Genomic DNA, 56,722 nt, shown 5'->3' with positions numbered 1-56,722 from the left:
CTCGGGATCGGCCCCGGCGATGTCGTGGCTCTCAAGCTCACCAATCGCGTGGAGTTCGTGCTTCTGTTGTTCGCCGCCTGGCGGCTCGGCGCCACCATCACGCCGGTCAACCCGAGCATGACCGACATCGAAGTGGCCCGACAGGTCAAGGACTCCCGCGCACGCCTTCTGGTGAGCGAGGACGGCGAGGCCGCGGTGGCGGACGGGACTGCCGTTCTCGCCGTCGGCGAACTGCACGACGACGCAGCGGCGGAGCCGGATGAGGCCCCCCTCCCGGACCCGTCCGCGCTGGCCCTGCTCATCTACACCAGCGGCACGACCGGGGTTCCCAAGGGGGTGATGCTCGATCACGCCAACATCGACGCCATGGCGGACATGGGGCGTCGGGCGCTGGAGGTCGGTCCGGCCGACCGGTGTCTGCTGATCCTGCCGCTCTTCCACGTCAACGGCATCGTGGTCAGCACTCTCGTACCGTTGCTGGCGGGCGCGAGCGTCACCATCGCCGACCGGTTCAATCCCCAGACGTTCTTCGACGTGGTCGAGCGCGAGCGCCCCACGTTCTTCAGCGCCGTGCCGACGATCTACAGCATGCTCGCGGCGCTCCCGGACCCGGTCCGCCCCGACACGTCGTCCCTGCGCTTCGGAGTCTGCGGCGCGGCACCCGCCTCCGCCGAGCTGCTGACCCGGTTCGAGGCCCGTTACGGGTTCCCGCTCGTCGAGGGGTACGGGCTGTCCGAGGGAACCTGCGGCTCCACCATCAATCCTGTCGCGGGCCCTCGACGCGCCGGAACCGTGGGACTGCCCTTCCCCGGCCAGGAGATCCGGATCGTCGACGCCGACGGCAGCGAGGTGCCGCCGGGCGCGGACGGAGAGGTTGTCGTGCGGGGCCCCAACGTCATGCGGGGCTATCTCGGCCGCCCGGAGGAGACAGCCAAGGTCATCGTCGACGGCTGGCTGCACACCGGCGACGTGGGCCGACTCGACGCCGACGGATACCTGACCCTGGTCGGACGGTCGAAAGACATGATCATCCGGGGTGGGGAGAACATCTACCCCAAGGAGATCGAGGACGTCCTCGTCGGTGACCCGTCGGTGCTCGAGGCCGCCGTGATCGGCGTCCCCGACGAGAAATGGGGAGAGGTCGTCGTCGCCTACGTCCAGCCCCGACCGGGTTCGGCCGTCGATCCGTCGGCACTGCAGTCCCTCTGCGCGCGCAGCCTCACCGGCTTCAAGCGCCCGACCGCGTTCTTCGTGGTGGATGCCATCCCGAAGAACCCGGTCGGCAAGATCGACAAGGTCTCGCTGCGCGCTGCCCACGCCAAGGTCGCCGCGCGGTCCTGACCTCCACGGATGGCGCTTGGGGCTGTCTCCGGTGGCGGCCCTCGGCTCCGTGTCAGGGACCGAGTCCAGATCCGGGACCCCCGGCACTTCGCGGGCTTCGCCACTCGCCCGGCCTGCCGGGGACATCCGCGGAGTTGCTCACAAGGATGGCCCCGCCCTATCGGTGCGCTCGCTCCCAGGCCGCTCCTGCCGGAGCAGGCCGGCAAGGAGACACCATCAAGATTCCGGACCATACACGGACCAACTCCCGCCAGCTCTCTGCAAACCCCGCATTCGCGCAGCTCAGCGCCACGCGTGCGATGTACCACCAGCAGACCAAGAACCTCCTGGTCCCCTAGCCTCACTCCGGACGGATGAATGGTTCTCGATCCATGCCAGTCCGCCGACGTCGTGTCGGCTGCGAGCGCGGGTGCCGGCGACGTAGACGAGGCGAGCCTTGACTAAGGCCCGCAGGGTCTCGCGGGTGGCCGCGGCCGGTGGGATGCCGAGCTGAGCACAAAAGGCGGTCCAGGTCTTCCAGTCGGAGGCGTAGGAGTGCGTGGTGCTGTCGGGGCACTGCTCGGCAGCGTGTTCGTCGGATGCGGGGCGTCCTGGACTATCGGCGAGACAGCCCGGCCGACGGGGCGACGCGGCATCATCCCGAGCGGGCCGTGTCAGAGGCACGTCAGGCCGCCGTCAGCAGCTCCTGCCAGAGTTGTTCACGTGAACGGCGCGGGACACCCCAAGGCCGGGAGCAGGGAGAGGTGCCCGGAGTGGTTGATCGGGGACCAGCGAGCACGCCTCAAGGTCGGGCCCCACAAGGCCCACGCAGGTTCGAATCCTGCCCTCTCCGCCAGTACGCTTCCGGACGTACCCCTCATGCCTTGCCAGCCGGCGTGCAGGGCTTGTTGTGAAGATGGGCGTTGTCTTCACCGCCGGCATCAGCTGCCAGGGCCGTCGCCGCTCAGCCCTGATAGCCCCGCAACTTCCGATACAGCGTCGCCCGGCCGATGCCCAAGGCAGCCGCCGTCCGGGCCTTGTTACCGCCATGGCGGCGTAGCGCGTCCAGGATGGTGGTGCGCTCGGCGTGTTCCATCGCGCTGAGGTGCCGCGCTGCGGGCCCTTCGCGTACCTGGTCCGGCAGTTCGGCCCGCCGGACGGGTCCGGACGCCCGACGGTGCTCCGTCAGCGTCCGTACGACGTGGGCGAGTTCGGTGACGTTCCCGGGCCAGGGGTACTGCTCCAGCGCGCGCAGTGCGTCAAGCGTCCAGGTCAGTGGAGCCCGTCCCGGCGCGGGCCGTGGCGTCAGCGCCGGGAGCAACTCCCGTACGTCCTCCGGGCGTTCCCGTAGTGCGGGCAGAGTGACCGAGCGGGCGGCCAGCGTGTCCAGGAGCCGTTGGAGGCAGGGGCCGGGCGGTGTGCCGGGTGTGTAGGTGACCAGTAGGAGGGCGTCGGGGTGTGTGTCGAGCAGGGAGTTGAGCGCGGCCACGGCCGGCTGGGTGAGGCGCTCCGCATGGCGGAGCAGGACGGGGCGTCGCTGCGCCAGCTCGGTGCGGATGCGGCCGAGTTGACCGCCTTCCGCCGCGTCGACGACCCACGCCGCGCTCCCACCCGGCAGCTGACGCGCCAGTGTCGTCTTGCCTGTGCCGCGTTCTCCCGACAGCAGCAGCGGTTCGCGGGAGCCGGCCAGGTCGAGGGCCCGTGCCACGGCGTGCCGCCAGGGGACCGAGGAGCCGGTTAGGGCGGTGGTGCACGGGCGCGGCACGGAGGGTACGGCGGCGTCGGCGAGCGGGTGCAGTACGGCCACCACGCCGATGACGGCTCCCTCATGACATACGGGAGTCATCTGCGCGGTGCATCCCGCGTCCTCGGGCAGCTTGGCCGCGCCGTCGGCAGGAGTGTTCTTGTGGCGTGCGGCCACGGCCGTACGCTCCAGCGCGGCCAGCGCCTGTGGCGACAGCACCCGCTCCGCGGCCGCGCTGAGCAGTCGGTTGCGGCCGTCGAGCACGGCCACCGCGCGGTCCGGGCCCTGAGCCGCACGGCGGTAGGCGTCCAGCAGGACTCGCTCGGCCGTCCGTGAGCGGGCGAGCAGCGCGGCCTCCACCGCGGTGGCGGCGGCCTCGGCGAGCGCCGCGCCGGGATGCGGTGGGCACCCGCCGCACAGTCCCGTCGCGACGGTCACCGTGCCCAGCACCTGCCCGCTCTCCGGCGCGAGCACCGGCACGCTGACCGCGGAGAGATCCTGCCATCGGTCGAGGAAGTGCTCGGGGCCGTGCACCTCGGCGCGGTGCCGGGTGCGCACGGCGAGTGCCGCGCTGTTGTTGCCGACGTGCTGTTCCGAGAGGTCGGAGCAGGGTTCGTGCCCTGGGGTGCTGCCGCCCGTCCACAGCACCCGTAACCGGTGGTCGGTGAGGATCAGGACCGACCCACCGGCCCCCAGGGCGGGGGCGATCCGCTCCAGCACGGGGCGGGCGGCGCCCAGCAGGGCCGACTCCTGCGGCCGTGCCGGCCCGGTGGTCGTCTCCTTGAGATCGTGCGGAACCCCGAAGAACCGCGCGCGCCGCCATGCGGCGACGACCTCGTCCGGCACGTCGTCCGGCAGGGGACGCCCCGTCAGGAACCGCTCGCGTGCCAGACGCAGTGGTGGCAGCGCGGGGTCGGAAGGAGAGTGCTGTGTTGTGGTCACGACGCCTTCCACCGTATCGGATTCGGTTGAAGGGGAAACAAGTGTGCTGCCGCTCTTCCTGGGCGAGGAAGCCCCGCTGTCTCGAAATGAGACACCCGCACCCCGGCGCGCCGCTCCATGATCATGAATGCCTGAAGCCCGTTCTCCCGCAGGAGCGCCCGTGTCCACCGTCGTCGAGACCGACGTTCTGATCGTAGGCAGTGGCCCGGCCGGCGCGTCGGCCGCGCTCGCCCTGAGCACCTACGGCGTGCCCAACATCGTCGTGACCCGCTATGCGAGCCTCGCCGACACGCCCCGCGCGCACATCACCAACCAGCGCACGATGGAGGTGCTGCGCGACCTCGGCGTCGAACAGGACGTCGTCGCCCAGGCCACCCCGCAGCATCTGATGGGCGACACGACCTTCTGCACCAGCCTGGCCGGCGAGGAGCTCGGCCGGGTGCGCTCCTGGGGCAACGACCCGCTCGTCCAGGCCGCGCACGACCTCGCGAGCCCCACCCGCATGTGCGACATGCCCCAGCACCTCATGGAGCCGGTCCTCGTCGACGCCGCCGTCGCCCGTGGCACCCGGCTGCGTTTCCAGACCGAGTACCTCTCCCACACCCAGGACGCCGACGGCGTCACGGCCACCGTCCGCGACCGGATGCGCGGGGACACTTACGAGATCCGCGCCAAGTACCTCATCGGCGCGGACGGCGGCCGCTCGAAGGTCGCCGAGGACGCGGGCCTGCCGATGGGCGGCCAGATGGGCGTCGCGGGCAGCATCAACATCGTCTTCGACGCGGACCTGACCAAGTACACCGCGCACCGGCCGTCCACCCTGTACTGGGTGCTCGCCCCGGGCGCGACGGTCGGCGGCATCGGCGCCGGGCTGGTGCGCTGCGTTCGCCCCTGGAACGAGTGGCTGATCGTGTGGGGGTACGACGTCACCGCGGGCGCGCCCGACCTCACCACCGAGTACGCCGAGTCCGTCGTCCGCAAGCTCGTCGGCGACGACGACATCCCCGTGACCATCAAGTCGTCCTCCGCGTGGACGGTCAACGAGATGTACGCGGAGACGTACGCGAACGGCCGCGTCTTCTGCGCCGGCGACGCCACCCACCGCCATCCGCCGTCCAACGGCCTCGGTTCCAACACCTCCATCCAGGACTCGTACAACCTGGCCTGGAAGCTGAAGATGGTCCTCGACGGGACCGCCGATCCCCGGCTGCTCGACACCTACACCGCCGAACGCGCCCCGATCGGCCGGCAGATCGTCACCCGCGCCAACAAGTCCATCGGCGAGACCGCCCCCATCTTCGAGGCGCTGGACGGGCTTTCCCCGCAGACCCCCGAGCAGCTGTGGGCCAACATCGCCGCCCGCAAGGACGCCACGGAGGCCGCCGCGAAGCAGCGCGCCCGGCTGCGCGAGGCGATCGCCTTCAAGGTGTACGAGTTCAACGCGCACGGCGTCGATCTCAACCAGCGGTACGCCTCGGACGCCATCGTGCCCGACGGCACCCCCGACCCCGGTTTCGCCCGCGACCCGGAGCTGTACCACCAGCCCTCCTCCCGCCCCGGCGCGAAGCTGCCGCACACCTGGATCACCTCCGGCACCCGCACACTCTCCACGCTCGACACCGTCGGCCAGGGCCGTTTCACCCTGCTGACCGGCATCGGCGGCGACGCCTGGGTGCGCGCGGCCGAGGCCCAGGAGATCGACATCGCCACCGTGGTCATCGGCCCCGGGCAGGAGTACGAGGACCCGTACGGCGACTGGGCGCGGCTGAGCGAGGTGTCCGACGCGGGTGCCCTGCTGGTACGGCCCGACGGCTTCGTCGCCTTCCGGTACGCGTCGGCGGCCCCGGACGCCGGGGAAGCCGGGGAACTGCTGGCGGACGCGCTGCGGCGGATCCTCGGGCACGCCTGAGTGCGGGAACACGAGGAAGCGGAACACTGTGGTCAGCGGGACGCGGGACGCCATGGACGACGAGGAGCGAGCATGACCACCGATGCCACCGATGCCACCGAGACCACCGGCGCGGGCGAGGCTGTCACCGAGGAGGCCGTCGCCAGTCTGAGCGCGGCGGTCGATCCCCGGCTGCGCGAGCTGCTCGGCGGACTGATCCGCCATCTGCACGACTTCGTGCGCGAGACCCGGCTCACCCAGGAGGAGTGGGAGAAGGCCGTCGGCTTCCTGACGGCGACCGGGCAGACCTGCACGGACACCCGGCAGGAGTTCATCCTGCTGTCGGACGTCCTCGGCCTCTCCATGCTCGTCGAGACCGTCAACGGCGACCGCGTCCCCGGCGCCACCGAGTCGACCGTCCTCGGCCCCTTCCACCTGACCGAGTCGCCCGCTCGTCAACTCGGTGACGACATCGACCTGGTGGGCGGCGGCGAGCAGTGCGTGGTCAGCGGCCGGGTGCTGTCGCAGGACGGCACCCCACTGCCCGGCGCGGTCCTGGACGTCTGGCAGGCGGACACCGAGGGCTACTACGACGTGCAGCAGCCGGATCTCCAGCCCGCGGGCAACGGCCGTGGACTGTTCACCGCCGACACCGAGGGGCGCTTCTGGTTCCGCACCTGTGTACCGGCCCCGTACCCGATCCCCACCGACGGCCCGGTCGGCGCACTGCTGCGCGCCACCGGCCGGCACCCCTACCGGCCTGCGCACATCCACTTCATCGCCATGGCCGACGGCCACACCCCCGTCACCACGCACATTTTCGTGGCCGGCAGCGACTATCTGGACTCCGACGCCGTTTTCGCGGTGAAGCAGAGCCTGGTGCAGGAGTTCGCGGAGATCGACGATCCGGCCCTGGCCCGGGAGTTCGGCGTCCCGAACCCCTTCCGGCAGGCGCGCTTCGACCTCGTCCTGGAGCGCGCGTCATGACGTTCTCGGCCGACTTCGTGCACGAGACACGGCCCGTGCGGGTCGTCTTCCGGCCCGGCGCGTCCGTGACCGCGGTCCCGGACGAGGCCCGACGCCTCGGGCTGCGACGGCTGTTGGTGGTCTGCGGGAGGCGGGGCGAGACCGTCGCCCGGGCGGTGGCGGAGGCGCTCGGCGACGCCTGCGCGGGACTGCACGCCGAGGCCCGGATGCATGTTCCCGTCGAGGTCGCCGACCGGGCCGTCGCGGTGGCGCGGGAGGCCGGGGCCGATGGGTGCGTCGCGGTCGGCGGCGGCTCGGCGATCGGCCTCGGCAAGGCGATCGCGCTGCGCACCGGCCTGCCGCTGATCGCCGTACCGTCCACGTACGCGGGTTCGGAGATGACCCCGGTCTGGGGCCTGACGGAAGGCGGGGTCAAGCGCACCGGACGCGATCCGGTGGTCCAGCCCCGCAGCGTCGTCTACGACCCCGAACTCACCCTCTCCCTCCCGGTCCCCCTCTCCGTGACCAGCGGCATCAACGCACTGGCGCACGCAGTCGAGGCACTGTACGCCCCGGACACCTCGCCGCTGGTCTCGCTCATGGCGGAGGAGGGCCTCCGCGCGATGGCGGGGGCGCTGCCGCGGCTCGCCGCCGAGCCCGCCGACCTCGACGCGCGCGGCCGGGCCCTGTATGGGGCATGGCTGTGCGGAGCGTGCCTCGGCGCGACCACCATGGGACTGCACCACAAGCTGTGCCATGTACTCGGCGGCACGTTCGGACTCCCGCACGCGGAGACACACACGGTGATGCTGCCGTACGCCCTCGCCTACAACGCGCCCGCGGTGCCGCAGGCGATGGCCGCCCTGCGCCGGGCACTGGACACGCGGGACGCCCCGCGCGCCCTGCGGGACCTGTCGGTTCGCCTGGGCGCACCGCGTTCTCTCGCCGAACTCGGTCTGAAAGAGGGCGACTTGACGGTCGCGGCCGAGCAGGTGACAGGCCGGCCGTACGCCAATCCACGCCCGGTCACGGCAGAGGGCGTCCTCGGGGTGCTCCGAGCGGCGTACGCGGGGCGGGAGCCTAGCGTCTCGCCCTGACCAGGAGCGACTGTCTCGACCACCGTCTCCACCAAGAGCAACTGTCTCGTATTCAGACACCCGTGCCCGCGCGGCCTGCCACAAGATCGAATCAGGGGTACGACCGTATGCAGGCGCGGCCGTTTCGGCATGCCCTCGACCGCTGTGCACGCGGTCGCGTCAACCGTGAAGAAAGGTGAACATCATGGCCCTCGCACTGCTCCGGCGCCGGCGGCCCAAGGGCGCCTCGGCCGAGGCGGCGGGCCTTTCGCTCCCCCTCCCGTACGGCGCGGGCGCTGTGGGCCGCGAGGTCGTCGACCCGATGGGTTCGCCCATGGCGGCCGCGGACGTCACGGTCACCGCGCTGGACACCCACCGCGTCGTTGCCCGCGGCACCACCGACCCGTACGGCTTCTTCCTCGCGGCGCTGCCGCCCGGCCAGTACAGTCTGCTGATCGTCACGGAGGGGCTGCAGCCGCACCGCGAGACGGTCGGGATCGTGGCGGGTACGGCAGCGCCCACCGAGCGCGTCTGGCTGCAGCCCGCGCAGGCCCTGGAGCTGCCGGCGCCCGGCACCTGGCTCTTCGACCCGCCGCACACGGCCATCCGCTTCATCGCCAAGCACGTCGGCATGGCCCACGTCCACGGCCGCTTCGAGCGCTTCGACGGCGGCATCCAGATCGCCCAGGACATGACCCAGTCCCGGGTCCACGTCCGCATCGACGCGTCCAGCATCACCACGGGCAACAACACCCGCGACAACCACCTGCGCTCGGCCGACTTCCTCCATGTCGATCGGTTCCCGTACATCGACTTCGCGAGCACGCGCTTCGCCTACCGGGGCGGCAGCAAGTGGACGCTGCAGGGTTCCCTGACCATGCACGGCGTGAGCCGTTCGGTGTCCCTGGACACGACCTACCTCGGCACGGTGAACGGCGGTTACGGCGAGGAACTCCGCTGCGCTGCCCTGGCCAAGGCGGAGCTGCATCGCGAGGACTACACCCTGAACTGGCGCTCGATGCTGGCCCGCGGGATCGCGGTGGTGGGCCCGACGATCCAACTGAAGCTGGACGTACAGGCGATGTACCGCACGCACGACACGCCCACGCCTCCGGAGTAGGCCCGTCCGGGCGTTCCGTCGTGCCGCAGAGTGCGCCCCCACCGAGTTCAGTCGCCGCCCGAGACGGACGCGGTCCCGGCTGGCCCGTCCAACTGCAGCTCGGCAAGAATCTTCCGATGTAGGGCATCTGTTGAGGAAATGCTCCTCCATGTGGCGCGATCATGAGGTAAGGACGAAAACACCTTCGGGCATGTCCGGCCTAGTCTTCCCTCTCAGAGCGAGAGGAGAGCGGCACGTGGAAGACCGGACGCAGCAGGAACACGCGAGCCCGGAGGTGCGGCAGCGCATCCAGGACAGCTTCGACCGTCAGGGCCTCATGGGCCACCTCGGCGCACGGATCGGCCACATCGGACCCGGCCGCGTGCACATCGTCCTCCCGGTCCGTCCCGAGGTGACCCAGCAGCACGGCCATGTCCACGCAGGGGCCACCAGCGCCATCGCGGACAGCGCAGGTGGCTACGCGGCGCTCACGCTGCTCTCCGAGGACTCCGAGGTGCTCACCGTCGAGTACAAGATCAACCTCCTCGCGCCCGCCAGCGGCGAGCACATCGAGGCGGTCGGGACCGTCCTGAAGTCGGGACGCACGCTGACCGTTTGCCAGCTGGAGGTGTACGGCGTCGAGGACAACGGCGGACAGAAGCTCGTCGCCAACGGGCAGCAGACCCTGATCCGCGTCAACAGGGCCGAGCCGTGAGCCCGTTGCCGTCGCTGCCGTCCTGGGTTACTTGGTGGCAGCGGCCGTTCCCCGACGCCAACACGCTCCTGCTGCAGGGGCGGCAACCAGCCCTCGTCGACAGCGGGTTCGTCGGCCATGCCGAGGAGACCGCCGCCTGGGCCCGCGAGCACGCCGGTGCGATCGGTCTGGTCGTGAACACGCACTGGCACTCCGATCACGTCGGTGGCAACGCCCTCCTCCAGACGCGAGGTGCCGCTGTCGCGGCCGGGGCGCCGGAGGCGGAGGCGATCTCCCACCGGGACCCGGGCTGTTGCTCGGCGGAGTACCTGGACCAGCCGGTCGCCCCGTACACGGTCGACGTCTCCCTCGACGACGGCCAGGTCCTCCGCCTCGGCGACACCGACTGGGAGGTCGTCCGCACGCCCGGGCACACCCCGGGACACCTGGCGCTGTGGCAGCCGGAGGAGCGGCTGCTGGTGGTCGGGGATGCCCTGTCGGACTACGACGTCGGCTGGGTGAACCTCGCCCTCGACGGCCCCGAGGCGACCACCACGGCGCTGGACTCCCTCACGCGGATGGCCGACCTCTCCCCGCGCGTGATCCTCCCTTCCCACGGCCCGGTCCCCGCCGACCCCGGCGCGGCTTTCGCCGCCGCCCGGCGTCGTGCGCAACGGCTGGCCGACGACCCTGAGGGAGCCGTCTGGTACGGGGCCCGCCGGATCTTCGCGTTCGCCCTGATGATCCGCGACGGCATCCCGGCCGACGAGGTCGAGGCGTACCTCCACGCCCGGGCCTGGCTGACCGACGCCGCACGCCTCTTGGACGTGACCCCCGAGGCGCTCGCCACCGAGCTGATCACGACCATGCTCGGCAGCGGCGCGGTCATCCTGCGCGACGGCCGCCTGTTCGCCTCCACCGACCACACCCCTGTGGCGGCCGAGTCGCTGCGCGTGCCGTACCCCCGTACCTGGCCGGCGGCCGCACCCGAGTGAGAGGGTTTATGCCTGGGTGAGTTGGTCGAGGAAGCGGCCGACCAGGTGCAGTCCGGTGCGCAGGGTCTGGGTGTCGTCGGCGAAGCCGATGCGCACGGTGTGCTCGATGTCGAAGGCGGCACCGGGGGTGAACATGACCCCGGTCTCCTGCAGCAGGCGGATGCAGAACTCGTAGGAGCCGATGGGGGCTTGGTAGCGCAGGAGTGCGGTGGTTCCCGAGGCCGGCCTGACGTAGGTGACATCGTCGCGGCCGGCGACCCACTCGTCCAGGATGGCCAGGTTGGTACGGGTGATCCGGTGGGAGCGGGCCAGGATCGCGTCCTTGTTCTCCAGGGCGACGCAGGCCAGCAGGTCGTCGACGCGTCCGACGCTGATCGTGGTGTAGTCCCGGTGGGTGGCGACGTCCTTCAGGAGGCCGGTCGGGCCGACGATCCAGCCCAGGCGCAGTCCGGCCAGGGAGAAGGGCTTGGACATGCTGCCGGTGGAGATGCCGCGTTCGTACACGTCGGCGATGGAGGCGGTGAATCCGTCGCCGTCCTGGTCGATTCCCCGGTAGACCTCGTCGCACAGGACCCAGGCCCCGACCCGGTCGGCGATGTGCGCGATGCGGGCCAGGCCCGCTTCGTCGATGAGAGCGCCGGTGGGGTTGTTGGGGTTGTTGACGGCTATGAGCTTGGTGTCCGGCGTAACCAGGCGGTCGAGTTCGTCCAGGTCGGGCAGCCACCCGTGCTCTTCGCGCAGCGGCAGGCGGTCGACGCGGGCGCCGTAGCTGTCGGGGATGGAGTAGTGCTGCTGGTAGGTCGGGACGATCGCCACGATGTGGTCGCCCGGGTCGACGAGAGTGGCGTGCACGAGGGCGTTCGCGCCGATCGCCCCGTGGGTGATCAGGACGTTGTCCGGGCGCTGGGTCGCGTACAGGTCCGCGACCAAGCGGCGCAGGCGGGGGCTGCCGGGGATCGGTCGGTAGGTGAGCTGGGTGGCGTCCAGCTCGGCGAGCACCTGCTCGCGCCGGCCGGACAGTTCCAGCAGTTCACCGGTGGTCAGTGAGCGGACGCAGGTCTCGGCGAGGTTGTAGCGGCAGGTTTCCTCGTACTCGTTCATCCACTGCTCGACCTCGAACTCGCGGATCTTCACCGGTGCCGTCCCTTCGTCGTGTTGTCGTCGTTCCGGCAGGCCGCCCAGGCGACCGCCGCGTCTTCGATGCCCAGTCCCACGGAGCGGAAATACACCGGGCGTTCGCCGCTGGGGCGCGGTGCGTGGCCGGCGACGAGGCCGGCCAGGTCGCCGCGTACGGTGGCGGGGTCCCAGCCGGCTGCCGCGGCCTGGGCCAGTTCGGAGGCGACCTGCAGGCTCGTGCGCGCGTCCACGTACACATCGAGCTCCGGCACGGCCGCGGGCAGGATCTCGCGGGCTCCGGGGGCGTTGGTCGAGATCGAGGTGACGACGGTGCCCGGGGGCAGGGTGCGGGGGTCGAGCACGTCGTCGGCGGCGGAGGTGCACAGCATCACCAGATCCGCACCCGTCACCGCGTCGTGGATGGAGGCGACGGCCCGGACGCCGTCGTCCACCTCGTCGATCCCGCCCGGCGAGAACGCGCGGACGGTCATGTCTGGGCGCAGGTGGCGCAGGTAGCGGGCGTGCGCGAGGCCGATGCGCCCGTACCCGATGACGGCCGCGGTCGCCGCGCCGGGCGGCAGCAGCAGATCGGCGGCCAGCACCGTGGTCGCCGCGGTGCGCTCGACGGTCAGGCCCGAGGCGTCCAGCAGCGCGACCGGCTGCCCGGTGGACAGGCTCACGAGCATCGTCCAGGCCGTGACCACTGCGGGACCTGCCGGGTCCGGCAGGTAGGGGGAGACCTTGACCGCGTACACGCCGGCATGGGGCAGTACGGCCGGGTAGTGGATGACGTCACCGCCACCGGGCAGATCGATCACGAACTGGCCGGGCGCCAGCGTCTCACTACGGGAAAGGTCCCCGAAAGCGTCGCGCAGGGAGGCCAGTACGGCCTGCTCGGCGACATGGGGAGAGCTGATCACCCGCATGATGAGCAATATATTGCTCACGCGGCGGGGTGGCAACTTTTTTGCGCACTATAATGCTCACCATGAGCAGTGAGGTCGCCGCGGACAGCCAGGCCACGCAGGAGTTCGTCACCCGCATCGGCGGGCGCATCCGCGCACTGCGCAAGCAGCGGGGCTGGGGCGTGCAGCAGCTCGCCGACGCCAGCAGGGTCAGTCGGAGGATGCTCACCGACATCGAGCTGGGCCAGGCCAACCCGAGCCTCGCCACCGTCGACCGCGTCGCCCGCGCCCTGGACACCGACTTCGCCGCCCTGGCCCTGCCCGAGGACGACGCCGCGGGCCCGGAGGTCGAGGGGACGCTCGTATGGGAGGCCCCCGACGGCAGCCGCGCTCTCCTGCTGGGCGCCACCCTGGATCCCCGGGCGGAGCTGTGGCGCTGGACCCTGGCACCCACGGGACGCTACGACGCCGAGCCCGACCGCCGCGGCGCGCAGGAGATCCACCACGTCCTGTCCGGACACCTGACCCTCGCCCTGGAGACCGGACCCCAGGTGCTCGGGCCGGGGCAGAGTGCGGTCATCGCCAGCGACCAGCAGTACGCCTACCTCAACGAGGGAGCCGAACCGGCCGTCTTCGTGCGGGTCGTCACGGGCGCCTGACCCATGCCGGCACTTCCGGTGGGGAACTTACGACGGGCCGGGCCAACTAACTGCTAGAATGAACGCGTTGGCCTTCGGCGCCCCAACGGGTGTGTTCGGAGGCTTTTTTCATGCCTTCTGACACATCCGCGTCCAACACGCTTCCCACCACCAGCTACCTTGGCCTACTCCGCAACCGTGAGTTCGCCGGGTTGTACGCCAGCTTCACACTGACGGTCGCCGCGAGCACCGTGTCGGGCTTCGCGCTCGGCACGCTGGTCAACCACCAGACCCAGTCCCCGTTCCTGACAGCCGTGAGCATGTACGGCGCCACCTTCGCGACGGTGCTCGGCGCGCTGACGCTGATGTCGGTCGCGGACGGGAGCCGTCCTCGCCGGACCCTCGTCGCGCTCCAGTGCGTCTCGCTGGTGGGTGTTGCCGCACAGGCGGTTCCGGGGCTGCCGCTGGCTGCCCGGTTCGGTCTGCTCCTGGTGCTGGGGTTCTTCCAGTCCCTGGGGACCGGAACGCGGATGGGGCTGCTGGCCGAGGTGGTGCCGACCTCTGCGTATGCGCCGGCACGTTCGCTGATGAACATCACCTCGGGTGGCATGGCCATCCTCGGCTACGCCATCGGCGCCGTACTTCTGCGGTACCTGAGCCCGCAAGGGGTCTTCGTCGCCGCGACGGCCCTGACCGGAGTCGGGTTGGTCGTTGTGGCAACGACCGTCCGGGAACGCTCGGTCCGTCTGACCCGCCGCCCCGGACTGCGTCAGACCTGGACGACGAACATCGCGCTCTTCTCCCACTCCGGCCAGCGCGCGCTGCTGTTGAACCTGTGGGTCCCCAACGGCCTGATCGTCGGCTGCGAGGCCCTGTTCATCTCCTATGCCCCGGATCATGCCGGCGCCCTCCTGGCCGCCGGATCGGCAGGCATGCTCCTCGGTGACCTGACCGTCGGGCGACTGCTGACCGCCGACCAGCGGCGCCGCTACGCATTCGCCCTGCGACTCCTGCTCGCCATCCCGTACCTGCTGTTCGCCATCCACCCACCGGTGTTGGTGGCGACAGCCGCGGTGTTCATCGCCAGTGCCGGGTTCGCCGCCACCCTGCCGCTCCAGGAGCAGCTTCTCGCGCTGACCCCAGATCCGGTCCGCGGCCAGGTCCAGGGAGTCGAGTCCGCCGGCCGCATGACGTGGCAGGGCATCGGAGCCGCGATCGCCGGCGGCGCTGCCCAGCACTTCACCCCCGGCACGGCCATCACAGCGCTCGCCGCAGTCTCCGTCGCCATCACCGTCTTCTCCCGGCCCTTCGTGGTCCGCGCCCGAGCCGTCCGCGTCGAGACGGCCAACGCACAAGCCGCGCCAAGTCGGTAGCCGATGACAAGAGCCTTCCACGACGGCATGAGCGGCGGCCCCGAAAGCGGCGACCTCCTCCGCCCGCGCCAGCCGCGCCGTCAGCAGGGAGTCCAGCAAGGGTGGATCAGCGGGGGTCAGTCGGGCGGCGATGTCGTCGACAGGGACCAACGCGTACCGCTGCTTCAGTGCGCGTTCACCCAGGCTATAGCGCATAGTTGACGAACCGTCATGTCATCCCGGAGGCACGCCCGAGCCCCCTCCTGGAGCCCGTCCCCAAGGCCGCGTCAAGACTTCGCCCCCGGCTGCCCTCCGGTGGCTAAACGTTCAATCAAAGGAGCTCTCCTTCGAGCAAAGGGGTCTACTCGCATAGATGATCCCGGTGCTGTCATGCTCGCGACCGCCCGGATTCCTGCCGGGCATCGCACCGGGAGACCCCCACACATGTCCCGAATATCGCGCCCCCTGGTGACCACCCTCTCCACCCTGGCCCTCGCCGCCGCGGGCCTCACCGTCACCACCGGCTCCGCCCACGCCGCGAGCTGCAGCCAGTCCTACCTCCCCCTGCCCGACCCGGTTTGTACGCCCGGCGCCCTCAACCCCGACGTCACCCAGGACACCATCGACTCGACCATCTGCGTCTCCGGCTGGACCGCGACCGTACGGCCCTCCACCTCCTACACCAACGCGCTGAAGAAGAAGCAGATCGCCGAGTACGGCTACTCCGACACCAGCCTCTCGGACTACGAGGAGGACCACTTCGTCCCCCTCGAACTCGGCGGCGCCCCCAAGAGCGAGGAGAACCTCTGGCCCGAGCCGCACTACGGCGACGGCACCTCCTCCGAGAAGGACAGCGTCGAGAACAAGCTGAAGAAGGCCGTCTGCGCCGGTGACGTCAGCCTCGACGACGCGCAGAACGCCATCATCACCGACTGGACGACCGCGCTCTCCAGCCTCGGCCTGAGCTGAGCCGTCGCTCCCCGCGGGGGCCGGCCTCCTCCCCCGGGAGCGACCGGCCCCCTCGGGGCAGCTGCTGCAGCCCCGCAACCCCTGGGCCACAATGCCCCATGACAGATGATCAGTCACGGATTCCGGCCCGTCCGCTGCTCCGTCGTCCCCAGGACGGTGAGCTCATAGACGTCGCCGGTGTCGCGCACTTCTTCCGGCTCACCGGCGAGCACACGGGCGGACACTTCGCCTTCGAGGAGTTCAGCCTCGCCCCCGGCACCATCGGTGCCAGGCCGCACGTGCATGACGGGCACGACGAGTACTTCTACGTCCTCGAGGGCGAGTTGACGCTCCACACCGGGGACGGCGAGGTGACCGCCGGACCTGGGCATCTGCTCGCCGCGACCCGCGGCACCCCGCACGGCTTCCGCAACGCGGGCCCGGTCCTCGCTCGCGCCTTGTGTCTCTACACCCCCGCCGGGTACGAGAACTACTTCCGTGACGTCCACGCCGCCGTGAGCGCCGGGGCCGAGGCGACCGACGAACTGCTGGCCGAGTTCCGCAGCCGTTACCGGACCAGTTCCTACCCGGCTCCCGTGGACAGGCCGGGCCGGGGTGGTCAGTAGCCTCTCGTCCGTGGCACCCCTTTTCCGCAGCGGGGACCCCTCCCGCAGCAGGCCGTGCGACGGGCGGCGAGGAGATCCGGTTCGGTATCGATGCGGTCTTCCCGGAGTTGGCCCAACCGCACCTGTACGTGCCAGGACGCTGTTACTCCGCTTCCGGCCGTGGGCGCCATGTGCCGTCGAGCGGAATGCCGGCGGCCGCCGCGATCCGGTTGCGTGATGCGAGCAGTCGGGTCCTCAGCGCCGGCAGGTCGACGTCCACCAGCATGCCGTCGCGTTTGACCACGCGGCCGGCGACGAGGACGGTGTCCACGAGGCCGGGGTGGCCGGCGCTGACGATGGTGGCGGCCGGGCCGGTGACCGGGAACACGGTCAGATCGTCGGCGCGTAGAAGGATGATGTCGGCATCCTTGCCGGGCGTGATGCTGCCTGTTCGGGCGTCGAGTCCGCACGACTGGGCGGCGTCGATGGTGGCGAAGGCCAGCAGGTCGCGGGAGCGCAGGCCGCCGTCCAGGCCGCGCTGTCACCGTGCCTGCGGCGCGTGCGGCAACTGGAGGAAGCCGGGGTCATCCGCGGTTACCGGGCGCTGATCGATCCCGCCGCGGTCGGCCGCAGCTTGCGGGTGTTCGCCGGGGTGCGGCTGATGCGGCACACCCGCGCGGACGTGGTCGCGTTCGAGAGCGCGGTCACCCGGCTGCCCGAGGTGGTGCACAGCCACCACATCACCGGCAACTTCGACTATCTGCTCCAGGTCGAGGTCGCCGACCTGCCCGCCTACGAGGACTTCCACGCCAACCAGTTGGCGAGCCTGCCCGGCGTGGCCACGGTGACCAGCTACGTCACCATGAAGACGCTCTCCGCCGACACCACCGCATGACGGGCGGTCAGAGAGTGATGGTGCCGCGGACGCAGATGACGGCGGCACCGCTGACCCAGACAGTGCCGTCCGTATCGGCGGCGATCTCGATGCTCGCGGCCCGTCCCAGCCTCGCGCCCTGGGAGACCCGGTAGGTCGAGGGTGCGGTGCCGGTGGAGGTGAGCCACTGCCCGACGGCGGCATTCATGCTGCCGCACGCGGGGTCTTCGGGCACGCCGACGCCCGGGGCGAAGGTACGCATCTCGAAGTCGTACTCGGATCCCTCGGGGTAGGCCCCGATCGCGCCGACCATAGCGGCCGGGACGAGGGCCAGGTCGGGTTCGAGGGCGAGGACCTCCTCGGCCGTGGCCAACTGGACCACGGCCCAGCCAGGACCGTTGTCGACCCACTGGTGGGCGACGACCCAGTCACGTGTGATGCCGAATGCGGCCACGATCCGGTTCAGACAGTCGTCGTCGAGCACGCCGTCACGCACACGAGGCGGCGCGGCGAAGGACACACTGTCCTCGCCCCGTCGCACGGTGACCAGCCCCGCGGCGCACTCCTGCACGACACGGTCGGGGTGCCGCGGCATGCCGCCGCCGTCCAGCCAGGCGCGCGCGGAGCCGAGGGTGGGGTGCCCTGCGAACGGAAGCTCGCCTCCCGGGGTGAAGATCCGCAGCCGGTAGTCCGCCTCCGGGACAGTGTGCGGCAGTACGAACGTGGTCTCGGACAGATTCGTCCAACGCGCCAGACGCTGCATGCAGCGGGTTCCGTACTGATTGAACCCTCCCCCTTACCGCGTGCCGGTGGGTGCGACCAGGAAGCCGCCGACGAAGGTGTGGCTGGGGTAGAGGTCGCGCAGGGTGCCGTCGGGGCACTGGGCGGGGTCCCGGTCCCACACGGTGAGATCGGCGAGGCGGCCGGAAGTGAGGGTGCCGCGCAGGTTCCCCTCACCGGCCAGCCTAGCGGCGTTGGTGGTGTGCAGGGTGAGGGCCTCGTCGTAGGAGATGGCGTGCTCGGGGCCCTTGACGCCGATGACGGTCTGTCGGGTGGTCATGCCCCAGACCGAGCGCATGGCACCGAACTGGCCGACGGGGAAGTCGGATCCGGCGCTGACCTGGGCGCCCAGGTCGACCCAGCCGCGGGCGGGGAAGAGGCGGGCGACGCGTTCCGGGCCCCAGAAGCCTTCCTCCACCTCGGCGGTGTCGTGCAGCAGCGGCTGCTGGATGGTGACGGGGATGCCCAACGCGACGGCGCGGGCGCGTTGTTCGGGGCCGGCCAGGCCCCCGTGCTCCATCACCAGTGTGCCGGCGGGGAGGCCGGGGTTGCGCTGAAGGACGCGTTCGTAGACGTCCAGCAGCACGCGGACCGCGCGGTCGCCGTAGGCGTGGGTGCCGACCCGCCAGCCACGCCGGACCACGGCCTCGACCGCCTCGACCAGCGCGTCCGGCTCCCAGATCAGCGTTCCGGAGAAGGAGTGGTCGCAGGCGTACGGCTCCTCGGTGGCCCCGGCTTCCAGGCCTCCGTCGAGGCCGAACTTCACGCCCCACACCCGTAGCCACGGGTCGGAGCCGTAGCGCCACTCCTCCATGGTGTCGAGCAGGTCCTCCACCTGCGCCTTGCTGGTCAGGCCGAGCGCCGAGATCAGGGCTCGCACCCGGGTGCTCAGCGCACCGGCCTCACGGGCGGCCAGAAGCACCCGGTAGTCCTCGGGGCTGACCGCGCAGTCGCGCACGGTGCCGATGCCGGTGGCGGCGTACTGGCCACTGGCCAGGCGCAGTCCGTCGATGCGCTCGGACAGGTCCGGGGCGGGGAGGAGGCGCTCCACCAGGGGCAGGGCGTTGTCGACCAGTCGTCCGTTGAGACGGCCGTCGGCATCGCGGCCGACGACGCCGCCCGGCGGTACGGGGGTGTCCTCGGTGATGCCGGCGAGGCGCAGCGCGTAGGTGTTGACGACGTCGTTGTGGCCGCCGCGCTTGACCAGGACCGGGTGCCGGTCGGTGGCCCGGTCCAGTTCGGCCGCGGTGGGCAGGCGGCGCTCGGCCAGGTTGAGCTCCTGCCAGTTGGTGGTGGTGCGGATCCACTCGCCCTCGGGCGTGGTCCTGGCCCGCTGCCGGATCAGGTCCAGGAACTCGCCGATGGTACGGGCCTGGTGGACGGGAACGTCGTGCGCGCCGTGCGCGGCGAAGATCAGGTGGGTGTCGGTGTCGTCGAACGCGGGCAGTACCGTGGCACCGGGCAGGTCGTGCACCACGGTGCGCGAACTCACCAGGCCGTCAAGGCCGTTCGGGTCCGGGGACACAGCGGCGATACGGTCGCCCCGCACCGCCAGCGCCCGCTGCGGGGCCTGTCCGGGCACCAGCGTGTGCACCGCACCGGCCCGGATCAGCAGATCGGCTCCGTGATCGGTCATCGTCTTCTCCCATCGCCGTCTCGACGCGGCCGTTCACCACGCCCACTGACAGGGACAGGTGTACGGCCGCTCAGCCGATCCATCGACATTCGACGACCACCAGTACAGGAAAGACGCCACAGAGGCGCCCTACGATGCAGATCATGCGCCAGATGCTCGACGCGACCGACCGCCGGATCGCGGCCGCCCTCGTCGCCTCACCGCGCGCCTCCTGGCGCGAGCTGGCCCACGGCCTGGGCCTGTCGGAGCGCACCGTCGTACGCCGCGTCACACCTCTGTACGCCGACGGCACCCTGCGCGCCACGGCCGTCCGCAACCCGGCATGCTTCCCGCACCTGATCCCCATCGCCCTGCGCATCCGCTGCCGCCCCAACAAGATCCATCAGGTCGCGCGCGCACGCGCCCGACGCACGGACACCGTCTGGGTCGACATCCTCGGCGGCGGCGACGAGATCTCCACGATCTTCTTCCTCGACGACCCCGACGCCCGCAACACCCTCCTGCTGCGCGACCTGCCCGCCACCGACGCCGTCGGCTCCTGGACCTCGCACACCCTGCTGCGGGTCTTCCCCACCGCGTTCCGCTGGACCGCCGGTCTCCTCTCCCCCGAGGAACTGGACCGGCTCACCCCAGACCCGGCACAACGAACGGCGCCACCCGCGCCCCTCGACATCGACACCGCCCTGATCACGGCGCTGGCCGAGGACGGCCGGGCCACCTACACGGAACTCGCCCGCCGCGCCGGCACCACCGCGCTCACCGCCCGCCGGCGACTGGACACGCTCCTGCGCGGTCAGGTCCTACGCCTGGCGACCGAGCTCGACCTCGCGCTGTTGGGCGCACACGCCGAAGCCCTGCTGTGGATCGCCGTACGCCCAGGCGCGCTGCAGGAGACCGCGCAGACCCTCAGCAGCCACCCGCACGTCCGCTTCTGCGCCGCCACCACCGGCCCGCCAACCTGCTCGTCGCTCTCGCCGCCGCGGACCTCGACGCCCTGTACACCTTCCTCACCGACACGGTCGGCCCCCTCGACGGGGTCACCGCCATCGACACCACCCCGCTGCTGGCGACCGTCAAACGCACGGGTCTGATCCGCCACTGAGGAAGGCGACGACGTCCGCGCATGCGGCGTGAACTCACCGGTGCGTGGTCCGTCGGCGAGGTGGACGCCCGTCAGCTGCCGGCGACGTCCTCGGTACGCCCCTCGGCGAACTCCCACCAGGCGAGGGGGAGCCAGTCGCCGTCCACGAATCCGTCGACGGACGAGCCGCGTCCACTGATGGCCACCGGCGTTCCCACCGGGTACATGGTGCCGGACACGCCGGGCACCGGGACGATCAAGGTCCCGAAGCGCTGAGTCACTTTCCTCGTCCTCCCATTCGGCGCGAGGTTGAAATCGGAATTTAATTGACAATAGCTGGCTTGTTTCATGTTCTTCCATAGGGGGACCATGAGAGTTAGGTCACGTGAGGCGAACGGCCGCGACCTTTCTACTGCCCGTTCGCACCAGGCTACGTTCGGTTGACGGCTGTTTGACCTCCGGCAGCGAGCACGCACCGCTCATCGGAGGTGTCATATGAAGGCTGTCGTCTACAAGGGACCGTTCGAGGTCGCGGTGGAAGAGGTGCAGAAGCCTCGGCTCCAGCACCCGAACGAGGTGATCGTACGGGTGACGTCCACCGCCATATGCGGTTCTGACCTGCACATGTATGAGGGGCGCACCGCCGCCGAACCGGGCATCGTCTTCGGCCACGAGAACATGGGCATCGTGGAGGAGATCGGTGAGGGCATCACCTCTCTCAAGAAGGGCGACCGCGTGGTCATGCCCTTCAATGTCGCCTGCGGATTCTGCAAGAACTGCGTGGCCGACTACACCGGATTCTGTCTCACCGTGAATCCGGGCTTCGCCGGTGGCGCATACGGCTATGTGGCGATGGGGCCGTGGACCGGGGGCCAGGCCGAATACCTGCGCGTACCGTATGCCGACTTCAACTGTCTGAAACTGCCGGAGGGCACAGAGAACGAGACCGATTTCATTCTGCTCGCCGACATCTTCCCGACCGGTTACCACGGCAACGAACTCGCCCAGGTCTCCCCGGGCGAGAGTGTCGTGGTGTACGGCGGCGGACCCGTCGGTCTCATGGCCGCTTACTCAGCCATGATCCGCGGTGCGTCGAGGGTGTTCGTCGTGGACCGCGTGCTCGAGCGGCTGCAGAAGGCCGAGGAGATAGGCGCGACCCCGATCAACTTCGCCGAGGGCAACCCGGTGGAGCAGATCAAGGAGCAGACGAACGGCGAAGGCACGGACAAGGGCATAGACGCGGTCGGCTACCAGGCCATGGCCCGGGGCGAGAACCGTGAGGAGCCCGCGGCCGTGCTGAACTCGATCATCGAGACCGTCCGGCCGACCGGAGCGCTCGGCATCCCGGGCCTCTATGTGCCGGCCGACCCGGGGGCACCGGACGAGCAGGCCAAGCACGGCCGGCTCATGGTGTCGATCGGCAAGCTCTTCGAGAAGGGGCTGCGTCTGGGCACCGGGCAGTGCAACGTGAAGCGCTACAACCGGCAGCTGCGCGACCTCATCATCTCGGGGCGCGCACGGCCGAGCTTCGTCGTCTCCCATGAGCTGCCGCTGGACGCGGCGCCCACGGCGTACGAGAAGTTCGACAAGCGCGTCGAGGGCTACACCAAGGTGGTTCTGCACCCAGGGCGGTAGTTCTTGCGCGACGGCGCCCGTCGGCCGGGGCGAGGCCCGGGTCGGCGGGCGCCGGCTGCGCCACGGCTGCGAGAACCGACCACCGGGCTGACCGTCGGCTCGGTGGCCGGGTTCAGCGGACCACCAGGACGTGCTCGCCGCGTGGCAGCAGCTCGCCCACGACGGGCGCGCCGGGGATCTCGCCGGCCACCAGCAGCCCGCCGGAGGTCTGCGCGTCGGCCAGGAGCAGTGCCTCGTCCTCGCTCACCGCCGACAGGTCGCTGTGCGGGCGTACCCAGGCGAGATTGCGCCGGGTGCCGCCGCTGACGTATCCCTCGCACACCGCCTGCCGGGCGCCGTCGAGGTAGGGCACGGCGTTCGCGTCGATCAGTGCCGTGACCCCGCTCGCCCGCGCGAGTTTGTAGGCGTGTCCGAGCAGCCCGAACCCGGTGACGTCGGTCGCGCAGGTGAGCCCGGCGGCCAGCGCCGCTTCGGCCGCCTCCCGGTTGAGCCGCGTCATGACCTCGACCGCCTGCGGGAACACCTCGCCGGTGGCCTTGTGCCTGCTGTTCAGTACGCCGATGCCGAGCGGCTTGGTCAGCGACAGCGGCACACCCGCCTTTCCCGCGTCGCTGCGCAGCAGACGGTCCGGGTCGACCAGGCCGGTGACCGCCAGGCCGTACTTGGGCTCGGGGTCGTCCACGCTGTGGCCGCCGGCGACGTGGCAGCCGGCGGCCGCGGCCGTGTCCAGGCCGCCGCGCAGCACCTCGCGGGCCAGTTCGAGCGGGAGGACGCCTCGCGGCCAGGCCAGCAGGTTCACGGCGAGCAGCGGACGGCCGCCCATGGCGTACACGTCCGACAGCGCGTTCGCCGCGGCGATCCGGCCCCAGTCGTAGGCGTCGTCGACCACGGGCGTGAAGAAGTCGGTGGTCGCCAGTACCGCCGTGCCGTCCGGCAGCCGTACGACGGAGGCGTCGTCGCCGTCGTCCAGCCCGACCAGCAGTTCGCCCGCGGGATCACGGACCTGGACGGCGGCCCCCAGGCCCCGCAGCACCTCCTCCAGCTCGCCCGGCGGGATCTTGCAGGCACATCCGCCGCCGTGCGCGTACTGGGTGAGCCGGACGGATTCACGGGGCGACGTCATTGAGGTCACCTCGGCCATGATTCCCTATGCGCTCCATTAGCGCCTATATACGGCTTTTGCGAAGATTGCCGCGTGGCGCGGGGAGGCGTGTCCGGCCTGGTGACCGGCCCGGTCTTCAAAACCGTTGAACGGCAGGACCTGCCGTTGGCGGGTTCGATTCCCGTCCGCCTCCGCCACGTCCCGCAAGAGGGCCACCGCGAGCAGAGGGGGTGCCATGAGCGATCCGCGCCGTCTCATCCCCGGCACCGACTCCGTGCTGGCCGAGCCGCGCATCGCCACCGCCGTCCGCAGGCTGGGGCGCCCCCTGGTGAAAGCGGCCATCGAGGAGGCCCAGCGCAGGGCGCGGGCCGGCGAGATCGCTCCCGAGGACGTGGTGGACGCGGCGGTCGGCCGCCTGCCCGAGCGGGCCTGCGGTCTGCGGCCGGTGATCAACGCCACCGGCGTGCTGGTGCACACCAATCTCGGCCGCGCCCCGCTGTCGGACGCCGCCCGGGACGCCGTGCTGGCCGCCTGCGGGTGCACGGACGTCGAGTTCGACCTTGCCGAAGGCCGCCGGGCCCGCCGCGGACGCGGGGCGCTCGCCGCGCTGGCCGAGGCCGTACCCGATGCCGGAGCGGTGCACGTGGTGAACAACAACGCGGCCGCGCTGCTCCTGTGCGCCCTGGCGCTGGCTCAGGGACGGGAGATCGTGATCAGCCGGGGCGAGCTGGTCGAGATCGGCGACGGGTTCCGCATCCCGGACCTGCTGGCTTCCACCGGCGCGCGGCTGCGCGAGGTCGGCACCACCAACCGCACCCATGCGCGGGACTACGCCGAGGCCATCGGCCCCGACACCGGCTTTCTGCTCAAGGTGCACGCATCCAACTTCCACATCAGCGGTTTCACCGCGGCGGCGGAGGTGACCGAGCTGGCGGCGCTCGGACCGCCGGTGGTGCTGGACATCGGTTCCGGTCTGCTCAGCCCACACCCGCTGCTCCCCCAGGAACCGGACGCCACCACCGCGCTGCGTGCCGGGGCGGCGCTGGTGACGGCCAGCGGGGACAAGCTGCTCGGCGGTCCGCAGGCCGGGCTGCTGCTCGGCGAAGCGGGGCTGGTCGAGCGGCTGCGACGGCATCCCGCGGCCCGGGCCCTGCGGGTGGACAAGCTGACTCTGGCCGCGTTGGAAGCGACGCTGCGCGGTCCGGAGCCGCCCGTGCGCACCGCGCTCGCCGCCGACGAGAGCGACCTGCGCGAGCGTGCCACCCGGCTGGTCGAACGGCTCCGGGCCGAGGGAGTACCGGCGGAGCTGCTGCGTACGGAGGCGGCCGTGGGCGGTGGCGGCGCGCCCGGCGTGACCCTGCCCAGCGCGGCCGTCGGCCTGCCCGCGCCGTACGGCCCGTTGCTGCGCGGCGGCGCGGTCCCGGTGATCGGCCGGCTGGAACATGGCCGCTGCCTGCTGGATGTGCGCACGGTCGAGCCGGATCAGGAGCAGTCGGTGGTGGAGGCCGTACTCGCTGTGCGGCGGTCACACACAGGCGGGGCGAGTGAGCCGCCGTGCACGTGATCGCCACCGCCGGTCATGTCGATCACGGCAAGTCGACGCTGGTGCGGCTGCTCACCGGGATGGAGCCGGACCGCTGGGAGCAGGAGCGCCGGCGCGGGCTGACCATCGACCTCGGTTTCGCCTGGACGACCCTCCCCGGCGGAGCGGAGGTGGCGTTCGTCGACGTCCCGGGGCACGAGCGGTTCGTGCCCAACATGCTGGCCGGTGTCGGCCCCGTCCCCGCCGTGCTGTTCGTGGTGGCCGCCGACGAGGGCTGGATGCCGCAGTCGACCGAGCATCTGGAGGCACTGGACGCGCTCGGCGTGCGGCATGCGCTGCTCGCCGTCACCCGCTGCGACCTGGCCGACCCCGAACCGGCCCGGCAACAGGCACTGGCCCGCATGGCGACGACCAGCGTGGGACCGGTCGACTCGGTGACGGTGAGCGGGCGCACCGGCGAGGGCCTGGACCGGCTGCGTGCCGCACTGGTCCGGCTGGTGGGCGCCCTGCCGCCCGCCGATCCGGACGCCGACGTGCGGTTGTGGGTGGACCGTTCGTTCAGCATCGTCGGCGCGGGCACGGTGGTCACCGGAACACTGACGGCCGGCACCCTGCGCGGGGATGCGGAGCTTCAGCTGGCGTCCACCGGGGCGGTGCTGCGGGTACGCGGTCTACAGACGCTGGGCCGGGACACGCCCGAGGTCCGCGCCGTGGCTCGCGTGGCGGTCAATCTGCGTGGCGTCGAGCACCAGGCGATCGGCCGTGGCGACGCTCTCCTCGCCCCGGGCAGGTGGCTGACGACGGCCGAGGTCGACGTTGCGCTGCGCGCCGCCGACAGCGGCGAGCCCCGCGAGCTCCCGCGCGAACTCGTGCTGCACGTGGGATCCGCGTCCGTCGCCGCCCGGGTCCGGCCGCTGGGGGCCGGCAGCGCCCGGCTGCGGCTGGCCCGGCCCCTGCCGCTGCGCGTCGGCGACCGCGCGTTGCTGCGTGATCCCGGCCGGCACCGCATCGCCGCCGGTGTCGACGTACTCGACGTGACGCCCCCCGAGCTGAGCCGGCGCGGTGCCGCCCGGTTGCGCGCCGAGGAGCTGGCCGCTCTGACCGATGCTCCACCGCGCGCGGTGGCCGAGGCGATGGTGCACCGGCGGCGCTTCGCGACCGAGGACGAGCTGCACGCCATGGGGCTGCCCGTGGTCGGCGAGCCGGTGGGTGACGGCCTAAGGGTTCATCCCGGCGTGTGGCGCGAGCTGATCGGCTCCCTGCGTGCCGAGATCGACCAGTGGCGCAACGATCATCCGCTGGAGTCCGGGATGCCCGTGGAAGCGGTACGGCAACGGCTGCGGCTGCCCACCGCCGGTGTCGTGGAACGCCTTGCCGGTGCCGCGTCGCTGCCGGTGGTGGAAGGGCGGGTGTGCTCACCGGGCAGCCGTGCGGTGCTTCCCGAACCCGTCGAGGCGGCGGTGGCCGAACTGACCGCCGAGCTGCGCGCTGCCCCGTTCGCGGCGCCGGACGCCGCGAGGATGGCGGAGCTGCGGCTCGGCGCCAAGGAGCTGGCGGCCGCGGTGCGTGCCGGCCGCCTGCTGAAGGTGGCCGACGGTGTCTTCCTGCTTCCCGACGGCGACGGGCGGGCCGCCGAAGTGCTCGGAGAACTGCCCCAGCCGTTCACCCTCAGCCAGGCGCGGCAGGCGCTGCGCACCACCCGGCGGGTCGCGGTGCCGCTGCTGGAGCTGCTGGACCGCCGGGGTGTCACCGAGCGGCTCCCGGACAGCACCCGTCGTGTGCGTACGGCGCCGGCCTGATCGGTGCCCGACATGCCCCGCGCAGGCCCCGGCGTTACGTTGGCTGAGACGGCGCAAGGGCACGAGGCGGGAGATCGCCATGGGCCTGTGGCAGTGGATCGACGGCTGGCCGGTGTACCGGCAGCTCACCGGTGACGATGCGCTGGGCAGGGGAAGCGCGGCACGCTCGCGCGGCACCGAGGGGTTGTCCGCCCGTACCGAGCAGGCCGACCGGGTCGTACGGTCCGTGTGCCCGTACTGCGCCGTGGGCTGCGGTCAGAAGGTCTACGTCAAGGACGAGAAGGTCATCCAGATCGAGGGCGACCCGGACTCCCCCATCTCACGCGGCCGGCTGTGCCCGAAGGGCGCGGCCAGCAAGCAGCTGGTGACCGGCCCGGGCCGGATCAGCGCCGTCCTGCACCGGCCTCCGCACGGCACGGGGTGGGAGCGGATCCCGCTCGACCGGGCGATGGACATGATCGCCGACCGGGTCATCGCGACCCGGCGGCAGACCTGGCAGGACACACATCACGGTGTTCCCGTCCGGCGCACGCTCGGCATCGCCTCACTCGGCGGAGCGACGCTGGACAACGAAGAGAACTACCTGATGAAGAAGCTCTACACGGCGCTGGGCGCGATCCAGATCGAGAACCAGGCGCGGATTTGACACTCCGCCACGGTTCCCGGTCTGGGAACCTCGTTCGGCCGTGGCGGAGCCACGACGTTCCAGCAGGATCTGGCCCAGGCCGACTGCATCGTCATCCAGGGCTCGAACATGGCCGAGTGCCATCCGGTCGGATTCCAGTGGGTGGTGGAGGCCAGGGAACGAGGTGCCACGATCATCCATGTCGACCCCCGCTTCACCCGCACCAGCGCGCTGGCGGACGTCCATGTGCCGCTGCGGGCCGGGACGGACATCGCCTTCCTCGGCGCCCTGATCAACCATGTGCTGAGCAACGACAAGGACTTCCGCGAGTACGTGGTCGCCTACACCAACGCGCCGGCGATCCTGCGCGAGGACTTCGCCGACACCGAGGACCTGGACGGGCTGTTCTCCGGCTTCGACCCGGACAGCCATCACTACGAGACGACCAGCTGGATGTACGAGGGCGCGCAGACCTCGGCCGCGGCCGGCGACCGGGACCGGTGGCCCGCAGCGGGCGACGAGGGCGAACCGGGCGCGGCGGCTGGGCAGCAAGGAGGCAGGGAGCTGCGCGAGACCGGCCGCGCGCACTCGTACGGTGCGGGCGGCCCCGCCCTGAGCGGGAAGCCGGCCATGGACCCGACGCTGCGACACCCCCGCTGCGTGTACCAGGTGCTCAAGCGGCACTTCGCCCGCTACACGCCGGAGCTGGTCGAGGACGTCTGCGGTGTCCCCCGCGAGCTGTTCGCCCGGGTGGCCGACGCGATCACCGCCAACTCCGGACGCGAGCGGACCACGGCGCTGTGCTACTCCGTCGGCTGGACCCAGCACACCGTGGGGGTGCAGTACATCCGTACCGCGGCCATCCTGCAGGCGCTGCTGGGCAACATCGGGCGGCCGGGAGGCGGCATCCTGGCGCTGCGCGGACACGCCAGCATCCAGGGCTCCACGGACGTCCCCACGCTGTACGACCTGCTGCCCGGCTACATCCCCATGCCGCACGCCCACCAGCACCAGGACCTCGACGCGTTCGTGGCCGCGGACGCCGGCACGACCGGCTTCTGGGGCAACATGCGCGCGTACGTGGTGAGTCTGCTCAAGGCCTGGTGGGGGGAGGCGGCCGGCGAGGAGAACGACTACCGCTTCGACTGGCTGCCCCGGCTGACCGGCGACCACGGCACCTACCGGACGGTGCTGAACCAGCTGTCGGGCGAGTGCAAGGGGTACTTCCTCGTCGGGGAGAACCCGGCGGTCGGTTCGGCCAACAGCAAGCTGCAGCGCCTCGGCCTGGCGAACCTGGACTGGCTGGTGGTGCGGGATCTGCGGCTGATCGAGAGCGCGACCTTCTGGCAGGACGGGCCGGAGATCGAGACCGGTGAGCTGCGCACCGAGGAGATCCCGACGGAGGTGTTCTTCCTGCCGGCCGCGGCACACACGGAGAAGGACGGCAGCTTCACCAACACCCAGCGGCTGCTGCAGTGGCACCACACGGCGGTCGACCCGCCGGGGGACGCCCGTAGCGACCTGTGGTTCTACCACCACCTCGGACGGATCATCAGGGAGAAGCTCGCCGCATCCACCGATCCGCGCGACCGCCCGCTGCTCGACCTCACCTGGGACTACCCGACGTCGGGCCCGCTGGCCGAACCGAGCGCCGACGCCGTGCTGGCCGAGATCAACGGGCACGGGCGGGACGGGCAGCCGCTGTCGTCGTTCACCCAGCTGCGGGACGACGGTTCCACCTCCTGCGGGGTCTGGATCTACTGCGGGGTCCGCGCCGACGGGCACAACCGCGCGGCGAACCGCCGGCCGCGCGACGAACAGAGCCGGGTCGCCCCCGACTGGGGCTGGGCCTGGCCGGCCAACCGCCGCATCCTCTACAACCGGGCGTCCGCCGACCCCGAGGGCAGGCCGTGGAGCGAGCGCAAGCGGTACGTGTGGTGGGACGCCGAGCAGGGCCGGTGGACCGGAGAAGACGTCCCGGACTGCGAGGCCGACAAGCCGCCCGACTACCGGCCGCCGCCGGGCGCCAGAGCCCAGGACGCCTTGGCCGGCACCGACCCGTTCATCATGCAGAGCGACGGCCGCGCCTGGCTGTTCGCCCCGGCCGGGCTGGCCGACGGCCCGCTGCCCGCGCACTACGAGCCGTACGAGTCGCCGGTGGACAACCCGCTCTACGGTCAGCAGACGAACCCGGCGCTGCAGGCCTACGACCATCCGGCCAACCGGTACCACCAGGCCGGGAGCGAGGTGTACCCGTACGCGTTCACGACCTACCGGCTCACCGAGCACCACACGGCCGGCGGCATGAGCCGTACGCTGCCCTACCTCTCCGAGCTGCAACCGGAGTTCTTCTGCGAGGTCTCCCCCGAACTCGCGGCGGAGCGCGGCCTGGAGCATCTGGGCTGGGCGACCATCACCACGGCCCGCACGGCGGTCGAGGCGCGAGTGCTGGTGACCGAGCGGATCAGACCGCTGCGGATCCGGGGCCGCACCATCCACCAGGTGGGGCTGCCCTACCACTGGGGTCCGAACGGTCTGTCGACGGGGGACGCGGCGAACGAGCTGCTGTCCGTCGTCCTCGACCCGAACGTACGCATCCAGGAGTCCAAGGCGGCGACCTGCGACATCCGGCCCGGCAGGCGTCCACGGGGTCCGGCGCTGCGGGCCCATGTGGCGGCCTACCGGCGGCGCGCCGGTCTCCCCGAGGACGAGGGCACCCCGCCGGGCGCAGGAGAGGGGCAGCGATGACGTCCGACCGCAACAGGCTGTCCGGTCCGCTGGCCGACCCCACCGCGGACGCAGGTTACCCGGACACCCACCCGCCCCGGATGGGCTTCTTCACGGACACCTCCGTCTGCATCGGCTGCAAGGCGTGTCAGGTGGCGTGCAAGGAGTGGAACCTGGTTCCGGCCGAGACCGGGGAACTCGACCTGCTGGGGCAGTCGTTCGACAACACGGGCGCGCTGAGCGCCAACAATTGGCGGCACGTGGCGTTCATCGAGCAGAAGGTGACGCCGGAACGGCCGCCGGTCGATCTGGGCATGCCTGCCATCGGGCCGCCGGCCGGGGACGACTCGGACGCCGGGGACGGCCAGGTGCGCTGGCTCATGTCCAGTGACGTGTGCAAGCACTGCACCCACGCCGCCTGCCTGGACGTCTGCCCGACCGGGTCGTTGTTCCGCACCGAGTTCGGGACCGTGGTGGTGCAGGAGGACATCTGCAACGGCTGCGGATACTGCGTGCCGGCGTGCCCGTACGGCGTGATCGACATCCGCCCGGGCGACGGCCGGGCCTTCAAGTGCACGCTGTGCTACGACCGGTTGGGGGCGGGCGGGGAACCGGCCTGCGCCCAGGCGTGCCCGACCGACTCGATCCAGTTCGGGCCGCTGGAGGAACTGCGCGAGCGGGCCGACCGGCGGGTGACCGAGTTGCACGAGCGCGGGGTGGACCAGGCACGGCTGTACGGCCGGGATCCGCAGGACGGCGTCGGCGGTGACGGCGCGTTCTTCCTGCTGCTGGACGAGCCCGAGGTGTACGGGCTGCCGCCGGACCCGGTGGTCACCACCCGTGACCTGCCGTCGATGTGGCGGCACGCGGCGACGGCCGCCGTCGGGGTGGCGGTGAGTGTGGCGCTGTCGTTCCTGGGGCGGGGGACCTTGGAGGGGAGGAAGCCGTGACGGGCGACGGTGGGCGGGAGCGGCCCATGGTGCCGCGCGCGGAGTTCCGCTCGTACTACGGCCGGCCGATCCTCAAGCGCCCCACCTGGAAGGTGCCGGACGTGCCGGGATATCTGTTCCTCGGGGGAACCGCCGGTGCATCGGCGACCATGGCCGCGGTGGCCGAGCTGACCGGGCGTCGGGAGCTGGCCGGGACGGGCCGGTGGGTCGCCGCGGCCGCGTCGGTGGCCGGCGTCGCCGCCCTGGTCCATGACCTCGGCCGTCCCGAGCGCTTCGCGCACATGCTGCGCGTCCTCAAGCCCACCTCGCCGCTGTCGGTGGGCTCCTGGATCCTCACGCCGTTCTCCACGCTCGCCGCCGCCTCGGCCGCCTCGCAGGCCACCGGAAGGCTCCCCGGACTGGGCCGGCTCGCCGGGCTCGGATCCGGCGTGCTGGGGCCGGGGATGTGCACCTACACCGCGGTCCTGCTCTCCGACACCGCGGTTCCGGCGTGGCACGAGGCGTACCCGGAACTGCCGTACGTGTTCGCGGGCAGCGCGCTGACCGGCGCCGCGGGAGCCGCACTGCTCTGCGCACCCCACGCGGACCACGGGCCGCCGATCCGCATGGGCCTGCTCGGCACGGCCATGGAACTCGCCGCGCTGCACCGCATCGAGCGGCGCCTCGGGCTGGTCGGTGAGCCCTACGTCACGGGCCGGCCCGGGCGACTGCTGACCCTGAGCAAGGCGCTGGTCGTGACCGGAGCCGGGCTGTCGCTCGTCTCGGGGCGGCGGGCGGCTCCGCTCCTGGCCGGAGCGGCGTACCTGGCGGCGGGACTGTGCACCCGCTTCGGCATCTTCGCAGCGGGGATCGCGTCCGCTCAGGACCCGGTGTACGTGGTGACTCCGCAGCGGCAGAGGCTGGGGGCGGCGGGGCTGCCTTGATCGGTTGCTCGTGTCGCAGGATCGGGTCACCGGCACCAGAATCGAACTGCGGAGGTCTTACGAGCCCTGTGCGCCTGCGGCCGACGAAGGTCTGGAAGGAAGTTACGACACATGGTCACCGCCATGCCCAACACCCTGCAAGGCAAGCCCGTCTTCGTCGGCGGCGCATCCCGCAACCTCGGTGCGCTGATCAGCCGTACCCTGTCCGACGCCGGCGCCCGCGTGGCCGTGCACTACAACAGTGAATCGTCCGCGGCCAAGGCACAGTCCGTCGTCGACGAGATCACGGCCAAGGGCGGCGAGGCGTTCTCCCTGCAGGGCGACCTGACACAGCCCGATCAGGTCGAGCGGGTCTTCGACGAGGTGGTGAACCGCTTCGGCTCGCTGCACGCAAGCGTCAACACGGCAGGGATGGTCGTCAAGAAGCCTCTCGTCGACGTCACGCCCGAGGAGTACGACCGCATGTTCGCGGTGAACTCCAAGGCCGCGTTCTTCGTGATGAAGGAGGCGGCCAGGCGGATCGAGGACGGCGGCAAGATCCTCACCGTCGTCACCTCGCTGCTGGCCGGCTACACCGGCCTGTACTCCCTCTACGCCGGCAGCAAGGCACCGGTCGAGGACTTCACCCGCGCCCTGTCCAAGGAACTCTTCGGCCGGAACATCTCCGTCAACACCATCGCACCTGGCCCGATGGACACCGGCTTCTTCTACCCGGCCGAGACCGACGACTCCGTCGCCTACCTGAAAGCCCAGGCCATGAACGGCGACCTCACCAAGATCGAGTACATCGTCCCCTGGGTGAAGTTCCTGCTCACCGAGGGCTGGTGGGCCAACGGCCAGGTCTTCTTCGTCAACGGGGGCTTCACCACCCGCTGAGCACAAGGAAGTTCATGCCACGGGGTTGTCGCGCAGCCACGCCAGGACCTGCTGGGCATGCACATTGGGCGGGAAGATCGGGTAGAAGACATGCTCGATCACCCCATCCCGGATGACGAGGGTCAGCCGCTTGAACAGCGTCGTCCCGTCGACGTCGAAGGTGGGCAGGCCGAGGGCCGCGGCCACGTTCAGCCGAGGATCGGAGAGCATCGCGAACGGCAGGCGGAGCCGCTCGACGACCTCGCGTTGATAGGCGGCGTCCTGGCTGGACAGGCCGAAGACCCTCCGCGCGCCGGCCGCAAGAAGCTCCCATTCCACTGGCGGTCCTCGTTCTCATGCACGGACAGCTGCCTCGGCGATCGCCAACGCCGCCGCCATGATGCTCAGTTGGGGATTCACCTGCGGGCAGCTGGGGAGCACGGAGGCATCCGCGAGCAGTACTCCGTGTACTCCGCGGAGCCTGCCCCACGGGTCGGCCGGGAAGCGGTGCGGGTCTGCGCCTGCGGCGACCGTGCCCGTGGGGTGGTAGGCCGAGAGGTGGAGCTGGCGTGCGCTCGTGCCGGCCAGGGCGGCGTCCAGTTCCGTGAGGCTGCGTACGCGGGGTGTGCGGGGGATGCCGGTGAGCACTTCATCGGCACCCGCGGCGAACAGCAGCTCGCCCATGGCGCGAACGGCCCGTAGCAAGCGTCCTGCGTCGCGGGGGTCCAGGTCGTAGCGGATCAGCGTGCGGTCGCGGCCGAGGACGCGACCGGAGGGGTGGTCGGCGATCATCGCGCCGAGCGTGGCGAGCCGGTCGGCGGTCTCCAGTTCGCGGCGCAGCTCGGTGCCCAGTCCGGGGAGGACGAAGGAGCCCATGCCGGGCGGAGTGGCGGTGGCCTCGATGAGGACGCCTTGCGCATGGTGCTCTTCGACTCCGACGCTCTGCAGCACGCCTTCCCAGGCGGTGACCGGTTCGGCGAAGCGTCCGGCGAGGCTCGTGGCCGGGTGGACGCTGAGATTGCGGCCGAGGCGGGGGTGCCGGCCGAGGCCGGAGCGACGCAGGAGCGGCGGGGACTGCAGAGCGCCCGCCGCGACGACGACCAGGGGCGCGAGGATCTCGAACCCGCCGCCCTCCCCGCGGCGTACGCGCACCCCTGCCGCGCGCGGACCCCCGGGCCGGTCCGAGTCGACGAGGATGCGCTCGACCCGCGCTCCGGTGACGATACGAGCCCCCGCGGCGCAGGCCTCGGGCAGCACGGAGAGCTGCACGCTCTGTTTGGCGCCGGTCGGACAGCCCACCACGCACTGGCAGGAGCCCTGACAGCCGGGCGCGTTGCGGCGCAGGGGCGCGGCCCGCCAGCCCAGCTCACGTGCGCCCTTGAGCGCGATACGGCCGTTGTCGCCGAGGACGTCGACGGGTTGGGTGGCCACCCGCAGGGTGCGCTCGGCTTCGTGCAGATGCCGGTCGAAGCCGTCGGCGGGCGTGAATCCGAAGTCCTTGCTCCAGCGGGCCAGGACATGGCCCGGAGTGCGGTAGCAGGTGCCGGAGTTGACGACCGTGGTGCCGCCGACGGCTCGGCCCGTCGGCAGCAGCAGCGGTGGGTTGCCGACGGCGACGGTCGCTCCGCCGTCCCGGTAGAGGTCGGTGAACCGGTCCAGGGGCGTGCGCCGGCCGAACGACTCGGTGGAGTGGTGCTGTCCTTCTTCGAGGACGACGACGTCGAGCCCGGCTCGGGCCAGGGTCCGCGCGGCGATCGCCCCGCCCGCGCCCGAGCCGATGACCACGGCGTCGGCGGTGGAACGGGCGGGCCAGGCGGGCGCGGGTGTCAGGTCGAGCGGCGGGTCCTGGCGCGTGAGGCCGCGCGGTGCGGGACCGTCCTGGAGCATCCGCTCTGTTCCGGCCGCCAGCAGGACGGGCACCTTGAGCACGTCCAGGAACGGGAGAAGGGCGGGCCGTGCGGCCAGTTCACCCAGTACGGAGTCCCGTTCGGGCGCGGTGAGTGCGCTCAGGGTGCGTCCCGTGCGCGCCATGGCGTAGGCGTCCACGGCGCGTGCCGCGGCCCGTAGGCCGGCCCGCGCGGTGAGTGGCATCGTGGCGAGGAGCGTCTCCAGTCTGGCGGGCACGTGCCGGGGCCAGTCGACTGTTCCGTCGTCGGCGATGAGGGCGGACGTGAGGCCGGTGAGCGTCATCGTGTGCCCACCTCTGCGTGGGCCGTGCCCTCCAGTGTCCACTCGGCCTCGGTGCGCCAGCCGCCGAACCACCACCGCTCCAGCAGGACGTGCGCGTCGGCGCGTTCGCTGTTGTGGCACGTCGCGTGTCGGCCGTCGGGGTCGGTGTAGTCGAGGGCGAGGGTACGGTCCGCCGGCTGGGTGACCTCCACACGGATCCGGCGCGGGCCGGCACGGCCGGTGACGGTCCAGGTGGGCAGGGCGATACCGGCGCGGAAACGCCCCGCTCCGGCCCAGCCGGCGGCCGACCGCTCGGGGCGGCGCGGCCAGGTGCGACCCTGCCGCCGCAGCCGGAGGAAGACCAAGGGAGGAAGCCTGCGCAGACCCGGGCGCATGGATACGGCGGCGACGATCTCCAGGACGTCTCCGCCGCCGAGGTCGGCGTGCAGCCAGGCCCAGCGGCGGGCGTTGCCGTGGCCGTAGATCCGGGCGGATGCGCCGGGGGCCGCGGTGAGCGTCAGCGTGGTGCCGTCATGGGTGAAGGTGCCGTCGTAGCCGGCCCGGGCCGCGGGGAGCATCTGGGCGGCGGGAAGCAGGGGCCGGCGCCAGGACCAGCGGGGAAAGGTGAACAGCGGCTCGTCCGTGGGGCGTTCGGTCAGGTCCCAGCGCAGGGCGGCGCCCTCGGCCGTTCCGGACAGGCGCCCGGGGCGGACCACGATCCCGTCGGCGGTGAAGCCGGACCCTTCGGGAGTCCACTTTGCCGGGCCGAAGCGGGCGTGCCGCACGGGGCCGTCCTTGGGGAAGACCGCGGCCCAGCCGTGCGCGTACGGCTCGGATCCGTCGGCCGGCGCGGTCAGTTCGTGGTGCAGCCACAGTCCGCTGCCGGTGGCCGGGTCGGTGACGGTGGTGTACCAGACCTCGGTACGGCCCGGCTCGCCGCGCCAACGGGGCGCGAGGAACGAACCGGGATCCTCCTGCCGTGGGAAGCGGAAACTGGCCAGGAAAGGGAGGAGTTGCGTGCCGAGGGGGAAGCGGAGGGTGCCGGTGCCGATCCGCACGCCGTCCTCCTGGAGGGTGTACGGCAGCACGGTCATCGAGGCCACGGGCCTGCGCGGGGTGACGGACTTCCAGCCGTCGAGGGTGAAGCGGCGGCCGTCGGCGGTGAAGGTGATGCGGTAACGGATACGGCGTCGCGCGAGCGGTGAGATCTCCAACTCGCCCTCGGCATAGGAATCATCGGCCCAGCCTGCGATCCGTATCCGGCCGGTGGCGCGGGCCTCGGTCGTACCGAGGAGGCGCAGACGGCGATCCGACGAGACCGTCAGATCGAGACGGACCCGGCGGGTGCGGTCCTCGTCGTCGAGCCGCAGCGTCCCGAGCATCGTCTCGCGAAAGACGGTGCCACGCGCGGGCGAGCCGGTGTTCGTGGCCGCGCGTGAGATGGTCGGCCCGCTCATGAGAGGCCCTCCAGCATGATCCGCTCGGTCGCCGTCAGATACTGCCCAGCCGCCCGCCGGGCGCCGGCCTCGTCGCCGCGCTCCACCGCCTCGACCACCGGCTCCAGACGCCCACGCGCCACCCGGGCGTCCGTGAACGGGCCCCTGAGTGCGGCACGCACCGGCAGATAAGCGTTGAAGAGGGTGTTGGTGAGCAGGACGTAGACGCGGTTGCCGGTGGCGCGGGCCAGGGCCCGGTGCACCTCGATGTCCGCGAGCTGTACGGCGTCGGCGTCCGCCGCGTCGCCCACGGCTGTCAGGAGCGCGCGCAGCTCGGCTCGCTGCGGGTCGGTCGCCCGGGCCGCGGCGCGCTCGGCGATCAACGCGCCGATGCTGCGCCGCACTTCGAAGACCTCACCGATCCAGTCGGGGCTGTGCCGTACGAGCATCGGCAACAGGTCGGCGCCGCCCAGCCGCAGGTAGTCCCGCACGCGGGTGCCGACGCCGTGCCGGGTCTCCAGCAGTCCGGCCTGCATCAGACGGCCGAAGGCGTGCTTGAGGGTGGTGCGGGTGACGCCGTAACCGTCGGCGAGGGTGCGCTCGGGTGGCAGGTAACTGCCCGCTGGATGGCGCCCGGTGAGGATGTCCTCACGCAGACGGCCCTCCAGGACATCGACGATGGTCTCGCGGGGCAGTGCCTCCATGCCGTCCTCCCAGTGGCTCAGTGGATGAGCCACTCAACCAATACGCGTCCGTGTGAGTCAACGGCCTTGCACGACCGAACGGGCCTGCTCCGTAAATCACTTGGCCCTCAACCCGACTCGGCGGGATGATCCCCGGTGTCGGTCGGCTGTCCACCCGCCGCCCGGCCACAAGCATGACCTCGCACTGTGCGTTCTCCCTGCCTGGGAAGGGACTGTGATGACCCCTGCCGCGTCCGAGCCGGCCGGCTCCGCGCCCGAGGTACGCACTGCAGCAGGGACGCTGCGCGGCTGCGTGGAGAAGGGCCTCGCGGTCTTCCGTGGCATTCCCTTCGCCGAGCCGCCGGTGGACCAGCTCCGTTTCGCCGCACCGCAGCCCGTCACGGCCTGGGACGGCGTACGCACGGCTGTGGCGTACGGCCCGCCGCCTCCGCAGGCAGGTCACTTCGGCATGGACGCGCTGTCACGGAACGCGGTGGGCGCCGACTGGCTGACGGTCAACGTCTGGTCGCCCGAGCCGTACCCGGGAGCAGGGCTTCCGGTGATGGTGTGGATCCCTGGCGGCGCCTACAGCATCGGCATGTCCTGCCTCCCCGAGTACGACGGGGCCCGCCTCGCACGGGAGGGCGGTGTCGTGGTGGTGACGCTCAACTACCGCGTGGGCATCGAGGGCTTCGCGCACATCGACGGAGCGCCCGACAACCGGGGACTGCTCGATCAGGTGGCCGCGTTGGAGTGGGTGCGCGACAACATCCGGGCTTTCGGGGGCGACCCGGACCAGGTCACGGTCTTCGGCCAGTCGGCGGGCGCGGGGTCGGTCGCCACGCTGCCGGCGATGCCGCGTGCGGCAGGGCTCTTCCGGCGGGCGATCGCGCAGAGCGTGCCGGGGACGTTCTTCTCACCGGCGCTCGCTGCCGACATCGCCGCCGCCTGCGCAGCCGAACTCGGACTGCGGCCGACGGTCGCCGACTTGGCGACCGTGGCCCCGAACCGGCTGCCCACCGCCGGTGACGCGATCACCGCCAAGTCCGCCTCGTTCGCGGAGCGCTGGGGTCCCATCGCGCACCGGTCGATCCCGTTCTCGCCCGTCGTCGACGGTGACGTCCTGCCCGACACCCCCTGGCAGGCCCTGGCCCGGGGCGCGGGCCGGGGCATCGACATCCTGGTCGGGCACACCCGTGACGAGCAGCGGCTGTTGACCGCGCTCGACGGAATGCTGGGGCAGGTGACGGAAGAGCAGGCCGAGACCGCTCTGCGGGTCTTCGCCCCCGGCCCGGACGGCGTACGCCGGTACCGTGACGGTTTCCCGGACGCAGGCCCGGACGAGCTGTACGAGCTGGTCTGCTCGGACTGGCTGTTCCGCATGCCGAGCCTCCACCTCGCCACCGCGCAAGTCACCGGCGGCGGACGTGCCCACCTGTACGAACTGACCTGGTCCGCACCGGGAATGGGGGGTGTCTTCGGCGCCTGCCACGGGCTCGACGTACCTCTCGTGTTCGGCAACCTGGAGCGTGGCCAGCCCGCCGCGCTGATCGGCGAAAGCCCCTCCCCCGCCGCGGAGGAGCTGTCCGCACGCATGCGCACCGCCTGGACAGCCTTCGCGACTCACGGCGACCCCGGCTGGGCCCCGTACGACGCCGAGCAACGCCTCACGCATCTCTTCGACACGCGGCCGGCCGTCACCGCCTATCCGGAGGAGACCTCTCGCCTCATCTGGCAGGACCACTCCATTCCTGTGCTGCCGCTGATCGGCCGGTAGCGGCCCGGACGCCGCACGCACAGGCGGAAGTAGCAGACCCCGTCACATCGGAATAGCACCCGCCGAAGATGCGGAGCGCAATTCGGTCGCCGTCGGTCGGGCCCCGCTGATAGACAGGCGTGATGGCGGACGACGACTTCCACGGGTTCCACGCAGGGCAGTCGGGGCTGATCGTGAGGGTCCCGGCGGCGGAGCCTGCTGTGCGAGCGTGGCGCGACCGGCTTGACCCCTCGGCCCGTGTCGGAGTCCCGGCCCATGTCACGGTGCTCTTCCCGTTTCTCGACGCGAGCCGGATCGACCAGGGTGTCTGCACCGCGATCGGCGAGGTACTCGCTCGGCACCAGTCCTTCGAGGTCCGGTTCGAGCGCTGCGGCCGGTTTCCCGGCGTGCTGTATCTCGCACCCGAACCGGACACCCCCTTCAGGCGCCTCACCGAGGCGTTCGTGGCGCGGTGGCCGGAGAACCCGCCGTTCGGCGGGCAGTTCGACGACGTCGTCCCGCACCTGACCGTCGCCCAGGGCCAGGACGAGGCTGTCCTGGAGAAGGCCGAGGCCGATCTGCTCGGCAGTCTCCCCGTCGTCGCACACGTCTCGTCGGTCGACTTGCTGGTCCACGACGGAACGCGGTGGCGACAGCGGGGCTCATTCCCGCTGCGGTAGGCCCGGTCGCGCGGCCTTCACGAGTACAAGTCCGGCCGCTCGGCCAGGTCGAGAACCGACTTGCCGCTCACGTCCCCGACCATTCCCAAGAAGCTCGGAACCTCCCCGTAACGCATCATCGGCAGCGACTTGAACCCCTCGAATGCCTCGCCGATCTCGTTCACTGGGGCCGGCGCCCGGATGACCCCGTGTCGAAAGGTGCTAAAATAGCTATTTTGTTCAGTTTTTCACTCTGGTTGCGGCACTGAACCGCCGAGCAGGAGAGCCGTGATGCCGGCATGAGGACTTCTCAAGCGTGTGCCGCCCGCCGCATGGCTCTGCTGACGCCCTGCGCGGCCCTGCTGATCGCCGGATGTGTCCTGCCCGCAGACGCCGGCCGCGCGGCCCTGTCCGACGCGTCGGCCACACCGGCGGCTACGGCCAGCGCCTCCGACGTCACTCCCTCCGCGCTGAAGCCCATCGATCCGGCCGCCTTCCAGGCCACCGTCGAGCGTGCGGCGAAGAAACTCATGGTTCCCGGCGCGGTGGTACTGCTCCGCACCCCGCAGGGGACGTTCCGGGCGACCGCCGGCACCACCGAGTTGGGTGCGACCGAACCGCCCACCACGGGCGACCACTTCCGGATCGCCTCCAACACCAAGACCATGACCTCGGCGCTGATCCTCCTCCTCGCCCAGGACGGCAGGCTCCGGCTGAGTGACCCGGTGTCCGCCTACGTTCCCGGAGTGCCGGACGGCGAACACATCACCATCGCCGAGCTGCTGAAGATGCGCAGCGGGCTCTACAACTACACCGACGCACCCGAACTCGCGGCCCGCATGGACGCCGACCCGGGCCAGGCCGTGACGCCGCAGGAAATGCTGGCCATCGCGTTCCGGCACCCCCCGAACTTCGCGCCCGACGCGTCCTACGAGTACAACAACACCAACTACGCACTCCTGGGCCTCGTCGCCGAGAAGGCGGGCGGCCGCCCGCTGGCCCAGCAGTTCCGGGACCGGCTGTTCGCCCCGCTCGGCCTGGCGGGGACCTCGCTGCCCGGCGCCCATGATCTGTCCCTGCCCGCGCCCTATGCGCACGGCTACATGTACGGCGGAACGGCCTACGCGCTGGTCGACCGGCCCTACCCCGCCGACATGCAGGCGGCGGCCCGGTCCGGAAAGCTCCGGCCGGTGGACTACACCCATCAGAACCCCTCCTACGCCACCGCCGCCGGAGGCGTCATCTCCACCGCGGACGACCTGGCCACCTGGATCCGGGCCCTGGTGACGGGCAAGGTCCTGGGCCCCACGTTCCAGCGGCAGTGGCTCCACAGCCCGCAAGCCGAGGACCCGGCCGCGCCCGGCGGCCAGAAGTACGGGTACGGCATCGCCTACCAGCGCTTCGGCCCCCATGCCTCGATGTACTACCACGGCGGTGAACTCCCCGGCTTCAACTCCTTCATCGGCTACGACCCGGACAACAAGGTCACGCTCGTGATCTGGACGAACCTGACCCTGTCGCCCGACGGCCGGACCACCGCCCAAGCCCTGCTGCCCACCGTCCTCGACCAGATATACGCCGGCCTCTGACCACGTCGGCCGGGGGAAAACCCCCGGGGGTCATGTGGGGTAGCCCTCGTGTGTATGCGGTGGCTGGCAGGCTTCTTCGGGGTGGCCGGCCGTCACCAGAATTCTGGGCATGACGACTTCCCCTGATACCTCCGTCGCGACCCGGGCCTCCGACACAGGTGCCGGCAGCGACTTCGCGAGACTGTCGCAGCGCATATCCGAGGCCGGTCTGCTGAAGCGGCGCCCCGGCTACTACACGGTGCGGCTCGGTCTCGTGGGCACGCTGTTCGCCGGGGGCTGGGGAGCCTTCTTCGCTCTCGGCGACAGCTGGTGGCAACTGGCCGTGGCCGCCTTTCTGGCCGTGGTGTTCGGGCAGGTCGCGCTGGTGGCGCACGACCTGGCTCACCGGCAGGTCTTCCGGCGGCGCCGGCACAGCGAGATCGGGGGGCGGCTGTTCGGCAACCTCGGTATCGGCATGAGCTACGGCTGGTGGATGAACAAGCACACCCGCCACCACGCCAACCCCAACCATGAGGAACTGGATCCCGATGTCGCCCCGGACATCCTGGTGTGGTCCACCGAACAGGCTCGCGCCAGCAGTGGCGTGGCCCGTCTCCTCGGCGGTCACCAGGCGCTGCTGTTCTTCCCGTTGCTGACCCTGGAAGGCTTCAATCTGCACGTCGCGAGTCTGCGGGCGCTGCGCTCGCCGTCCATGCGGAACCGGCTGCTGGAGGGCGCTCTGCTCCTGCTCCACATCGCGGGTCTGCTCACCGCCCTGTTCCTGGTGCTCTCACCCGGCAAGGCGGTGGCGTTCCTCGCCGTGAACCAGTGCCTGTTCGGCGTCTACCTGGGCTGCACCTTCGCTCCCAATCACAAGGGCATGCCCACGATCACCGGTGCACAGCGGCTCGACTTCCTGCGCCGCCAGGTTCTGACGTCCCGCAACGTGTGCGGCGGCTGGTTCACCGACGTGATGCTGGGCGGGCTCAACTACCAGATCGAGCACCATCTGTTCCCGAGCATGCCCACGGTCCATCTGCGCCGGGCCCAGGTGATCGTGCGGGAGTACTGCGCCGAGCTCGGGGTGCCCTACCACGAGACGGGGCTGATCCAGTCGTACCGCGAGGCCCTGGCACACATGCACCGGGTGGGCAAGCCGATCCGGCAGCAGCGCAGGGCGTGACCACGACAGCTCGGCCGTCCATGCTCAGCCGGTCGCCCCGTGATCGTCGAGGCCGGCCTTCTCGCATGCGGGGCGGAGTTGCGGAGTGCAGATCTGCTCGATGGTGTACAAGCGGTCCTTGACCAGCGTCTGCCTGATGTTGGCGGCTGTCACCGCCCTCGGAGCGAGCAGGACGGTCGGGATGTGTCGCGTGGTCAGGCTGTCGGTCGTCGTCGTGGCGATGTCGCGCAGGCTCTCGCCCCGCCCGAGGGCGACGGCCATGGCGGCGGCTGCGGCGGCTTCCGCAGCGAAGGGCTTGTAGACCGTCATGAGCTGTTCGCCCTTGATGATGCGGCGTACGGCGTCGAGGTCGGCGTCCTGGCCGGTTACGGGGGGAAGTCGCCGTACCTGCGCGCTCTTGAGAGCGGCGATGACGCCGGCCGCCATGGTGTCGTTGGCCGCCAGGACGCCGTCGATCCGCCCGGGGCCCAGGGCCGCGATGGCGGCGGACATGTTGGCGTGGGCGTTGTCCATGCTCCAGCCCGGGGTGTCGTACGACCGGCGGATGTTCACCTTGCCGGTGAGGACGGACAGTGCCCCCTTCCTGAACCATGCCGCGTTCGCGCTGGTCGGATCACCGTTCATCATGACGACGTCCCCGCCGTTCGCCCTGTCGCCCATGGCCTTGAGGAGCGCCTCGGCCTGGAGCTTGCCGACCTTCGCACCGTCGAAGGAGACGTAGCCCGAGATCGGGCCTTCGGCGAGCCGGTCGTAGGCGATGACCGGGACGCCGGCCGTGCGCGCCTGCTGGATCGAGGAGCGGAGTGCCCGGGTGTCCGCGGCGTCGAGGATCAGGACCCTGGCCCCCTTCGTGATCATGGAGGTCATCTGCTGCTGCTGTCTGGTCGCGTCGTTGTCGGCGTTGGCGTACTCCAGGCCGCAGCGGGGACACAGATCCTTCAGCCGCTTCTCGATCAGGGGTTTGTCGAAGTGCTCCCAGCGGGGCACCGACCGGCTCGGGAGCAGCAGGCCGACGGTGAAACCGTTCCCGCCCATCCTGTCGTTTCCTGCGCAAGCCGCCAGGGGGATCGCCAGGAGCCCCGCGGCGAGCGCCGCGACGAGGTGCCGGGTACGGGTTCTCATGGCGAACTCCCCCGGATCATGGCCGACTCCCCGGGTCATGGCCGACTCCCCGGGTCATGGCCGACTCCCCCGGTTCATGGCGGACTCCCTGAGTCCGTCCTGATCCCCGGGTCCGGGCGTTCCGGATCGCGCGGTGGTACGACGATCTCGCTCCACACCTGCTTGCCGCTGGCCACCGGCATGGAGCCGAAGGACTCCGACATCGCCTCCACCAGGAGCAGGCCCCGGCCGCCGGTCGACTCCCAGTCGACGATCACCGGCTTGGCGGGCGCGCGGGGGGACGAGTCGCTCACGCAGACACGCAGCCGGTCCCCGCGGAGCGTCAGGTCGACGTGGACCGGTCCCTGGGTGTGCACCAGGGCGTTGGTGACGAGTTCGGAGACGACCAGCAGCACCGCGTCGGCGACCTGTTCGATGTTCCAGCGGCGCAGCGTGCGCGCGGTGAATCGGCGGGCGTGCATGACCGCGTCCGGCAGCCGCCACACCGCCCATCCGGCCCGTATCGGCCGGGTCTTCATGCCGTCGTAGCGCAGCAACAACAGCGCCACGTCGTCCTCGCGACGGCCGCCGTCACCCAGCAGTTCGTCGGCCACCCGCCCCGGGTCCGACGGGTCGGCCACGGCGAGTGCGGTGCGGGTGCGCTGCATGCCCTCGTCCAGGGGGAGGTCGGCGGCCTCGACCAGGCCGTCGGTGACCAGGGCGAGCAGCGTGCCGGGGGCGAGTGCGACCGACGTCATGGGGAACTCCGCCTCGGCGGAGATGCCCAGCGGGAGCGCGCCCTCGACCTGTATCTCCTCGGTGCTGCCGTCGGGATGCCGTACGAGCGGTGCGAGATGTCCGGCCCGGACGAACAGGGTGTTGCCCTGCTCCATGTCGAGTTCGGCGTAGCAGCAGGTGGCGAACAGATCGGTCTCCATGCCGACGAGGAGGCGGTTGGCGTGGGAGACCACCACGTCCGGTGGGTGGCCCTCCACCGCGTACGCCCTGACCGCGGTACGCATCTGGCCCATGATCGTCGCCGCTGCGGCGCTGTGTCCTTGCACGTCTCCGATGACCAGCGCCACCCGGTCCTCGGAGAGGGCGATGACGTCGTACCAGTCGCCGCCCACCTGCAAACCCCGGCGGGCGGGCAGATAGCGGGCGACGGCGGTCCCTCCGGACAGTTCGGGCAGGCGCCGGGGCAGCAGGCTGCGCTGCAGCATCGTGGCGAGTTCCTGCTCCGCGTCGTGTGCGTGGGCACGCTTGAGGGCCTGGCCGACCAGCGCCGCGGTCGCGGTCAGCTGGGAGCGTTCCTCGGGGACGAACTCGTGCGGCCGGTCCCAGCCGATCAGGCACAGGCCGGCGGCCCGCCCCTGGGCGGGCAGCGGCAGGACCGCCAGACCTCCGGGGCCGATGCCCGTGAGTCCGGGTTCGACGGCCGTACCGGCGGGCCACAGGTCCATCCGTCCGTCCCGCAGTGCCAGCTGCAGGGTGGGCAGGGCGCTGACCGGTGTGGCGGGCCACTGCGAGCGCCACTCCGAACGCCACACCTCGGGCCAGGCGGCGGGCTCCGGCGGGTCGAGCACGGTGACCACGAGCCGGTCGTCCTGCAGCTCGGCGAGGGCCACCCGGTCGGCGCCGAGCGGCTCCCGGAGGGCGGTGACCACCACCCGGCTGACGTCGGCGACCGTGGTGGCGTCGTCGAGTGCGGCGGTCAGCCACTGGATCCTGGAGACGTCGTCGGTGCTCCGGGGCAGGACCGAGGTCGCCGTCACCACACCCAGCACCTGCTCCGGCCGGTCGCCGGTGCCGGCGAACACCCGGCAGCTCAGGCTCAGCCAGCGCATGCCACCGGTGGGGCGGCGGACCCGGAACTCCAGCGCCCGGCCGCCGAGCGCGTGCGCGGACGGCTCGAGGACCGACATCAGCGCGTGCATGTCCTCCGGGAGGGTGTGCGCGAGCAGGGTGTCCGCCTTGCCGTCGAACTCGTCCGGCGTGATACCGACCAGCTCGAGGAGCGTCTCGTCCGCCTCGATCAGGCCGGTGTCCGGCACCAGGGCGAACGAGCCGACGCGCAGGCGCCGCAGGGCGGGGCCCAGCAGCGGCGACGGCGTGGGGCCCCCGGTCGCCGTATGGAGCAGGCCGGCGACCGCGTCGGCGTACCGCTCCAGGAAGCGCTGTTGCTCGGGCTCGAAGCCGTCCGCGCTCGCGCCCACGGCGACGAGGCAGCCCAGACGCCTGCCCTCCGCCCGCAGCGGCAGCGCGGCCAGCGATGTCTGCGCTCGCGGCGGCCTCGGGCCGCCCTCGGGGAAGGAGGCGAGTGCCGCGGGGTTCAGCCACAGCGTCCGGCCCGTGCGGACGACCTGGGCGGCGGGTGAGTCACCGGACAGGGGCAGGCGCTCGGGCAGCCCGCACTCGGGGGCGGCGCGACCGGCGGTCTCCACCCGTCGAAGCTCTTCCGTCCCGGCACCGAGCACATAGACCGCTGCCAGCGCCGCTCCGGCGAACGTCAGTATGCGGACACTCGCGGCGGCCTCGGGCACCGGCGGCGGGCCGGTACCGGCGGAGTCGGCGTCGGATGCCCGCAGCTGTGCGACTCCGGCCCTGGCACTGCCGTCATGGGGCATGTCCGCACCTACCTCCCGTCCAGGCCGAGGTGCCGACAGAGTGCGATGAGGCCCTTACACCAGAATCGCATATAAGGACTAACCGGACAGGCCGATGGCCCGGAAGCCGGGTTCGCAGATCACCGCGGCCGGTGTCACACTGACGGCGTGGCCGTCTTCGCGGCCAGTCGTCTTCCCGGCCAGCTGTCTTCCCGGCCAGCTCGTTCAGGGAGGTCTCTCCGATGAAGGCCTTCATGGGAAACGCGGCCATGGCCATGGCCGCCGCCTCGGCGATCTTCGCCGTCGCGGCCTGCGGGACGAGCGCCGGGAACAGCTCCGCAGGGGGAGATTCGCCGACGATCGGTGTGCTGCTGCCGGACGCCACCACCGCCCGTTGGGAGACACAGGACAGGCCCCTGCTGGAGAAGACGATCAAGGACTTGTGCCACGACTGCGTGATCGAGTACGCCAACGCCAAGAACGACGTGGCCATCCAGCAGGAACAGATGGAATCGATGATCACCGAGGGGGTCGACTCCATCCTGCTCGTGCCCGTGGACGCCAGGTCGCTGCGCCCCACGGTCCAGAAGGCGCACGAGGCGGGCATCCCGGTCATCGCCTACGACCGGCTCGCCGAGGGCCCGATCTCGGGATACGTCTCCTTCGACGGTGAGGAGGTCGGCAGACTCCAGGGCCGCGCGCTGCTGAAGGCCATGGGCGACAAGGTGCACGGCGGCCAGATCGTCATGATGAACGGCGATCTCACCGACCCCAACGCGGTGGCGTTCAAGAAGGGCGCTCTGTCCGTGCTCAAAGGGAAAGTGAAGATCGGCAAGTCGTACGACACGCAACAGTGGCGGATGGAGGCAGCCAACATGAACATGAACGCCGCCATCGCCGCCCTCGGCCCCGACGACATCCAGGGGGTCTACGCCGCCAACGACGGCCTGGCCGCCGGAAGCATCTCCGCCCTCAAAGCGAACAAGGTCCAGCCGCTGCCCCCCGTCACCGGCCAGGACGCCGAACTTGGCGCCGTGCGGCGTATCGTCGGCGGTGATCAGTACATGACGGTCTACAAGCCGTTCAAACCCGAGGCTTCCGCCGGCGCCGCCATGGCCGTGGCGGCGGCCCGCGGCGACAGCCTCGACCGGGTCGCCACGACCAAGGTGCGGACCCGCGGCGGGACGGAGGTTCCGGCCGTCATGCTCACCCCGGTGTCCGTGACCGCGCCCGACATCAAGGACACCCTGGTAAAGGACGGCGTGTACACGGTCCGGCAGATCTGCACCCCTCAGCTCGCGGCCGCCTGCAAGCGGGCCGGGCTGACCTGACAGCGCGGTTCCCGACCGCGGCCGTGCCCCGGGAAGGAGATGGTTTCCGTGCCGGCTCCCCCGCTGCTGGCGCTGCACGGCGTGTGCAAGCGCTTCGGTGTCGTCGATGTCCTGACGGACATCGAGCTGGAGCTCCACGCCGGCCAGGTCCTCGCCCTGATGGGCGACAACGGGGCCGGCAAGTCCACCCTGGTCAAGGTGATCTCCGGCGTCGCCCCCGCGGACAAGGGCACCATCGAGTGGGAGGGCCGGCCCGTCCACATCAGGCGTCCGCACGACGCCCGCGCCCTCGGCATCGCCACCGTCTACCAGGACCTCGCGCTGTGCGGGAACCTCGACGTCGTCGGCAATCTCTTCCTCGGCCGGGAGATCCGCAGGTTCGGTTTCCTCGACGAGGTGGAGATGGAACGCCGCAGCAGACACCTGCTGGAGCGGCTGACCAAGGGCGTCCCCGATCTGCGCGGCCCCGTCGTCTCCCTGTCCAGCGGCCAGCGGCAGACCGTCGCCATCGCTCGCTCCCTGCTCGGTGAACCGCGGGTCCTGCTCCTCGACGAACCGACCGCGGCGCTGGGCATCGAGCAGACCACCGAGGTACTGGACCTCGTCGACCGGCTGCGGGACCGCGGTCTGGGCGTGCTGCTCATCAGCCACAACCTGGGGGATGTGAAAGCCCTCGCGGACCGGGCCGCCGTACTGCGGCTGGGCCGCAACAACGGCTTCTTCGACGTGAACACCGCGTCTCAGGAGCAGATCATCTCCTCCATCACCGGTGCCACGGAAAACGTGCCCCGCCGGATGGCGCACCAGGAAGCGGGGTGGTGAAAGGGATGCACGACATGGCGGACCACACGCGAGCCGAATCCTCCGCACCCACCGCCGAGGCCCCTCGGCCGCACCGCATGCGGGCGGTCACCCAGGCCCTGGAGGGCTGCACCGCCGTCTTCCGGCACAAGCTGCGCGCCGGCGAACTGGGCTCGCTCCCCGTCATCCTCGTCCTCGCCGTGGTCTGGATCACCTTCCAGTCCCTCAACGCGAACTTCCTCTCGCCCCGGAACCTGTCCAATCTCAGCGTGGACATCGTGGGTACGGGTCTGATCGCGGTCGGCATCGTCTTCGTGCTGCTCCTCGGCGAACTCGACCTGTCCGTCGGCTCGATCAGCGGCCTCGCTGCGGCGGTCTTCGCCGTTCTGAACGTGAACCAGGGCGTGCCGGAATGGCTCGCGCTCATCGTCGCGGTGCTCACCGGGACCCTGGCGGGAACGATCCAAGGCTTCTCCTTCGCCAAGATCCGTGTGCCGGCGTTCGTCGTCACCCTCGCCGGACTGCTGACCTGGAACGGCGTCATGCTCGCCATCCTCGGGACGAGCGGCACCGTCAACCTCGACGAGAACGGGCTCGTCGCCAAGCTGACCAGCTACTACTTCACCAACCACGCCGCCGCCTACGGACTGGCGGCCCTCGGCACGGGCATGGTCTTCCTCGGGTCCTACCTGGAGCGACGGCGCCGCAAGGCCGTCGGCATGCCGTACCGCTCGCTCCGGGGCATCGCGGCACGTACGGCAGTACTCGCGGTGATCACCTTCGCCGCCGCATATGTGCTCAACCGGTTCCAGGGTCTGCCGCTGGGCCTCCTGATCTTCCTCGTCGTGGTGGCCGGCCTCGACATCGTTCTCCGGCGCACGCACTACGGACGACAGGTCTACGCCCTCGGCGGCGGGGTCGAGGCGGCCCGTCGGGCCAGTCTCAGCGTGCTGCGGGTACAGACCGCGGTGCTCGCGGTCTCGGGCACCATGGCCGCGCTGGGCGGCCTGTTCCTGGCCTCGCGCATCACCTCGGTGAGCCAGGGTTCGGGCTCGGGTGTGCTGCTGCTCAACGCCATCGCGGCAGCGGTCATCGGTGGCACCAGCCTCTTCGGAGGACGCGGTACGACCTGGTCCGCGGTGCTCGGCATCCTGGTCATCCAGTCGATCGCGTCGGGCATGGCACTCACGGACACCCCCACCGCGGTCCAGCTCGTGATCACGGGCGGGGTGCTCTTCGCCGCGGTGGTCATCGACTCGCTGTCGCGGCGCTCGCAGGAAGCCCACGGACGGGCGTGACCCGTTTCGTGCCCGACGGCGGTCATTCGTGCTGGACGGCGGTCAGAGGATGGTCTCCTCCTCCGGGACGACGACCTGGTCGACCATGCTCTGGATCTGCTCGCTCGGCAGGGCGACCGCCAGGGCCCAGTAGTAGACGAGGAGGCTGAACGCGGTGACGACGCCGATGTCCCACCACAGCGGGAACCAGGGGTGCTTGAGGGGCCCGAAGTCGCTGAGGTAGACGATGAGGCCCATTCCGACGAGGTAGACGGGCAGCCACTGCGCGGCGTGCAGGTCGAGCTGGGGCGTGATGGGATTCATCTTGAACACGCGGTTGGCGATCAGGATGACGTAGCCGATGAGGATGGCGACGCCGAGCTTCCAGTCGGTGTCCCAACCGGACCACAGGATCAGCAGGTTGGCCACGACGAAGGCCAGCGGCGACATCCAGCTGCCGCCGGGCAGCCGGTAGGGGCGGTGGGCGTCCGGCAGGCGGTTGCGGAACACGCCGAAGGACAGTGGGGCGCCGGCGTACATGAGCACGCTCGCGCTGGTGATCAGCCCGACCAGGGAACGCCAGCTCGGGAAGGGCAGGAAGCAGACGCAGCCGATCACGAACGCGGTGATCAGGCCGACCCACGGGACGCCGCGCCGGTTCGTGGCCTCGAACGCGGTGGGCACATAGCCGTTGCGGCTCAGGCCGTAGGAGACCCGGGACGAGCCGGTGATGTAGATCAGGCCGGTGCCGGCCGGCGAGATCACGGCGTCGAGATAGAGGACCGTCGCCAGCCAGCCGAGGCCGATGAGCGTGGCGATCTGGGCGAACGGTCCACTCAGGGCGGTGAACGCGGAGGTGGCCCAGTGGCTGCCGATCTGGGACGCGGGCAGAGCGGCGAGGAAGGTCACCTGCAGGAGGATGTAGATGATGATGCCGAGGACGATGGACCCGATCACCGCGCGCGGAATGTCGCGCTTGGGGTTGGCGCTCTCGCCGGCGAGCTGGTCGGCCTGCTCGAAGCCGAGCAGCGCGAAGATGATGCCGCTGGTGGAGACGGCGGACAGGATGCCCTTGGCCCCGTAGGGGTCGAATCCGTCGGCAGCGGTGAAGTTGCTGGTGTGGAACTGGGCGACGGCCAGCACGAAGATCGTCACCAGCGGGACGCCGACCTTCCACCAGGTCGCCGCGCTGTTGGTGCGGGCCAGCAGCCGGATGCTGAGGAAGTTGATGGCCGTGATGACCGCCATCAGACCGACCGCGACGGCGATGCCGGTCGGGGTCAGGACGTGCTCGCCGCCCTTGATCTTCTCCCAGCCGCTCGCCCAGGAGTAGTGCTGGGCGTACGTGATCATCGCCAGCACCTCGATGGGTGCCACGGTGGCCGCCTGCAGCCAGGAGAACCAGCCGAAGGACGCGCCGGCGGCCCCGCCGAAGGCGTAGTGCGGGAAGCGGGCGGTGCCGCCGGAGACCGGGTACATTCCGCCGAGTTCGGCGTGCACCAGCGCCAGGATCAGGATGGCGACGCCGCCGATGGCCCAGGAGATGATCGCCGCGGGCCCGGCCGCCGCCAGCGCCCCCTGAGCACCGAACAGCCACCCGGATCCGATGATCGACCCCTCCGAGGCCCAGATGAGCCCGACGAAGCCGATCTCGCGCCGCAACCCCGGGCGGGTTCCTGAGGCAGGTGCCTTCTCCGATGTGGCCATGCCCCACACCCCCTCAGTAGGTGATGCTCCCACCATCGTGCCACGGTGTGACGCAACCGGCGTTCGGGTGGCGTCACCGACGTTTTGACGGTGCGGGGGGGGGCGGATCACTGCCCGGCGGTGGCTCTCCGCTGTGCCTGGTCGAACTCCGTCAGAGGGTCGCCGTCGGCATGCCAGGGCCACCCGGTGACGGTGCCGCCGAGCGCCTCGAAGACCGGTCGGGCCTCGCGGCGCCGGTCGGCGGCCATCAGCGCGTAGGCGAGGAGGTTGAGGTCGGCAAGAGCCTTGGCATGGTGGAGGAATCCCGGCTGCACCCAGGTCCGGGCCACGCGGTCGAGTGCCTGGGCGGCCATCGCCTGGGACCAGTGGTTCCGCGCCACCAGCGCCTCGAATCCGCCCCGGCCGAGGACGGAGTGGTACTGCAGGACCTGGGCGGTCAGTTCCGTCGCCGCGCAGGGCGCGTTCGCCGGCATACGGGCGCCCAGGGCGTCCACGAACTCCAGGACCTGGATGCGTGAGCCCGCCTCTTCCGGGGTGAGATAGCCCAGCATGTTCAGGTAGGCCTCGCGGTTCCAGCGATCGCGCGTGAGCACCTCGTTCCACACCCCGAACACCTGGGACTGCTCCCAGCGTTGCGTGCGCGCCAGCCCCAGGAGGACCACCCAGGGAGTGGGGTCCTCCGGAGCGAGTTCGGCGGCACGGAGACAGGCGTCTGTGGCGTCGCCCGTGTCCTCCGGGCGCCCCTGCGAGCGGGCACGTGCCAGCTGTGTCCAGGCGTGCAGCACGAGCGCGCTCGCGTTGTGCGGCTCGCGCGTCGCCCAGGACCGCGGCAGATGCGAGTCGGCCAGGTAGTCCGCCAGGACGCCCAGGCGGTGCGTGCGGCGGTCCCAGTCCCCCGGATCCTGGTCCAGGAGACGGGACATCTGCGCCGCGCACAGGTCCGTCGTCGCGATCGTTCCGGTCCTCGTCGTCGCCAGCAGGGACTTCAGCAGCCTGCCCAGGTCCTGGTCGTCGAGTTCCGGGGCGAGGCGGGCCCTTTTGCGGCGACTTGAAAGAAAAGCCATGCCGGGAGGCTAGAGGCGGCCAGGATTCACGCAAGGTTTCAGCCAAGATCGTTATGGATTACACGAATCACCTGGGCTGCGTGACCCTGGGGTGGCCGGGTGGCCGGGTGGTCGGGCGGTCAGTTCGGTCTGGGATTCCGGGGTGCAGGCGGAGACGGGGGTGCGGCGGATGTACCACTCGGTGGAGAAGAGCCGCGTTCTAGCCTCCTGCTACAGGCCGGCGATCAGGCCGGGTACGGCTCCCCGTTGTACCTCGGTGCGATGAGCCAGTACGGCGGCGATCTTCTGTTCCATCCAGGGGCCGACGTCGACGGTCGCGGTGACCTGTTCGTCCGGAACGGAGTACGTCGCCTTGTGGGCGCCGACCACATCCTTCAGGGCCGACGCGGCGGAGAGGACGCCCGCGCCGCCCTGGCGATCGCGCCGGCGGCCGTGCGGTCGGTGCGGGAGGGGGCGCCGGTACACCTCGAGGACAGCCGTCTCGGACACACTGGCACCTGACCGGTACAGCGGCACCCGACCGCTACCGGCGGCAGCGCCTCGTCGAGAACGGAGTGCATGGATGCGCAGTGGCATGTTCGAGGTCGACCACGCCGAGCTGTACTACGAGATCCGCGGCGGCGGGCCGGCGCTGCTGCTCATCAGCGGGGCGGGCGGCGATGCCGGGTACTACAGTGCCGTCGCCGACGAACTGGCGGACGCGTTCACGGTGGTCACCTACGACCGGCGAGGCAACTCGCGCAGCACCGGACGCAGCGGTACGCCCATGCGGCTCGCGCAGCAGGCGGCCGACGCCCGCGAGCTGGTCGCGGGCCTGGCCGGTGGCCGGGCGCTGGTGTTCGGCAACAGCGGTGGCGCGATCATCGGGCTCACGCTGGCCTCGTCGTATCCCGAGGTGGTGTCGGGGCTGATCGCGCACGAGCCGCCCGCGGTGAACGTCCTGCCCGCCGACGATCCGGCGCGGGGCTTCTTCCCGGAGCTGGCCGCGCTCTACGCGGAGGGCGGCGGCCCGGCGGCGGGCCGCCGGTTCGCTGAGACGGTACGCGGTGAGGGGACGTATCGCTGGCCGGACGACCTGTGGCAGCGGTTCCTCACCAACCAGGAGCACCTCTTCGGATCCGAGTGGCCGGGCTTCGCCGCCTTCCGGCCCGACGAGGCCGCGCTGAAGGCGGCGCCCTTCCCGATCGTGCTCGGCGCCGGCGCGGAGGACCGCGGGCTGTACTATGCGCGGCCCTCCGTCGAGATCGCCCGCCGGATCGGTGCGCCATGGACCGAATTCCCCGGCATCCACATGGAGTTCCTCCGCAACCCGGTGGCGTTCGCCGCGGCGCTGCGGACGCTGGCGACCCAGATGCACACTGGCGGCGGCCGGGTGCCCGAGCTGTGGGAGGTCAGTCCACCGGCACCGCGTCCGGCAGGCCCAGCGCCGCGGACACCTGGCGCCAGATGGCCGTGAGGGCGCTGTCCAGGGTGACCGTCGGGTCGCGGAGCATGAGGCGGATGCCGTAGCCGTCGCTCAGGGACAGGACGAGTGTGCTGAGGGCGTCCACGTCGGTCGGCGTGAACTCGCCGGACGCGATGCCGCGTCGTACCGCGTCGGCCACCCAGGTGTGCAGCTGCGCGTACAGGTCCACGGCGAAGGCCCGGGTGGTCTCGTCGCGCAGGGCCCGGGCCCACAGTTCCTGCCACAGCCGCCAGTCCTGGCGCAGTTCGGGATCTGTGGGCAGCAGGCTGCGCAGGATGCGGGCCAGGACGACCGCCGCCGGCGCCGTCTCCGCGTCGCGGTCGACGTCGACGGCGGTGTGGGCGAACGAGTGGGTCATCGCCTCGGTGAACAGCTTCTCGCGCGTGTCGAAGTGGTAGTGCAGCAGCGCCGTCGACACACCGGCCCGCTCGGCGACCATGCGCATGCGGATCTTCTCGAAGCCGATCTCGGCGATGACCTCGCACGCCGCGGTCAGGATGCGCTCGCGTGTGTCGGCCGTGCGCACCTTCGTGGACACCCCGCGGCTCCCCTCGTTCGGTGGTCGTACGCCGTGACTATCTTCCCTCACCTTTCCCTCACCGCGGCCTCGCCGGTGTCGCCGTCTCACGCTGCGGCTCTTCCTCGTACACGTGGAAGCCCCGGCCGGACTTCCGCCCCAGCAGGCCGGCCTCCACCATCCGGGACAGCAGAGGCGGGGGCGAGTAGTGCGGCTCGCGGAACTCGGCGTACAGCGATTCCGCGATGGCGTGGGTGGTGTCCAGGCCGATCAGGTCCGTCAGGGCCAGCGGGCCGAGCGGGTGCGCACAGCCGAGGACCATCCCGCGGTCGACGTCCTCGGCGGTCGCGCTGCCCGACTCCACCATGCGGACGGCGGCCAGCAGGTACGGGACGAGGAGCGCGTTGACGATGAATCCGGCCTTGTCCCGGGTCCGTACGACCTCCTTGCCAAGGGTGCCGGTCACGAAGGCCTCGGCCCGTGCCGTGGTGGTGGGCGAGGTCAGCAGCGACGGGACTAGTTCGACGAGCCGCAGGACCGGTACGGGGTTGAAGAAGTGCACGCCGACGACGCGGTCGGGGCGGGTGGTCGCGGTGGCGAGCCGGATGACCGGGATGGCGGAGGTGTTGGTCGCGAGGATCGTGTGGTCGCCGGTGATCACGGAGTCGAGGCGGGTGAAGACGCCGAGTTTGAGGTTCTCGTCCTCCGGCACCGCCTCGATCACCAGGTCGTGGTCGTGCAGCGCTTCGATCTGGTCGACCACGGTGATCCGGGCCGCTGCGGCCTCTCGCCGTTCCGCGCTGAGCCTGCCGTGTGCGACGGCCCGGTCGAGCGAGCGGGTGATGCGCAGCAGGCCCGCACGGGCCGCCTCCGCGTCGCGTTCGACGACCGTCACCGGCACGTCGGAGCGTGCACAGACCTCGGCGATGCCGGCGCCCATCAGGCCGCAGCCGACGACTCCGACGCGCTCGATGTCGGTCATCCGTCTTCCTTTCCCATCAGTGGAGACATTCGGTGGCGCCATTCAGTGGCGATATGGGGTGTCAGGCGGCGGGCAGGTCCAGAACCCCCGTGCCGCGCCTGACGAGTTCGTTGGCGATGATCAGCCGCTGGATCTCGGAGGTGCCCTCCCAGATCCGGTCGACGCGCAGCTCGCGGTAGAGCCGTTCGACGGCGTACGAGCGGTCGTAGCCGCGGCCGCCGTGGATCTGCAGGCAGCGGTCGATCACGCGGCCCGAGGCCTCGCTCGCCGAGAGCTTGGCGATGGCCGCCTTGGCGTGCAGGCGCTTGCGGTCCTCGGCCGAGGCCTGGTCGATCTCCCAGGCGACCTGGTGGGTGTAGGCGCGGTTGACGGCGATGTCGACGGCGCTGTCCGCGAGCATGCCCTGGATCAGCTGGTACGACGCGATCGGCGCCCCGAACTGCTCCCGCTCCACCGCCCAGTCACGGGCCAGCTCCAGGGCTCGTTCGGCCGCGCCCGTCGTGCGTGCCGCGATCATCAGGCGCTCTTCGGTGAACCACGAGCGCGTGATGTCGTAGCCCTCGCCGATGCCGCCGAGCACGGCGTCCTCGCCGACCTGGACGTCGGTGAAGGTGAACTCGGGGTGCTCGTAGACGAAGGTGTGCATGAAGCGCGGTACGCGCGTCATCTCGATGCCGGGGGTGTCCTTGTCGACGAGGAAGAGCGTGGGCGCGCGGTCCGGGCCCGCCGCGGCGAGCACGATCATGAAGTCGGCGTGGTCGCCGACGGTGACGAACCACTTCTCCCCGTTGAGCACCCAGCCGTCGTCGTTCTTCGTGGCCGTGGTGGCCAGGTTCTGCGGGTCGGAGCCCGCGCCGGGCTCGGTGACGGCGTAGCAGTCGCGCCGCTCGCCCCTGATCACGGGGACGAGGAAGCGCTCGCGCTGCTCGGGGGTGCAGAACCTGAGGGCGTTGGCGGGGCGCCACACCATGTCCCACAGGGCGCCGGTGAGCCGGCCCAGTTCCTCCTGCACGGTGACCTGCTCGGCGATGGTGAGTCCGGCGCCGCCCCACTCGGCCGGCATGTTCACGGCCTGGAGTCCGGCGTCGAGCACCGCGTCGCGGATCTTGGCGTGGGCGCTCGCGGGGAGGCCGTTGTTCTCCTCGCACTGCAGCTCGTAGGCGGTGATGAAGTCGGTGAGGGCGCGCGCGTCGGCCTTCAGCTGGGCCTGGCGCGGGGTGAGGCGGAAGTCCATGGAAGTCCTCGCTGTGGGGTGATCGGGGTGGGCGGTTTCAGTGGACGGGCAGTGCGAGGGCGCGGGTGCCGCGCTTGATCAGCTCGTTGGCGATGATCAGCCGCTGGATCTCGGAGGTGCCCTCCCAGATCCGGTCGACGCGCAGCTCGCGGTACATGCGCTCGACGGCGTACGAGCGGTCGTAGCCGCGGCCGCCGAAGATCTGCAGACAGCGGTCGGCGACCCGGCCTGCGGCCTCGCTGGCGGCGAGCTTGGCGGTGGAGGCCTTGGCGTGCAGTGTCTTGCGGTCGGTGTGCGGCTGGTCGGCTTCCCAGGCGACCTGGTGGGTGTAGGCACGGTTGACGGCGATGTCGACGGCGCAGTCG

At 71.1% G+C, this 56,722-nt stretch carries 49 protein-coding genes, 1 tRNA gene and 2 pseudogenes (2 of these 52 cut by a window edge); 30 read left to right on the top strand and 22 right to left on the bottom strand.

Translation table 11 applies throughout. The features are described from left to right. Both CRP49_RS34660 and CRP49_RS47045 read left to right on the top strand, forming a co-directional pair. Positions 1-1,341 carry the 3' portion of a class I adenylate-forming enzyme family protein gene (locus CRP49_RS34660; protein ID WP_097256909.1) on the top strand. It extends 135 nt beyond the left edge of the window, so only the last 1,341 of its 1,476 coding nucleotides appear in the window; its start codon lies off the left edge, out of view; it ends in the stop codon at positions 1,339-1,341. 737 nt (positions 1,342-2,078) lie between these two features. Next, positions 2,079-2,176 (top strand): annotated as a pseudogene (locus tag CRP49_RS47045). A gap of 108 nt (positions 2,177-2,284) precedes the next feature. Here CRP49_RS47045 and CRP49_RS34655 read toward each other — a convergent pair. Next, on the bottom strand, positions 2,285-4,006 hold the full coding sequence (locus CRP49_RS34655) for a sigma-54-dependent Fis family transcriptional regulator (protein ID WP_097256908.1): 1,722 nt from the start codon (positions 4,004-4,006) through the stop codon (positions 2,285-2,287). A 127-nt stretch (positions 4,007-4,133) separates the two neighbouring features. Between CRP49_RS34655 and CRP49_RS34650 the strand changes: the two genes are divergently transcribed. The 6 genes from CRP49_RS34650 to CRP49_RS34625 all read left to right on the top strand — a co-directional run bounded on the left by CRP49_RS34650 (position 4,134) and on the right by CRP49_RS34625 (position 10,724). Further along, positions 4,134-5,915 carry an FAD-dependent monooxygenase gene (locus CRP49_RS34650; RefSeq protein ID WP_097256907.1) on the top strand — a complete coding sequence of 594 codons (1,782 nt, stop codon included), beginning with the start codon at positions 4,134-4,136 and terminating at the stop codon, positions 5,913-5,915. Between the two features lie 72 nt (positions 5,916-5,987). Further along, positions 5,988-6,881: an intradiol ring-cleavage dioxygenase gene (locus CRP49_RS34645; RefSeq protein ID WP_097256906.1), complete on the top strand. Its 894-nt coding sequence runs from the start codon at positions 5,988-5,990 to the stop codon at positions 6,879-6,881. Next, on the top strand, positions 6,878-7,957 hold the full coding sequence (locus tag CRP49_RS34640; RefSeq protein WP_097256905.1) for a maleylacetate reductase: 1,080 nt from the start codon (positions 6,878-6,880) through the stop codon (positions 7,955-7,957). Before CRP49_RS34645 ends, CRP49_RS34640 begins: the two co-directional genes overlap by 4 nt. A 184-nt stretch (positions 7,958-8,141) precedes the next feature. Beyond that, positions 8,142-9,056, top strand: coding sequence for a YceI family protein (locus CRP49_RS34635; protein WP_097256904.1), 915 nt, complete (start codon positions 8,142-8,144; stop codon positions 9,054-9,056). Between the two features lie 235 nt (positions 9,057-9,291). Beyond that, positions 9,292-9,750 (top strand): PaaI family thioesterase, encoded by a 459-nt coding sequence (locus tag CRP49_RS34630; protein WP_097256903.1) that lies wholly within the window; start codon positions 9,292-9,294, stop codon positions 9,748-9,750. Further along, on the top strand, positions 9,747-10,724 hold the full coding sequence (locus tag CRP49_RS34625; RefSeq protein ID WP_097256902.1) for an MBL fold metallo-hydrolase: 978 nt from the start codon (positions 9,747-9,749) through the stop codon (positions 10,722-10,724). Before CRP49_RS34630 ends, CRP49_RS34625 begins: the two co-directional genes overlap by 4 nt. A gap of 6 nt (positions 10,725-10,730) precedes the next feature. Here CRP49_RS34625 and CRP49_RS34620 read toward each other — a convergent pair whose 3' ends face one another. Both CRP49_RS34620 and CRP49_RS34615 read right to left on the bottom strand, forming a co-directional pair. Continuing rightward, positions 10,731-11,858 carry an aminotransferase gene (locus tag CRP49_RS34620; protein WP_097256901.1) on the bottom strand — a complete coding sequence of 376 codons (1,128 nt, stop codon included), beginning with the start codon at positions 11,856-11,858 and terminating at the stop codon, positions 10,731-10,733. Then, the gene (locus CRP49_RS34615; RefSeq protein ID WP_143670048.1) at positions 11,855-12,766 is read right to left on the bottom strand and encodes an ornithine cyclodeaminase family protein; all 912 of its coding nucleotides are present in this window, start codon (positions 12,764-12,766) and stop codon (positions 11,855-11,857) included. The genes CRP49_RS34620 and CRP49_RS34615 overlap by 4 nt, the downstream gene beginning before the upstream one ends. Before the next feature lie 62 nt (positions 12,767-12,828). On the opposite strand from CRP49_RS34615, the gene CRP49_RS34610 reads away from it, so the two are divergent. The 4 genes from CRP49_RS34610 (at position 12,829) to CRP49_RS34595 (ending at position 16,309) form a co-directional block, all read left to right on the top strand. Then, on the top strand, positions 12,829-13,404 hold the full coding sequence (locus CRP49_RS34610) for a helix-turn-helix domain-containing protein (RefSeq protein WP_179851843.1): 576 nt from the start codon (positions 12,829-12,831) through the stop codon (positions 13,402-13,404). Between the two features lie 110 nt (positions 13,405-13,514). Next, positions 13,515-14,756, top strand: coding sequence for an MFS transporter (locus CRP49_RS34605; protein WP_097256898.1), 1,242 nt, complete (start codon positions 13,515-13,517; stop codon positions 14,754-14,756). 423 nt (positions 14,757-15,179) lie between these two features. Next, entirely contained in the window at positions 15,180-15,704 is a 525-nt protein-coding gene (locus CRP49_RS34600; protein ID WP_097256897.1) for a hypothetical protein, read from the top strand. A gap of 98 nt (positions 15,705-15,802) precedes the next feature. After that, entirely contained in the window at positions 15,803-16,309 is a 507-nt protein-coding gene (locus tag CRP49_RS34595; RefSeq protein ID WP_097256896.1) for a cupin domain-containing protein, read from the top strand. A 142-nt stretch (positions 16,310-16,451) separates the two neighbouring features. Here CRP49_RS34595 and CRP49_RS34590 read toward each other — a convergent pair whose 3' ends face one another. Continuing rightward, on the bottom strand, positions 16,452-16,808 hold the full coding sequence (locus CRP49_RS34590; RefSeq protein WP_373560407.1) for an amidohydrolase family protein: 357 nt from the start codon (positions 16,806-16,808) through the stop codon (positions 16,452-16,454). A gap of 39 nt (positions 16,809-16,847) precedes the next feature. Between CRP49_RS34590 and CRP49_RS34585 the strand changes: the two genes are divergently transcribed. After that, positions 16,848-17,183: an Lrp/AsnC family transcriptional regulator gene (locus CRP49_RS34585; protein ID WP_257033590.1), complete on the top strand. Its 336-nt coding sequence runs from the start codon at positions 16,848-16,850 to the stop codon at positions 17,181-17,183. Between the two features lie 7 nt (positions 17,184-17,190). On the opposite strand, the gene CRP49_RS34580 is transcribed toward CRP49_RS34585, so the two are convergent. Beyond that, positions 17,191-17,925 carry a PhzF family phenazine biosynthesis protein gene (locus CRP49_RS34580; protein ID WP_097256894.1) on the bottom strand — a complete coding sequence of 245 codons (735 nt, stop codon included), beginning with the start codon at positions 17,923-17,925 and terminating at the stop codon, positions 17,191-17,193. Between the two features lie 33 nt (positions 17,926-17,958). After that, positions 17,959-19,578: an amidohydrolase gene (locus CRP49_RS34575; RefSeq protein WP_097256893.1), complete on the bottom strand. Its 1,620-nt coding sequence runs from the start codon at positions 19,576-19,578 to the stop codon at positions 17,959-17,961. A gap of 143 nt (positions 19,579-19,721) precedes the next feature. Between CRP49_RS34575 and CRP49_RS34570 the strand changes: the two genes are divergently transcribed. Next, positions 19,722-20,669, top strand: coding sequence for an Lrp/AsnC family transcriptional regulator (locus CRP49_RS34570; RefSeq protein WP_257033589.1), 948 nt, complete (start codon positions 19,722-19,724; stop codon positions 20,667-20,669). Positions 20,670-20,751: 82 nt separating this feature from the next. Here CRP49_RS34570 and CRP49_RS34565 read toward each other — a convergent pair whose 3' ends face one another. Further along, complete coding sequence (locus tag CRP49_RS34565; protein ID WP_094221277.1) at positions 20,752-20,940, bottom strand: hypothetical protein; 189 nt, start codon at positions 20,938-20,940, stop codon at positions 20,752-20,754. Positions 20,941-21,154: 214 nt separating this feature from the next. Between CRP49_RS34565 and CRP49_RS34560 the strand changes: the two genes are divergently transcribed. Beyond that, positions 21,155-22,294 (top strand): glutathione-independent formaldehyde dehydrogenase, encoded by a 1,140-nt coding sequence (locus tag CRP49_RS34560; RefSeq protein WP_097256892.1) that lies wholly within the window; start codon positions 21,155-21,157, stop codon positions 22,292-22,294. Positions 22,295-22,406: 112 nt separating this feature from the next. Here the strand turns inward: CRP49_RS34560 and selD are convergent, their stop codons facing one another. After that, entirely contained in the window at positions 22,407-23,417 is a 1,011-nt protein-coding gene (selD, locus tag CRP49_RS34555) for a selenide, water dikinase SelD (RefSeq protein WP_097257702.1), read from the bottom strand. 81 nt (positions 23,418-23,498) lie between these two features. Between selD and CRP49_RS34550 the strand changes: the two genes are divergently transcribed. From CRP49_RS34550 to CRP49_RS34515, 7 genes are all read left to right on the top strand, one after another. Then, positions 23,499-23,593 (top strand) — tRNA-Sec (locus CRP49_RS34550). A 38-nt stretch (positions 23,594-23,631) separates the two neighbouring features. After that, positions 23,632-24,960, top strand: a complete 1,329-nt coding sequence (gene selA, locus CRP49_RS34545) for an L-seryl-tRNA(Sec) selenium transferase (RefSeq protein ID WP_097256891.1) — start codon at positions 23,632-23,634, stop codon at positions 24,958-24,960. After that, positions 24,951-26,738, top strand: a complete 1,788-nt coding sequence (locus CRP49_RS34540) for a SelB C-terminal domain-containing protein (RefSeq protein WP_097256890.1) — start codon at positions 24,951-24,953, stop codon at positions 26,736-26,738. Before selA ends, CRP49_RS34540 begins: the two co-directional genes overlap by 10 nt. A 79-nt stretch (positions 26,739-26,817) precedes the next feature. Beyond that, positions 26,818-30,111 carry a formate dehydrogenase gene (fdh, locus tag CRP49_RS34530; RefSeq protein WP_179851842.1) on the top strand — a complete coding sequence of 1,098 codons (3,294 nt, stop codon included), beginning with the start codon at positions 26,818-26,820 and terminating at the stop codon, positions 30,109-30,111. Next, complete coding sequence (locus tag CRP49_RS34525; RefSeq protein ID WP_097256887.1) at positions 30,108-31,040, top strand: 4Fe-4S dicluster domain-containing protein; 933 nt, start codon at positions 30,108-30,110, stop codon at positions 31,038-31,040. The genes fdh and CRP49_RS34525 overlap by 4 nt, the downstream gene beginning before the upstream one ends. Then, positions 31,037-31,963 carry an NrfD/PsrC family molybdoenzyme membrane anchor subunit gene (gene nrfD, locus CRP49_RS34520; protein WP_257033588.1) on the top strand — a complete coding sequence of 309 codons (927 nt, stop codon included), beginning with the start codon at positions 31,037-31,039 and terminating at the stop codon, positions 31,961-31,963. The genes CRP49_RS34525 and nrfD overlap by 4 nt, the downstream gene beginning before the upstream one ends. Before the next feature lie 123 nt (positions 31,964-32,086). Beyond that, on the top strand, positions 32,087-32,839 hold the full coding sequence (locus CRP49_RS34515; protein ID WP_097257701.1) for an SDR family oxidoreductase: 753 nt from the start codon (positions 32,087-32,089) through the stop codon (positions 32,837-32,839). A 12-nt stretch (positions 32,840-32,851) separates the two neighbouring features. Here CRP49_RS34515 and CRP49_RS34510 read toward each other — a convergent pair whose 3' ends face one another. From CRP49_RS34510 to CRP49_RS34495, 4 genes are read right to left on the bottom strand one after another with little or no spacing between them, the layout of a single operon-like run. Then, positions 32,852-33,157 (bottom strand): redoxin family protein, encoded by a 306-nt coding sequence (locus tag CRP49_RS34510; RefSeq protein ID WP_097256885.1) that lies wholly within the window; start codon positions 33,155-33,157, stop codon positions 32,852-32,854. A 15-nt stretch (positions 33,158-33,172) separates the two neighbouring features. Further along, the gene (locus CRP49_RS34505) at positions 33,173-35,008 is read right to left on the bottom strand and encodes a GMC family oxidoreductase (RefSeq protein ID WP_097256884.1); all 1,836 of its coding nucleotides are present in this window, start codon (positions 35,006-35,008) and stop codon (positions 33,173-33,175) included. Beyond that, positions 35,005-36,444: a hypothetical protein gene (locus CRP49_RS34500; RefSeq protein ID WP_097256883.1), complete on the bottom strand. Its 1,440-nt coding sequence runs from the start codon at positions 36,442-36,444 to the stop codon at positions 35,005-35,007. The genes CRP49_RS34505 and CRP49_RS34500 overlap by 4 nt, the downstream gene beginning before the upstream one ends. Further along, complete coding sequence (locus tag CRP49_RS34495) at positions 36,441-37,127, bottom strand: FadR/GntR family transcriptional regulator (protein WP_097256882.1); 687 nt, start codon at positions 37,125-37,127, stop codon at positions 36,441-36,443. Before CRP49_RS34495 ends, CRP49_RS34500 begins: the two co-directional genes overlap by 4 nt. A gap of 217 nt (positions 37,128-37,344) precedes the next feature. On the opposite strand from CRP49_RS34495, the gene CRP49_RS34490 reads away from it, so the two are divergent. Then, complete coding sequence (locus CRP49_RS34490; protein ID WP_097256881.1) at positions 37,345-38,883, top strand: carboxylesterase/lipase family protein; 1,539 nt, start codon at positions 37,345-37,347, stop codon at positions 38,881-38,883. A gap of 122 nt (positions 38,884-39,005) precedes the next feature. Further along, positions 39,006-39,542, top strand: a complete 537-nt coding sequence (locus tag CRP49_RS34485; RefSeq protein ID WP_097256880.1) for a 2'-5' RNA ligase family protein — start codon at positions 39,006-39,008, stop codon at positions 39,540-39,542. A 20-nt stretch (positions 39,543-39,562) separates the two neighbouring features. Here CRP49_RS34485 and CRP49_RS46035 read toward each other — a convergent pair. Then, positions 39,563-39,661, bottom strand: a pseudogene (locus tag CRP49_RS46035) (class I SAM-dependent methyltransferase); the annotation flags it as partial. Positions 39,662-39,853: 192 nt separating this feature from the next. On the opposite strand from CRP49_RS46035, the gene CRP49_RS34475 reads away from it, so the two are divergent. Next, positions 39,854-41,110: a serine hydrolase gene (locus CRP49_RS34475; protein WP_097256879.1), complete on the top strand. Its 1,257-nt coding sequence runs from the start codon at positions 39,854-39,856 to the stop codon at positions 41,108-41,110. A 109-nt stretch (positions 41,111-41,219) separates the two neighbouring features. Continuing rightward, positions 41,220-42,272 (top strand): acyl-CoA desaturase, encoded by a 1,053-nt coding sequence (locus tag CRP49_RS34470; protein ID WP_097256878.1) that lies wholly within the window; start codon positions 41,220-41,222, stop codon positions 42,270-42,272. 24 nt (positions 42,273-42,296) lie between these two features. On the opposite strand, the gene CRP49_RS34465 is transcribed toward CRP49_RS34470, so the two are convergent. Together CRP49_RS34465 and CRP49_RS34460 are read right to left on the bottom strand one after the other, a co-directional pair. Next, positions 42,297-43,394 (bottom strand): sugar ABC transporter substrate-binding protein, encoded by a 1,098-nt coding sequence (locus CRP49_RS34465; RefSeq protein ID WP_097257700.1) that lies wholly within the window; start codon positions 43,392-43,394, stop codon positions 42,297-42,299. Positions 43,395-43,468: 74 nt separating this feature from the next. After that, positions 43,469-46,000, bottom strand: a complete 2,532-nt coding sequence (locus tag CRP49_RS34460; protein WP_097256877.1) for a SpoIIE family protein phosphatase — start codon at positions 45,998-46,000, stop codon at positions 43,469-43,471. Between the two features lie 221 nt (positions 46,001-46,221). Here CRP49_RS34460 and CRP49_RS34455 point away from each other — a divergent pair, with 221 nt between their 5' ends. The 3 genes from CRP49_RS34455 to CRP49_RS34445 are packed head-to-tail and all read left to right on the top strand — an operon-like array spanning position 46,222 to position 49,409. Continuing rightward, positions 46,222-47,310, top strand: a complete 1,089-nt coding sequence (locus CRP49_RS34455) for a substrate-binding domain-containing protein (protein WP_097256876.1) — start codon at positions 46,222-46,224, stop codon at positions 47,308-47,310. Positions 47,311-47,349: 39 nt separating this feature from the next. Next, complete coding sequence (locus tag CRP49_RS34450; protein WP_097256875.1) at positions 47,350-48,132, top strand: ATP-binding cassette domain-containing protein; 783 nt, start codon at positions 47,350-47,352, stop codon at positions 48,130-48,132. A gap of 5 nt (positions 48,133-48,137) precedes the next feature. Next, positions 48,138-49,409: a sugar ABC transporter permease gene (locus CRP49_RS34445; RefSeq protein WP_097256874.1), complete on the top strand. Its 1,272-nt coding sequence runs from the start codon at positions 48,138-48,140 to the stop codon at positions 49,407-49,409. A gap of 42 nt (positions 49,410-49,451) precedes the next feature. Here CRP49_RS34445 and CRP49_RS34440 read toward each other — a convergent pair whose 3' ends face one another. The 3 genes from CRP49_RS34440 to CRP49_RS48905 form a co-directional block, all read right to left on the bottom strand. Next, entirely contained in the window at positions 49,452-51,095 is a 1,644-nt protein-coding gene (locus tag CRP49_RS34440; protein ID WP_097256873.1) for an APC family permease, read from the bottom strand. A 107-nt stretch (positions 51,096-51,202) separates the two neighbouring features. Continuing rightward, positions 51,203-52,159: a hypothetical protein gene (locus CRP49_RS34435; RefSeq protein ID WP_097256872.1), complete on the bottom strand. Its 957-nt coding sequence runs from the start codon at positions 52,157-52,159 to the stop codon at positions 51,203-51,205. Positions 52,160-52,369: 210 nt separating this feature from the next. Next, positions 52,370-52,648, bottom strand: coding sequence for a hypothetical protein (locus CRP49_RS48905; RefSeq protein WP_306459762.1), 279 nt, complete (start codon positions 52,646-52,648; stop codon positions 52,370-52,372). A gap of 73 nt (positions 52,649-52,721) precedes the next feature. Between CRP49_RS48905 and CRP49_RS34425 the strand changes: the two genes are divergently transcribed. Continuing rightward, complete coding sequence (locus CRP49_RS34425) at positions 52,722-53,615, top strand: alpha/beta fold hydrolase (protein WP_097256871.1); 894 nt, start codon at positions 52,722-52,724, stop codon at positions 53,613-53,615. On the opposite strand, the gene CRP49_RS34420 is transcribed toward CRP49_RS34425, so the two are convergent. The 4 genes from CRP49_RS34420 to CRP49_RS34405 form a co-directional block, all read right to left on the bottom strand. Next, the gene (locus CRP49_RS34420) at positions 53,551-54,162 is read right to left on the bottom strand and encodes a TetR/AcrR family transcriptional regulator (protein WP_097256870.1); all 612 of its coding nucleotides are present in this window, start codon (positions 54,160-54,162) and stop codon (positions 53,551-53,553) included. The genes CRP49_RS34425 and CRP49_RS34420 overlap by 65 nt on opposite strands. A gap of 58 nt (positions 54,163-54,220) precedes the next feature. Continuing rightward, positions 54,221-55,123, bottom strand: coding sequence for a 3-hydroxybutyryl-CoA dehydrogenase (locus CRP49_RS34415; protein ID WP_097256869.1), 903 nt, complete (start codon positions 55,121-55,123; stop codon positions 54,221-54,223). A gap of 61 nt (positions 55,124-55,184) precedes the next feature. Then, a complete protein-coding gene (locus tag CRP49_RS34410) occupies positions 55,185-56,357 on the bottom strand; it encodes an acyl-CoA dehydrogenase family protein (protein WP_097256868.1) in 1,173 nt (390 codons plus the stop codon). 37 nt (positions 56,358-56,394) lie between these two features. Beyond that, positions 56,395-56,722, bottom strand: partial view of an acyl-CoA dehydrogenase family protein gene (locus CRP49_RS34405; protein ID WP_097256867.1) — the end only. Its footprint extends 845 nt past the window's final position; only the last 328 of its 1,173 coding nucleotides appear in the window; the start codon falls outside the window, past its right edge; the stop codon is at positions 56,395-56,397.

Origin of the sequence: Streptomyces sp. Ag109_G2-15 (assembly GCF_900215565.1) — a bacterium.
In the GTDB taxonomy this organism is placed as follows: domain Bacteria; phylum Actinomycetota; class Actinomycetes; order Streptomycetales; family Streptomycetaceae; genus Streptomyces; species Streptomyces diastatochromogenes.
This window is presented reverse-complemented; position numbering and strand designations above follow the sequence as displayed.

Bases quoted from the DNA above. Each gene is read 5' to 3' on its own strand.
- CRP49_RS34650 (WP_097256907.1), top strand. From the start codon at position 4,134: ATGCCTGAAGCCCGTTCTCCCGCAGGAGCGCCCGTGTCCACCGTCGTC.
- CRP49_RS34645 (WP_097256906.1), top strand. From the start codon at position 5,988: ATGACCACCGATGCCACCGATGCCACCGAGACCACCGGCGCGGGCGAG.
- CRP49_RS34640 (WP_097256905.1), top strand. From the start codon at position 6,878: ATGACGTTCTCGGCCGACTTCGTGCACGAGACACGGCCCGTGCGGGTC.
- CRP49_RS34635 (WP_097256904.1), top strand. From the start codon at position 8,142: ATGGCCCTCGCACTGCTCCGGCGCCGGCGGCCCAAGGGCGCCTCGGCC.
- CRP49_RS34615 (WP_143670048.1), bottom strand. From the start codon at position 12,766: ATGCGGGTGATCAGCTCTCCCCATGTCGCCGAGCAGGCCGTACTGGCC.
- CRP49_RS34610 (WP_179851843.1), top strand. From the start codon at position 12,829: ATGAGCAGTGAGGTCGCCGCGGACAGCCAGGCCACGCAGGAGTTCGTC.
- CRP49_RS34605 (WP_097256898.1), top strand. From the start codon at position 13,515: ATGCCTTCTGACACATCCGCGTCCAACACGCTTCCCACCACCAGCTAC.
- CRP49_RS34600 (WP_097256897.1), top strand. From the start codon at position 15,180: ATGTCCCGAATATCGCGCCCCCTGGTGACCACCCTCTCCACCCTGGCC.
- CRP49_RS34595 (WP_097256896.1), top strand. From the start codon at position 15,803: ATGACAGATGATCAGTCACGGATTCCGGCCCGTCCGCTGCTCCGTCGT.
- CRP49_RS34580 (WP_097256894.1), bottom strand. From the start codon at position 17,925: ATGCAGCGTCTGGCGCGTTGGACGAATCTGTCCGAGACCACGTTCGTA.
- CRP49_RS34575 (WP_097256893.1), bottom strand. From the start codon at position 19,578: ATGACCGATCACGGAGCCGATCTGCTGATCCGGGCCGGTGCGGTGCAC.
- CRP49_RS34570 (WP_257033589.1), top strand. From the start codon at position 19,722: ATGCGCCAGATGCTCGACGCGACCGACCGCCGGATCGCGGCCGCCCTC.
- CRP49_RS34560 (WP_097256892.1), top strand. From the start codon at position 21,155: ATGAAGGCTGTCGTCTACAAGGGACCGTTCGAGGTCGCGGTGGAAGAG.
- selD (WP_097257702.1), bottom strand. From the start codon at position 23,417: ATGACGTCGCCCCGTGAATCCGTCCGGCTCACCCAGTACGCGCACGGC.
- selA (WP_097256891.1), top strand. From the start codon at position 23,632: ATGAGCGATCCGCGCCGTCTCATCCCCGGCACCGACTCCGTGCTGGCC.
- CRP49_RS34525 (WP_097256887.1), top strand. From the start codon at position 30,108: ATGACGTCCGACCGCAACAGGCTGTCCGGTCCGCTGGCCGACCCCACC.
- CRP49_RS34515 (WP_097257701.1), top strand. From the start codon at position 32,087: ATGCCCAACACCCTGCAAGGCAAGCCCGTCTTCGTCGGCGGCGCATCC.
- CRP49_RS34505 (WP_097256884.1), bottom strand. From the start codon at position 35,008: ATGACGCTCACCGGCCTCACGTCCGCCCTCATCGCCGACGACGGAACA.
- CRP49_RS34500 (WP_097256883.1), bottom strand. From the start codon at position 36,444: ATGAGCGGGCCGACCATCTCACGCGCGGCCACGAACACCGGCTCGCCC.
- CRP49_RS34495 (WP_097256882.1), bottom strand. From the start codon at position 37,127: ATGGAGGCACTGCCCCGCGAGACCATCGTCGATGTCCTGGAGGGCCGT.
- CRP49_RS34490 (WP_097256881.1), top strand. From the start codon at position 37,345: ATGACCCCTGCCGCGTCCGAGCCGGCCGGCTCCGCGCCCGAGGTACGC.
- CRP49_RS34485 (WP_097256880.1), top strand. From the start codon at position 39,006: ATGGCGGACGACGACTTCCACGGGTTCCACGCAGGGCAGTCGGGGCTG.
- CRP49_RS34475 (WP_097256879.1), top strand. From the start codon at position 39,854: ATGGCTCTGCTGACGCCCTGCGCGGCCCTGCTGATCGCCGGATGTGTC.
- CRP49_RS34470 (WP_097256878.1), top strand. From the start codon at position 41,220: ATGACGACTTCCCCTGATACCTCCGTCGCGACCCGGGCCTCCGACACA.
- CRP49_RS34465 (WP_097257700.1), bottom strand. From the start codon at position 43,394: ATGAGAACCCGTACCCGGCACCTCGTCGCGGCGCTCGCCGCGGGGCTC.
- CRP49_RS34460 (WP_097256877.1), bottom strand. From the start codon at position 46,000: ATGCCCCATGACGGCAGTGCCAGGGCCGGAGTCGCACAGCTGCGGGCA.
- CRP49_RS34455 (WP_097256876.1), top strand. From the start codon at position 46,222: ATGAAGGCCTTCATGGGAAACGCGGCCATGGCCATGGCCGCCGCCTCG.
- CRP49_RS34450 (WP_097256875.1), top strand. From the start codon at position 47,350: ATGGTTTCCGTGCCGGCTCCCCCGCTGCTGGCGCTGCACGGCGTGTGC.
- CRP49_RS34445 (WP_097256874.1), top strand. From the start codon at position 48,138: ATGCACGACATGGCGGACCACACGCGAGCCGAATCCTCCGCACCCACC.
- CRP49_RS34440 (WP_097256873.1), bottom strand. From the start codon at position 51,095: ATGGCCACATCGGAGAAGGCACCTGCCTCAGGAACCCGCCCGGGGTTG.
- CRP49_RS34435 (WP_097256872.1), bottom strand. From the start codon at position 52,159: ATGGCTTTTCTTTCAAGTCGCCGCAAAAGGGCCCGCCTCGCCCCGGAA.
- CRP49_RS34425 (WP_097256871.1), top strand. From the start codon at position 52,722: ATGCGCAGTGGCATGTTCGAGGTCGACCACGCCGAGCTGTACTACGAG.
- CRP49_RS34415 (WP_097256869.1), bottom strand. From the start codon at position 55,123: ATGACCGACATCGAGCGCGTCGGAGTCGTCGGCTGCGGCCTGATGGGC.
- CRP49_RS34410 (WP_097256868.1), bottom strand. From the start codon at position 56,357: ATGGACTTCCGCCTCACCCCGCGCCAGGCCCAGCTGAAGGCCGACGCG.